This window comes from Streptomyces sp. NPDC043176 (assembly GCF_056436715.1).
This window is the reverse complement of record NZ_JBWKCA010000012.1, coordinates 114,278-171,948: the sequence shown is the minus strand read 5'-3', so window position 1 is coordinate 171,948 and position 57,671 is coordinate 114,278. Positions and strand designations below refer to the sequence as shown.

The 57,671-nt window shown below is 73.4% G+C and carries 46 protein-coding genes, 1 tRNA gene and 2 pseudogenes (2 of these 49 running past the window's edge); 34 read left to right on the top strand and 15 right to left on the bottom strand.

The features are described 5' to 3' along the window. The 3 genes from AC067A_RS21305 to AC067A_RS21295 all read left to right on the top strand — a co-directional run. Nucleotides 1-823 carry the 3' portion of an NUDIX hydrolase gene (locus AC067A_RS21305; RefSeq protein WP_479244054.1) on the top strand. Its footprint begins 62 nt before the window's first position, so only the last 823 of its 885 coding nucleotides appear in the window; its start codon lies off the left edge, out of view; its stop codon occupies nucleotides 821-823. Next, nucleotides 823-1,653, top strand: coding sequence for an MBL fold metallo-hydrolase (locus AC067A_RS21300; protein WP_479244053.1), 831 nt, complete (start codon nucleotides 823-825; stop codon nucleotides 1,651-1,653). The genes AC067A_RS21305 and AC067A_RS21300 overlap by 1 nt, the downstream gene beginning before the upstream one ends. A 110-nt stretch (nucleotides 1,654-1,763) precedes the next feature. Further along, nucleotides 1,764-2,648, top strand: coding sequence for a prohibitin family protein (locus tag AC067A_RS21295; protein WP_479244052.1), 885 nt, complete (start codon nucleotides 1,764-1,766; stop codon nucleotides 2,646-2,648). Nucleotides 2,649-2,753: 105 nt separating this feature from the next. Here the strand turns inward: AC067A_RS21295 and AC067A_RS21290 are convergent, their stop codons facing one another. After that, complete coding sequence (locus tag AC067A_RS21290; protein ID WP_015034542.1) at nucleotides 2,754-3,428, bottom strand: Crp/Fnr family transcriptional regulator; 675 nt, start codon at nucleotides 3,426-3,428, stop codon at nucleotides 2,754-2,756. Between the two features lie 254 nt (nucleotides 3,429-3,682). Here AC067A_RS21290 and nth point away from each other — a divergent pair, with 254 nt between their 5' ends. From nth to AC067A_RS21275, 3 genes are all read left to right on the top strand, one after another. Next, entirely contained in the window at nucleotides 3,683-4,507 is an 825-nt protein-coding gene (gene nth, locus AC067A_RS21285; RefSeq protein WP_479244051.1) for an endonuclease III, read from the top strand. Between the two features lie 194 nt (nucleotides 4,508-4,701). After that, nucleotides 4,702-5,406 (top strand): NUDIX hydrolase, encoded by a 705-nt coding sequence (locus AC067A_RS21280; RefSeq protein WP_479244050.1) that lies wholly within the window; start codon nucleotides 4,702-4,704, stop codon nucleotides 5,404-5,406. Nucleotides 5,407-5,487: 81 nt separating this feature from the next. After that, nucleotides 5,488-6,687, top strand: coding sequence for a MarP family serine protease (locus AC067A_RS21275; protein WP_479244049.1), 1,200 nt, complete (start codon nucleotides 5,488-5,490; stop codon nucleotides 6,685-6,687). A gap of 21 nt (nucleotides 6,688-6,708) precedes the next feature. Here the strand turns inward: AC067A_RS21275 and AC067A_RS21270 are convergent, their stop codons facing one another. The 6 genes from AC067A_RS21270 to AC067A_RS21245 all read right to left on the bottom strand — a co-directional run bounded on the left by AC067A_RS21270 (nucleotide 6,709) and on the right by AC067A_RS21245 (nucleotide 14,800). Next, entirely contained in the window at nucleotides 6,709-6,897 is a 189-nt protein-coding gene (locus tag AC067A_RS21270) for a hypothetical protein (protein WP_479244048.1), read from the bottom strand. 121 nt (nucleotides 6,898-7,018) lie between these two features. Then, nucleotides 7,019-7,954, bottom strand: coding sequence for an alpha/beta fold hydrolase (locus AC067A_RS21265; RefSeq protein WP_479244047.1), 936 nt, complete (start codon nucleotides 7,952-7,954; stop codon nucleotides 7,019-7,021). Beyond that, nucleotides 7,951-8,436: a phage holin family protein gene (locus AC067A_RS21260; protein ID WP_479244046.1), complete on the bottom strand. Its 486-nt coding sequence runs from the start codon at nucleotides 8,434-8,436 to the stop codon at nucleotides 7,951-7,953. Before AC067A_RS21260 ends, AC067A_RS21265 begins: the two co-directional genes overlap by 4 nt. A 74-nt stretch (nucleotides 8,437-8,510) precedes the next feature. Then, the gene (nhaA, locus tag AC067A_RS21255) at nucleotides 8,511-9,902 is read right to left on the bottom strand and encodes a Na+/H+ antiporter NhaA (RefSeq protein ID WP_479244045.1); all 1,392 of its coding nucleotides are present in this window, start codon (nucleotides 9,900-9,902) and stop codon (nucleotides 8,511-8,513) included. A 240-nt stretch (nucleotides 9,903-10,142) separates the two neighbouring features. Continuing rightward, on the bottom strand, nucleotides 10,143-12,098 hold the full coding sequence (gene acs, locus AC067A_RS21250; RefSeq protein WP_479244044.1) for an acetate--CoA ligase: 1,956 nt from the start codon (nucleotides 12,096-12,098) through the stop codon (nucleotides 10,143-10,145). A 332-nt stretch (nucleotides 12,099-12,430) separates the two neighbouring features. Beyond that, nucleotides 12,431-14,800, bottom strand: a complete 2,370-nt coding sequence (locus tag AC067A_RS21245; protein ID WP_479244043.1) for a SulP family inorganic anion transporter — start codon at nucleotides 14,798-14,800, stop codon at nucleotides 12,431-12,433. 260 nt (nucleotides 14,801-15,060) lie between these two features. On the opposite strand from AC067A_RS21245, the gene AC067A_RS21240 reads away from it, so the two are divergent. Beyond that, a complete protein-coding gene (locus tag AC067A_RS21240) occupies nucleotides 15,061-16,404 on the top strand; it encodes a polysaccharide deacetylase family protein (RefSeq protein WP_479244042.1) in 1,344 nt (447 codons plus the stop codon). A 119-nt stretch (nucleotides 16,405-16,523) separates the two neighbouring features. Here AC067A_RS21240 and AC067A_RS21235 read toward each other — a convergent pair whose 3' ends face one another. Further along, entirely contained in the window at nucleotides 16,524-17,510 is a 987-nt protein-coding gene (locus tag AC067A_RS21235) for an ATP-binding protein (protein WP_479244041.1), read from the bottom strand. A 102-nt stretch (nucleotides 17,511-17,612) separates the two neighbouring features. On the opposite strand from AC067A_RS21235, the gene AC067A_RS21230 reads away from it, so the two are divergent. Next, the gene (locus AC067A_RS21230) at nucleotides 17,613-18,431 is read left to right on the top strand and encodes a Fic family protein (RefSeq protein WP_479244040.1); all 819 of its coding nucleotides are present in this window, start codon (nucleotides 17,613-17,615) and stop codon (nucleotides 18,429-18,431) included. Nucleotides 18,432-18,939: 508 nt separating this feature from the next. Here the strand turns inward: AC067A_RS21230 and AC067A_RS21225 are convergent. Beyond that, on the bottom strand, nucleotides 18,940-19,806 hold the full coding sequence (locus AC067A_RS21225) for an HAD family hydrolase (RefSeq protein WP_479244039.1): 867 nt from the start codon (nucleotides 19,804-19,806) through the stop codon (nucleotides 18,940-18,942). Nucleotides 19,807-20,255: 449 nt separating this feature from the next. On the opposite strand from AC067A_RS21225, the gene ssd reads away from it, so the two are divergent. The 7 genes and pseudogenes from ssd to AC067A_RS21190 form a co-directional block, all read left to right on the top strand. Continuing rightward, complete coding sequence (ssd, locus tag AC067A_RS21220) at nucleotides 20,256-21,377, top strand: septum site-determining protein Ssd (RefSeq protein WP_479244038.1); 1,122 nt, start codon at nucleotides 20,256-20,258, stop codon at nucleotides 21,375-21,377. Continuing rightward, complete coding sequence (locus AC067A_RS21215; RefSeq protein WP_479244037.1) at nucleotides 21,374-22,549, top strand: TadA family conjugal transfer-associated ATPase; 1,176 nt, start codon at nucleotides 21,374-21,376, stop codon at nucleotides 22,547-22,549. The genes ssd and AC067A_RS21215 overlap by 4 nt, the downstream gene beginning before the upstream one ends. Continuing rightward, nucleotides 22,549-23,436 (top strand): type II secretion system F family protein, encoded by an 888-nt coding sequence (locus tag AC067A_RS21210; protein ID WP_479244036.1) that lies wholly within the window; start codon nucleotides 22,549-22,551, stop codon nucleotides 23,434-23,436. Before AC067A_RS21215 ends, AC067A_RS21210 begins: the two co-directional genes overlap by 1 nt. Beyond that, complete coding sequence (locus AC067A_RS21205) at nucleotides 23,436-24,197, top strand: type II secretion system F family protein (RefSeq protein WP_479244035.1); 762 nt, start codon at nucleotides 23,436-23,438, stop codon at nucleotides 24,195-24,197. Before AC067A_RS21210 ends, AC067A_RS21205 begins: the two co-directional genes overlap by 1 nt. Before the next feature lie 203 nt (nucleotides 24,198-24,400). Then, on the top strand, nucleotides 24,401-24,640 hold the full coding sequence (locus tag AC067A_RS21200; RefSeq protein WP_479244034.1) for a DUF4244 domain-containing protein: 240 nt from the start codon (nucleotides 24,401-24,403) through the stop codon (nucleotides 24,638-24,640). Continuing rightward, nucleotides 24,627-25,193, top strand: a complete 567-nt coding sequence (locus AC067A_RS21195; RefSeq protein ID WP_479244033.1) for a TadE family type IV pilus minor pilin — start codon at nucleotides 24,627-24,629, stop codon at nucleotides 25,191-25,193. Before AC067A_RS21200 ends, AC067A_RS21195 begins: the two co-directional genes overlap by 14 nt. Continuing rightward, a pseudogene (locus tag AC067A_RS21190) lies at nucleotides 25,190-25,516 on the top strand (Rv3654c family TadE-like protein); the annotation flags it as partial. The gene AC067A_RS21195 and the pseudogene AC067A_RS21190, both read left to right, overlap by 4 nt. Nucleotides 25,517-25,556: 40 nt before the next feature. Here the strand turns inward: AC067A_RS21190 and AC067A_RS21185 are convergent. Continuing rightward, a complete protein-coding gene (locus tag AC067A_RS21185; protein WP_479244032.1) occupies nucleotides 25,557-28,298 on the bottom strand; it encodes a DEAD/DEAH box helicase in 2,742 nt (913 codons plus the stop codon). An 80-nt stretch (nucleotides 28,299-28,378) separates the two neighbouring features. Here AC067A_RS21185 and AC067A_RS21180 point away from each other — a divergent pair, with 80 nt between their 5' ends. The 14 genes from AC067A_RS21180 to AC067A_RS21115 all read left to right on the top strand — a co-directional run bounded on the left by AC067A_RS21180 (nucleotide 28,379) and on the right by AC067A_RS21115 (nucleotide 49,436). Then, nucleotides 28,379-28,732 (top strand): STAS domain-containing protein, encoded by a 354-nt coding sequence (locus AC067A_RS21180; protein ID WP_015034520.1) that lies wholly within the window; start codon nucleotides 28,379-28,381, stop codon nucleotides 28,730-28,732. 15 nt (nucleotides 28,733-28,747) lie between these two features. Further along, nucleotides 28,748-29,206, top strand: coding sequence for an ATP-binding protein (locus AC067A_RS21175; protein ID WP_479244031.1), 459 nt, complete (start codon nucleotides 28,748-28,750; stop codon nucleotides 29,204-29,206). A 297-nt stretch (nucleotides 29,207-29,503) separates the two neighbouring features. Further along, nucleotides 29,504-31,822, top strand: coding sequence for a sodium-translocating pyrophosphatase (locus tag AC067A_RS21170; protein ID WP_479244030.1), 2,319 nt, complete (start codon nucleotides 29,504-29,506; stop codon nucleotides 31,820-31,822). Between the two features lie 272 nt (nucleotides 31,823-32,094). Continuing rightward, entirely contained in the window at nucleotides 32,095-32,790 is a 696-nt protein-coding gene (locus tag AC067A_RS21165) for a small secreted protein (protein ID WP_479244029.1), read from the top strand. A gap of 342 nt (nucleotides 32,791-33,132) precedes the next feature. Further along, nucleotides 33,133-34,683 (top strand): DUF7059 domain-containing protein, encoded by a 1,551-nt coding sequence (locus AC067A_RS21160; RefSeq protein ID WP_479244028.1) that lies wholly within the window; start codon nucleotides 33,133-33,135, stop codon nucleotides 34,681-34,683. After that, complete coding sequence (locus AC067A_RS21155; protein WP_479244027.1) at nucleotides 34,680-35,684, top strand: ArsR/SmtB family transcription factor; 1,005 nt, start codon at nucleotides 34,680-34,682, stop codon at nucleotides 35,682-35,684. Before AC067A_RS21160 ends, AC067A_RS21155 begins: the two co-directional genes overlap by 4 nt. Nucleotides 35,685-35,879: 195 nt before the next feature. Further along, nucleotides 35,880-36,944 carry an ABC transporter ATP-binding protein gene (locus tag AC067A_RS21150; RefSeq protein ID WP_479244026.1) on the top strand — a complete coding sequence of 355 codons (1,065 nt, stop codon included), beginning with the start codon at nucleotides 35,880-35,882 and terminating at the stop codon, nucleotides 36,942-36,944. Beyond that, a complete protein-coding gene (locus AC067A_RS21145) occupies nucleotides 36,941-37,714 on the top strand; it encodes an ABC transporter permease (protein WP_479244025.1) in 774 nt (257 codons plus the stop codon). The genes AC067A_RS21150 and AC067A_RS21145 overlap by 4 nt, the downstream gene beginning before the upstream one ends. 14 nt (nucleotides 37,715-37,728) lie before the next feature. Next, entirely contained in the window at nucleotides 37,729-38,520 is a 792-nt protein-coding gene (locus tag AC067A_RS21140) for an ABC transporter permease (protein ID WP_479244024.1), read from the top strand. 334 nt (nucleotides 38,521-38,854) lie between these two features. Next, nucleotides 38,855-39,052 (top strand): hypothetical protein, encoded by a 198-nt coding sequence (locus AC067A_RS21135; protein WP_479244023.1) that lies wholly within the window; start codon nucleotides 38,855-38,857, stop codon nucleotides 39,050-39,052. A gap of 261 nt (nucleotides 39,053-39,313) precedes the next feature. Next, on the top strand, nucleotides 39,314-42,160 hold the full coding sequence (topA, locus tag AC067A_RS21130) for a type I DNA topoisomerase (RefSeq protein ID WP_479244022.1): 2,847 nt from the start codon (nucleotides 39,314-39,316) through the stop codon (nucleotides 42,158-42,160). Between the two features lie 248 nt (nucleotides 42,161-42,408). Next, on the top strand, nucleotides 42,409-45,753 hold the full coding sequence (gene tmk / locus AC067A_RS21125) for a dTMP kinase (RefSeq protein WP_479244021.1): 3,345 nt from the start codon (nucleotides 42,409-42,411) through the stop codon (nucleotides 45,751-45,753). A gap of 117 nt (nucleotides 45,754-45,870) precedes the next feature. Further along, nucleotides 45,871-46,650, top strand: coding sequence for an ABC transporter ATP-binding protein (locus AC067A_RS21120; RefSeq protein ID WP_479244020.1), 780 nt, complete (start codon nucleotides 45,871-45,873; stop codon nucleotides 46,648-46,650). After that, a complete protein-coding gene (locus AC067A_RS21115) occupies nucleotides 46,647-49,436 on the top strand; it encodes an FtsX-like permease family protein (RefSeq protein ID WP_479244019.1) in 2,790 nt (929 codons plus the stop codon). The genes AC067A_RS21120 and AC067A_RS21115 overlap by 4 nt, the downstream gene beginning before the upstream one ends. Nucleotides 49,437-49,447: 11 nt before the next feature. Here AC067A_RS21115 and AC067A_RS21110 read toward each other — a convergent pair whose 3' ends face one another. Both AC067A_RS21110 and AC067A_RS21105 read right to left on the bottom strand, forming a co-directional pair. Next, nucleotides 49,448-50,092, bottom strand: a complete 645-nt coding sequence (locus AC067A_RS21110) for a LuxR C-terminal-related transcriptional regulator (protein ID WP_479244018.1) — start codon at nucleotides 50,090-50,092, stop codon at nucleotides 49,448-49,450. Further along, nucleotides 50,080-51,297 carry a sensor histidine kinase gene (locus AC067A_RS21105; protein WP_479244017.1) on the bottom strand — a complete coding sequence of 406 codons (1,218 nt, stop codon included), beginning with the start codon at nucleotides 51,295-51,297 and terminating at the stop codon, nucleotides 50,080-50,082. Before AC067A_RS21105 ends, AC067A_RS21110 begins: the two co-directional genes overlap by 13 nt. A gap of 231 nt (nucleotides 51,298-51,528) precedes the next feature. Between AC067A_RS21105 and AC067A_RS21100 the strand changes: the two genes are divergently transcribed. The 4 genes from AC067A_RS21100 (at nucleotide 51,529) to AC067A_RS21085 (ending at nucleotide 54,975) form a co-directional block, all read left to right on the top strand. Next, complete coding sequence (locus AC067A_RS21100; RefSeq protein WP_479244016.1) at nucleotides 51,529-51,708, top strand: hypothetical protein; 180 nt, start codon at nucleotides 51,529-51,531, stop codon at nucleotides 51,706-51,708. 176 nt (nucleotides 51,709-51,884) lie between these two features. Next, complete coding sequence (locus tag AC067A_RS21095) at nucleotides 51,885-53,087, top strand: DNA polymerase III subunit delta' (protein WP_479244015.1); 1,203 nt, start codon at nucleotides 51,885-51,887, stop codon at nucleotides 53,085-53,087. 147 nt (nucleotides 53,088-53,234) lie between these two features. After that, nucleotides 53,235-54,794 (top strand): alpha/beta hydrolase, encoded by a 1,560-nt coding sequence (locus AC067A_RS21090; protein ID WP_479244014.1) that lies wholly within the window; start codon nucleotides 53,235-53,237, stop codon nucleotides 54,792-54,794. A gap of 107 nt (nucleotides 54,795-54,901) precedes the next feature. Next, nucleotides 54,902-54,975, top strand: a tRNA-Thr gene (locus tag AC067A_RS21085). A 58-nt stretch (nucleotides 54,976-55,033) separates the two neighbouring features. On the opposite strand, the pseudogene AC067A_RS21080 reads toward AC067A_RS21085, so the two are convergent. The 3 genes and pseudogenes from AC067A_RS21080 to AC067A_RS21070 all read right to left on the bottom strand — a co-directional run. Beyond that, nucleotides 55,034-55,393 (bottom strand): annotated as a pseudogene (locus AC067A_RS21080) (ATP-binding protein); the annotation flags it as partial. A 62-nt stretch (nucleotides 55,394-55,455) separates the two neighbouring features. Then, a complete protein-coding gene (azu, locus tag AC067A_RS21075) occupies nucleotides 55,456-55,848 on the bottom strand; it encodes an azurin (RefSeq protein ID WP_479244013.1) in 393 nt (130 codons plus the stop codon). A gap of 298 nt (nucleotides 55,849-56,146) precedes the next feature. Next, the gene (locus AC067A_RS21070; RefSeq protein WP_479244012.1) at nucleotides 56,147-57,259 is read right to left on the bottom strand and encodes a LuxR C-terminal-related transcriptional regulator; all 1,113 of its coding nucleotides are present in this window, start codon (nucleotides 57,257-57,259) and stop codon (nucleotides 56,147-56,149) included. A gap of 246 nt (nucleotides 57,260-57,505) precedes the next feature. Here AC067A_RS21070 and AC067A_RS21065 point away from each other — a divergent pair, with 246 nt between their 5' ends. After that, nucleotides 57,506-57,671 carry the 5' portion of a hypothetical protein gene (locus tag AC067A_RS21065; RefSeq protein WP_479244011.1) on the top strand. 38 nt of this gene lie beyond the right edge of the window, so 166 of the gene's 204 nt are visible here — the first part of the coding sequence; the start codon lies at nucleotides 57,506-57,508; the stop codon falls past the right edge of the window.

The window sequence follows — 57,671 nt, the reverse complement described above, 5'->3', positions numbered from 1 at the left end:
CATCCGCGCCCTCGCGGCCGGTGAGCTCACTCCGGTGGCGCCCCGCCGCGCCGCCACCGTGCTGCTCCTGCGGGACGCGGCGACGGGGCCTGACGTCCACATGCTGCGCCGGCGCGCCTCGATGGCCTTCGCGGGAGGCGCGTACGCCTACCCCGGCGGCGGTGTCGACCCGCGCGACGAGCAGCCGGTCCGCTGGGCCGGCCCCTCCCTCGACGAGTGGGCCGGGCGGCTCGGTCTCGACGACCCCGCGCAGGCCCAGGCAGTGGTCTGCGCCGCCGTGCGCGAGACGTTCGAGGAGGCGGGCGTCCTGCTGGCCGGCGACACCGCGGACACGGTGGTCGGCGACACGACGGGCGAGGAGTGGGAGCGGGACCGGGAGGCGCTGGTCGCCCGGGAGCTGTCCTTCGCCGACTTCCTCGACCGGCGCGGGCTCGCCCTGCGCTCGGACCTGCTGGGGGCGTGGGCCCGCTGGATCACGCCGGAGTTCGAGCAGCGCCGTTACGACACCTGGTTCTTCGTGGCCGCCCTGCCGGCCGGGCAGCGCACCCGGGACGTCTCCGGCGAGGCGGACCGCACGGTCTGGATCCGCCCGGCGGAGGCCGCGGCCGGCTACGACCGGGGCGAGCTGATGATGATGCCGCCGACGATCTCGACCCTGCGCACCCTGGAGCCGTACGGCACGGCGGCCGAGGCGCTGGCGGCGGCGGGCGGCCAGGACATGACCCCGGTCCTCGCCCAGGCCCGTCTGGAGGGCGAGGAGCTGGTCCTGAGCTGGCCGGGGCACGAGGAGTTCACGAAGATCATTCCGACCGGAGGTGCGTGATGAGCGACGCGGCGGCGCTGCCCGGGCAGCCGCGCGGTGTCGTGGTCTCCGGACCCGCGACCGCCCGCGCCGTGAACGTCCTGGCGCCGAACCCGTCCGCCATGACGCTGGACGGCACCAACACCTGGCTCCTCTCCGAGCCCGGCTCGGACCTGGCCGTCGTGGTCGACCCGGGTCCCCTCGACGACGGCCACCTGCGGCATGTCGTCGACACCGCGGAGCGGCTCGGCAAGCGGGTCGCGCTGACCCTGCTGACCCACGGTCACCCGGACCACGCCGAGGGAGCCGGGCGCTTCGCGGAGCTGACCGGGACGGCCGTACGGGCCCTGGACCCGGCGCTGCGGCTCGGCGACGAGGGGCTCGGCGCGGGGGACGTGGTGACGGTCGGCGGTCTGGAGCTGCGGGTGGTCCCGACGCCCGGGCACACCTCGGACTCGCTCTCCTTCCATCTGCCGGCCGATCAGGCGGTGCTGACGGGCGACACGATCCTGGGGCGCGGGACGACGATGGTCGCGCATCCGGACGGACGGCTCGGCGACTACCTGGACTCGCTGCGGCGGCTGCGCTCGCTGACCGTCGACGACGGGGTCCGCACGGTCCTGCCCGGGCACGGGCCGGTGCTGGAGGACGCGCAGGGGGCCGTGGAGTTCTACCTCGCGCACCGGGCGGGCAGGCTCGCCCAGGTGGAGTCGGCGGTCGCGGGCGGCCTGCGGACGGCGGCGGAGGTCGTCGCCCACGTCTACGCGGATGTGGACCGCTCGCTGTGGCCGGCGGCGGAACTTTCCGTCCGGGCGCAGTTGGAGTACCTGCGGGAGCGCGGCCAGGTCTGAGGGCGGAGTTGTCACGATCCTGAACCGAGTGGGCCCCCGACCACTCGGCCGACCCGACCCGTGTTTTACGCTCCGCTTACTTCTGGCCGTAGCTTTCGGGGGGAACGCCCGTGTTCGTCATCGCCATCCTGCTGGTCATCGCCGCAGTGGTGCTCTTTTTCGTAGGCCGTGCCAACGACTCGACGGGGCTGAAGTTCGGCGCCCTCGGCGCGGTCCTGGCCGGTGTCTTCTCGCTGATCGTGAGCATGACCTACGTCATCAGCGCGTACGAGGTCGGCGTGCCGGTCGCCTTCGGCAAGGTCGGCTCGCCCATGACCTCGGGCATGCACGTGAAGTCGCCCTTCACGAGCGTCACGACCTTCTCGACCCGCCCGGTCGACCTGAACCTCTCCGACAAGGACGTGGTCGAGGTCCGCTCCTCGCAGGGTGGCGTCATGTACGCCGAGGTGACGGTGAAGTGGGCCGTCGTCCCGTCGAAGGCCGTCGAGCTGTACAAGCTCGCGGGCACCGAGGACGCCATCCAGCAGCGGCTCGTCTACCCCGACAGCCGGGAGATCGTCCGCAACGTCTTCGCCCGCTACTCGAGCGAGCAGGGCTACGCCTCCGACCGCGAGAAGATCAACGCCGAGATCGGTGACCTGATCAAGGAGCGCCTGGCCCCGCGCGGCATCGTCGTGACCACGGTCAACCTGCGCAACGTGAAGCCCTCGGACGCCCTCCAGGGCCAGATCGACCGCAAGATCCAGCAGCAGCAGGCCACCGAGCGGGCCATCGAGGCCTCCCGCACCGCCAAGGCCGAGGCCGACCGGCGCCGGATCGAGGCGGAGGGCATCGCCCGCGCCAACAAGATCCTCAACGAGTCGCTGACGGACAAGGTCCTGATGAACCAGTGCATCGACGCGTTCAAGGAGGCCGCGGCGAAGAACGCGATCTACACCGTGCCCTGCGGCAACGGCGTCTCCGCCCCGGTGATCGTGGACGGCTCGAAGCGCTGACCGTCCCCGCGGCTACGTGAAAGGCCGCCCCGGTCCTCGGACCGGGGCGGCCTTCCGCGTATGTCGGCTGTCAGTCCTGTCCGGCCCTGATGCGCCGGACGGGTCTCAGCGCGAGCGCTTCGCGAGGCGCTCCACGTCGAGCAGGATCACGGCGCGGGCCTCGAGGCGCAGCCAGCCGCGCTGGGCGAAGTCGGCGAGCGCCTTGTTGACCGTCTCGCGGGAGGCGCCGACCAGCTGGGCCAGCTCTTCCTGGGTGAGGTCGTGGACGACGTGGATGCCCTCCTCCGACTGCACGCCGAAGCGGCGCGACAGGTCGAGGAGCGCACGGGCGACACGGCCCGGGACGTCGGAGAAGACCAGGTCGGACATCTGGTCGTTGGTCTTCCGCAGCCGGCGGGCGACCGCGCGCAGCAGCGCGGTGGCGACCTCGGGGCGGGCGTTCAGCCAGGGCTGGAGGTCGCCGTGGCCGAGGCCGAGCAGCTTGACCTCGGTCAGCGCGGTGGCGGTGGCGGTGCGCGGGCCCGGGTCGAAGAGCGAGAGCTCGCCGATCAGCTCGCCGGGGCCGAGGACGGCCAGCATGTTCTCGCGGCCGTCGGGGGAGGTGCGGTGCAGCTTCACCTTGCCCTCGGTGACCACGTAGAGGCGGTCACCGGGGTCGCCCTCGTGGAAGAGCGCGTCGCCACGGGCGAGCGTCGCCTCACTCATCGAGGCGCGCAGCTCGGCTGCCTGCTCGTCATCGAGCGCCGCGAAGAGCGGGGCGCGCCGCAGAACGTCGTCCACGAGTTCTCTCCTACTGTCGACCTGCTCAAAGGACCTGGGTCCCATGATGCCGGACGCACAAAACAGTGCGATCAATCACAGCAAGTTTGACCCACGGAGCTACCCGTCCGTACGCCAGGGGCCCGATTGGGGGCTGATCGGCCACGCCCGGGGCGGATGTCGGCGGGGGCCCCTAGGCTGGTCGGGTGTCCAACTCGCCGGTGAGAGCGCAGGCCAAGGGGGCTGGAAGAGTGTCGGTCGAAGGTAATTCCGCCGTGGGCGAACACGGCGTGTCGAAGCGGGTGAAAGCCGCAAATCGGAAGGCGGCGAAGCCCGAATCGCGCCTCGCGATGGTCCGCAGAGCCCGCAAGATCAACCGGGAGCTCGCCGAGGTCTTCCCGTACGCCCATCCGGAGCTCGACTTCCGCAACCCCTTCGAGCTCCTCGTCGCCACGGTCCTCTCGGCGCAGACCACCGACCTGCGGGTCAACCAGACCACCCCGGCCCTCTTCGCGAAGTACCCCACGCCCGAGGACCTCGCGGCCGCCGTCCCCGAGGAGGTCGAGGAGCTCATCCGCCCCACCGGCTTCTTCCGGGCGAAGACCAAGTCGATCATGGGGCTCGCGACCGCCCTCAGGGACGACTTCGGCGGCGAGGTCCCCGGCCGCCTCGACGACCTCGTCAAGCTGCCCGGCGTCGGCCGCAAGACCGCCTTCGTCGTCCTGGGCAACGCCTTCGGGGTGCCCGGCATCACCGTCGACACCCACTTCATGCGGCTCGTCCGGCGGTGGAAGTGGACCGAGCAGGAGGACCCGGTCAAGATCGAGGCGGAGATCGCCGAGATCTTCCCGAAGAGCGAGTGGACCATGCTCTCGCACCGGGTGATCTTCCACGGCCGCCGGATCTGCCACGCCCGCAAGCCCGCCTGCGGAGCCTGCCCGATCACCCACCTCTGCCCCTCCTACGGCGAGGGCGAGACCGATCCCGAGAAGGCCAGGAAGCTCCTGAAGTACGAGATGGCAGGCCTCCCCGGCCAGCGGCTCAACCCGCCGCCCGGCTTCCCCGGCCGCCCGGCCCCGTCCCTCGGCGCGAGCGACTGACCCCGGCCCGGGGCCGGAGCAGCCCATGCCCAGGCCACGCCCATGCCCAGGCTCATGCCCAGGCCCAGGCTCATGCCCAGGCCAGGCCCATGCCCGGGCTCAGGCCAGACCGAAGCCCAGGCCCGACGCCCCGGTGGTCGGGGCGTCGGGAACGAACCCGTCCACTGATCGCGTTGAGAACCACGGGGGTGCCTATGACGCGCACTGACGAAGAGATCCACGGACCCGGCACCGGCGGCCTGCTCAGCCGGGACGGCCTGCCCGCCTGGCTGGACCCCGTCGACCGGGCCGCCCGCACGGTCCGGCCCGAGCAGCTGAGCCGCTTCCTGCCGCCCGCGAGCGGCGCCGGCCGCCAGTCCGCCGTCCTCGTCCTGTTCGGCGAGGGCGAGCGCGGACCCGAACTGCTCCTCATGGAGCGGTCCGGCAGCCTGCGCTCGCACGCCGGGCAGCCCTCCTTCCCCGGCGGCGCCCTCGACCCCGAGGACGGCGACCCGGCCGACGGCGGACTGCTCCGCGCCGCCCTGCGCGAGGCCCAGGAGGAGACCGGCCTCGACCCCTCCGGCGTCCAGCTCTTCGGCGTGCTGCCCCAGCTCTACATCCCGGTCAGCGGCTTCGTCGTCACGCCCGTCCTCGGCTGGTGGCGCACCCCCAGCCCGGTCGGGGTCGTCGACCCCGGCGAGACCGCCCGGGTCTTCACCGTGCCCGTGGCGGATCTCACGGATCCCGCGAACCGTGCCACGACTCTTCACCCGAGCGGCCACCAGGGCCCCGCGTTCCTCGTCGCATCCGCTCTGGTCTGGGGTTTTACCGCCGGAGTGATCGACCGGCTACTGCACTTCGCCGGCTGGGAGCGCCCCTGGGACCGCGCGAGACAGGTCCCGCTCGACTGGCGCTCATGACAGGCTGACCTCCGGTGCGGGTCCGGCCTCCGGTCGAGCTCGCCCCGGGCGACCGGAAACGAATCTGCGAGGCTACTGACGGTGAACGTGCTGGACATCCTGTTGCTGCTCGCCGCCGTCTGGTTCGCGATCATCGGTTACCGCCAGGGATTCGTGGTCGGCATCCTCTCGGTGCTCGGTTTCCTCGGCGGCGGCCTCGTCGCCGTCCTGCTGCTCCCGATCCTCTGGGACCAGCTGACCGACAACAGCGAGGTCTCGACCTCGGCGACGGTCGTCTTCGTCATGGTGGTCATCGTCTGCGCCTCGATCGGCCAGGCGTTCACCACCCACCTCGGCAACAAGCTCCGCCGGTTCATCACCTGGTCGCCCGCGCGCGCCCTCGACGCCACCGGCGGCGCCCTGGTCAACGTGGTCGCGATGCTGCTCGTGGCCTGGCTGATCGGCTCCGCCCTGGCCGGCACCACACTGCCCACCCTGGGCAAGGAGGTGCGCAACTCCAAGGTCCTCCTGGGCGTGTCCCAGGTGATGCCGGATCAGGCCTCCACCTGGTTCGCCAACTTCAGCTCCACGCTCGCCCGCAGCGGCTTCCCCCAGGTCTTCAGCCCCTTCGCCAACGAGCCCATCACCGAGGTGCTTCCGCCGGATCCGGCGCTCGCCCACAGCCCCGTCGCCGACCAGGCCAAGCGCTCCATCGTCAAGGTCGTCGGCACCGCCCAGAGCTGCGGCAAGGTCCTCGAAGGCACCGGCTTCGTCTTCGCCGACCGCCGGATCATGACCAACGCCCACGTCGTCGGAGGCGTCGACGAGCCGACCGTCCAGATAGGCGGCGAGGGCAGGCTCTACGACGCCAAGGTCGTCCTCTACGACTGGCAGCGCGACATCGCCGTCCTGGACGTGCCGGACCTCAAGGCCACGCCGCTCACCTTCACCGACGAGGCCGCCCGCAGCGGTGACGACGCGATCGTCGCCGGCTTCCCGGAGAACGGCTCGTACGACGTGCGATCGGCGCGCGTCCGGGGCCGTATCAGCCCCACCGGGCCCGACATCTACCACCGCGACCAGGTCCGCAGGGAGGTGTACTCGCTGTACACGACGGTCCGGCAGGGGAACTCCGGCGGTCCGCTCCTCACCGAGGACGGCGAGGTGTACGGCGTGATCTTCGCCCGCTCCCTCGACGACGCGAACACCGGCTACGCCCTGACGGTCGACGAGATCCGCGAGGACATCGAGCGCGGCCGGACCGCCGACCAGCAGGTCGACACCCAGGCCTGCGCCCTGTAGGCCCCCCAGGGGGCCCTGGGGTCAGTCGCGGGGATGCCGGAGTCGGGCCGAGACCCAGCGGGCCCGGCGGCGCAGGATGAGCGAGATTCCCACCTCTGGCACGTCGTACGCGCGGCCCGTGTCCTGGGGGCCACCCCTCTCCCGGGAGGCCGGCCCGGTGGCCGAGCGGCGGTCGCGTGCCGTGTCACTGTAGTCGTGCGTCCAGCCCATACCTCGACGTCTGCCCGGGCCCCGAGGTCGGTAACCGCCCGGGGGCCCGCCAATTGGAGTATGCGCCGGGCACATGGCCGTTCGAGGGACTCCTGTGCTGCTGGGCGGGGGTGAGGGCGCGTCAGCGGTCGGGCTCGGGGTCCTTCAGCCAGTTGACGAGCTCCGTGGAGAAGGCCACCGGGTCCTCCTCGTGCGGGAAGTGCCCGAGGCCGTCGAAGAGCCGCCAGCGGTACGGCGCCTCCACGTACTCGCCGGAACCGGCGGCGCTGCGGGTCCGCATCACCGGGTCCATCGAGCCGTGCAGGTGCAGCGTCGGCACCCGTACCGGCCGCTTCATGCGCCGGTTGAACTGGATGCCGTCCGGGCGGGCGAGGGACCGCACCATCCAGCGGTACGGCTCGATCGAGCAGTGCGCCGTCGACGGGACGCACATCGCCCGCCGGTACACCTCGATCGCGTCGTCGTCGGCCGGCTTCGGCCCCGACCAGTCCCGGATCAGCTCGCCCACCAGTGCCGCGTCGTCCGCGACGAGCTGACGCTCCGGCAGCCACGGCCGCTGGAAGCCCCAGATGTGCGAGCCGGCCCGCGACTGGGCGAAGTCCGACAGCATCGCCGAACGCCAGCGGCGGGGGTGCGGCATCGAGGAGACCGCCAGGCGGCGCACCAGCTTGGGCCGCATCACGGCCGCCGTCCACGCGAGGTAGCCGCCCAGGTCGTGCCCGACGAGCGCCGCGTCGGGCTCGCCGAGGGAGCGGACGACACCGGTGATGTCGAGGGCCAGGTTGGCGGGGTCGTAACCCCGGGGGGTGCGGTCGCTGCCGCCCACCCCGCGCAGGTCCATCGCGACGGCCCGGAACCCGGCCTCGGCGAGGGCGGGCAGCTGGTGGCGCCAGGTCCACCAGAACTGCGGGAACCCGTGCAGGAGCAGCACCAGCGGGCCGTCCCCCATCTCGGCGATGTGGAACCGGGCGCCGTTGGCCGCCACGTCGCGATGGGTCCACGGCCCGTCGAGCCGGACGGGCCCGGCGTTGCCGTTGCTGCTCTCGGGGAGGGTCATACGGACGAGCGTGCCACAGACGAGGCCTTCTCCAGTGCCGGCTTCCGCGCCGGACGGGGGTGCGGCTTCGCGTTCTGCATGATCGCCGCCGTCCGCTTGGCGGAGGCGATGGACTTCTCCGGCGGCTTGACCTTCTTGAACTTGGCGTACGCGATCAGCCCGAGGAGCCCGGCGACCAGCACGTTGAGGGCGAAGGACAGCAGGAAGCACCAGACGAGGTTCCAGCCGCCGTTGCCGTTGTGCCCACCGGTCCAGGTGTTGATGGCGTACGCGAGCGCGAAACTGAGCATCGGCAGCGAGAAGAGCAGCACCACGGCGGCCGCGATGCCCGCCGCGCTGCCCATGGCCCCGCGCTTGACGTCCTGTCGGATCTCGGCCTTGGCCAGGGCGATCTCGTCGTGCACCAGCGCGGACATCTCGGCGGTCGCCGAGGCGACCAGCCGGCCGAGGCTGCGGTCGGTTCCGTTGAACGGGTCGCTCATCGCTGCTCCCTCTTCTCTTCTGCGGTCCGAGGTTCTCTTCACGGTGCGAGTCCTCATCTACGGTCCGAATCAGATCATGCCGGACGGTCGGTCCCCTCGCGCGATGCCCCCGCCAGTTGGGCGCGCTCACGATGTTCGGCGGCCTTCTTCTCGTAGATCTCGGCCATCCTCAGGTGGTACTCCGGATCGTCCTCTTCGTAGATGTCGGGGATGCCGTCCTGGTCGTCGTCGCGCTCCTCGTCCGCGCAGAGCGCCTGGTACTTCCGGACCCGCAGCTTCAGCAGGACCGAGGCGAGCACGGCCGCGATGAGCGAGCCGATCAGGACCGCGGCCTTCACCTCGTCGGTCAGGACGGTGTCCCCGGCGAAGGCGAGTTCGCCGATGAGGAGCGAGACGGTGAAGCCGATCCCGGCGAGGGAGGCGACGGCGAACACGTCGGGCCAGGCCAGGTCGGGGTTGAGCTCCGCCCGGGTGAACCGGGCGGTGAGCCACGTTCCGCCGAAGATGCCGATCGCCTTGCCCACGACGAGGCCGAGGACGACGCCGAGGGTGACCGGCTGGGTGAAGACGTCGTGGATCGCGCCGCCGGAGACGCTCACACCGGCGGAGAAGAGGGCGAAGAGGGGGACGGCGAGACCGGCCGAGACGGGGCGGACCAGGTGCTCGATGTGCTCGCCGGGGGAGTGCTCCTCGCCCTCCCGGGTGGTGCAGCGCAGCATCAGGCCCATGGCGACGCCGGCGATGGTGGCGTGGACGCCGCTGTTGTACATCAGGCCCCAGATGACCAGGGCCAGCGGCACGTACACGTACCAGCCGCGGACGCCCTTGCGGAGCAGCAGCCAGAAGACGACGAGGCCGGCGACGGCGCCGCCGAGCGCGGCGAAGTCCAGGTCGCTGGTGAAGAAGATCGCGATGATCAGGATCGCGAAGAGGTCGTCGACGACGGCGAGGGTCAGCAGGAAGGCGCGCAGCGCGGACGGCAGCGAGGTGCCGATCACGGCGAGGACGGCGAGCGCGAACGCGATGTCGGTCGCGGTGGGCACGGCCCAGCCGTCCATCGAGCCGTTGCCGAGGGTGTTGACCAGGGCGTAGACGAGGGCGGGCGCGGCCATGCCGCAGAGCGCGGCGACGACGGGGAGCGCGGCGGCGCGGGGGTCGCGCAGCTCGCCCGCGACGAGCTCGCGCTTGAGTTCGATGCCCGCGACGAAGAAGAAGATCGCGAGGAGGCCGTCGGCGGCCCAGTGCTGGACCGACAGGTCGAGGCCGAGGGAGGACGGGCCTATGTGGAAGTCGCTGACCGACTCGTAGCTCGCGCTCAGCGGCGAGTTCGCCCAGACGAGGGCGACGACGGCGGCGAGGAGCAGGAGCACGCCCCCGACGGTCTCCGCGCGCAGGGCGTCGGCGATGTACCGCCGCTCGGGCAGGGACAACCGGCCGAGGAACTTGCGGTCGGTGGGCGCAGACACGTGGGAGACCTCCGTCGGGCAGGCAGGGCGAAGCACATGCCGACCAGACTTCCCGGCTCACCTAGGTTTTCCTGTCGCGTTCCTGACGCGATCCTTACCTTACCTAACGAGCGTGGGTTGTGTCCGGCGAGATTCACTTTAAGGAGATTCGCTCCTTTCGTCCCGTCGAATGATGAGGACGCGTGAGCGCCCGCCCCGAAGAGGTCCGGGGCGGGCGCTCGCGTCGTACGGTGCCGGGGCTCAGTCCTCGCTGGAGGCGTCCGGCAGCTGGGTCTGGATGAGCGACATGACCGAGGAGTCGGTCAGCGTGGTGACGTCGCCGAGCTCCCGGTTCTCCGCCACGTCGCGCAGCAGACGGCGCATGATCTTGCCCGAGCGGGTCTTGGGCAGCTCCGCCACCGGCAGGACCCGCTTCGGCTTGGCGATCGGGCCGAGCGTGGCGCCCACGTGGTTGCGCAGTTCGGCGACGAGGCCCTCGTCCTGGCTCGCCGTGCCGCGCAGGATCACGAAGGCGACGATGGCCTGACCGGTCGTCTCGTCGGCGGCGCCGACGACGGCCGCCTCGGCGACGGACGGGTGCGAGACCAGGGCCGACTCGACCTCGGTCGTCGAGATGTTGTGGCCCGAGACGAGCATGACGTCGTCGACACGGCCGAGCAGCCAGATGTCGCCGTCCTCGTCCTTCTTCGCCCCGTCGCCGGCGAAGTACTGGCCCTCGAAGCGGGACCAGTACGTGTCGATGTACCGCTGGTCGTCGCCCCAGATCGTGCGGAGCATCGACGGCCACGGCTCGGTGAGGACCAGGTAGCCGCCGCCGCCGTTCGGCACCTCGTTGGCCTCGTCGTCGACGACGGTCGCGGAGATGCCCGGCAGGGCGCGCTGGGCCGAGCCCGGCTTGGTCTCGGTGACGCCCGGCAGCGGCGAGAGCATCATCGCGCCGGTCTCGGTCTGCCACCAGGTGTCCACGATCGGGCACTTGTTCGCGCCGATGTGCTCCCGGTACCAGACCCAGGCCTCGGGGTTGATCGGCTCGCCGACCGAGCCGAGGACGCGGAGGCTGGAGAGGTCGAACTTCGCGGGGATGTGGTCGCCCCACTTCATGAACGTGCGGATCAGCGTCGGCGCCGTGTAGAGGATCGTCACGCCGTACTTCTGCACGATCTCGAAGACCCGGCCCTGGTGCGGGGTGTCCGGGGTGCCCTCGTACATGACCTGCGTCGCGCCGTTGGCCAGCGGGCCGTAGACGATGTACGAGTGGCCGGTGACCCAGCCGATGTCGGCGGTGCACCAGTAGACGTCGGTCTCCGGCTTGAGGTCGAAGACGGCGTGGTGGGTGTACGCGGCCTGGGTGAGGTAGCCGCCGGAGGTGTGCAGGATGCCCTTCGGCTTACCCGTGGTGCCCGAGGTGTAGAGGATGAAGAGCGGGTGCTCCGCGTCGAAGGCCTCCGGGGTGTGCTCCGCGGACTGGCGGGCGACGATGTCGTCCCACCACACGTCGCGGCCCTCGGTGAAGGCGGTGTCCTGACCCGTACGGCGGACCACGAGGACGTGCTCGACCTGCGGACACTTGGCGACGGCCTCGTCGATGGCCGGCTTGAGGGCGCTCGGCTTGCCGCGGCGGTAGCCGCCGTCGGCGGTGACGACGACCTTGGCGTCGGCGTCCTGGATGCGGGAGGCCACGGCGTCGGCGGAGAAGCCGCCGAAGACCACCGAATGGGCGGCGCCGACGCGGGCGCAGGCCAGCATCGTGATGGCCGCCTCGGGGATCATCGGCAGGTAGACGGCGACCCGGTCGCCCTTGCGGACGCCCAGCTCGGTCAGGGCGTTGGCGGCCTTGGAGACCTCGTCCTTGAGCTCGGCGTAGGTGATGGCGCGGCTGTCGCCCGGCTCGCCCTCGAAGTGGATGGCGACCCGGTCGCCGTGACCGGCCTCGACGTGCCGGTCGACGCAGTTGTACGCGACGTTCAGCTCGCCGTCCGCGAACCACTTGGCGAACGGCGGGTTCGACCAGTCGAGGGTCTCGGTGGGCTCGGTGACCCAGGTCAGGCGCTTGGCCTGCTCGGCCCAGAAGCCCAGCCTGTCCGCCTTGGCCTGCTCGTACGCCTCCGCCGTCACGTTGGCGTGCGCGGCCAGCTCGGCGGGCGGCGCGAAACGGCGCTCTTCCCGGAGCAGATTGGCCAGGCTTTCGTTGCTCACGACATCTCCCTTTCCCAGGGCGTCCTCTGTACGTATGTGTCCCGCGTCATAGCTCATCAGTCGAAGGCCCGGGTGACAAGGGCATCCGAACAATTGGTTTAGACCTGTGAGCGGTCAGACGTGCGGTGGCCCCTTCTTCCCGAGCGGTGGGAGAAGGGGCCACACAGTCTCACGGACGGCCGGGGCCGATGGTTCAGGACGCGCGGTCGGCCCGATCGCGGGCGATCGGGCGCGGGGCGCGGCGAGCGGGTGGGGCCGGCCGGGTGGTTGGCGCGCGAGGCCGACCGGATGGTTTGCGCGGGGCCGGGGGTGAGGGGCCGGCCGGGCGGCGTTCAGCAGGCTCGTGCCGTCTCGCGGTCGTCCGTCTCGCGGTGGTCCGACGGCATGACCTGTGTGAAGACGTCGTCGTAGCTGTGGACCTCGTCCGCGTCGGCGAGCAGATAGGCCTGGGCCTCGCCGACGTGGAAGTACACGCCGTGCAGCGTGAGCGTCCCGTCGGCGAGCCGCCGCGCCACCGGCTCGTACGCCCGCAGGTGCTCCAGCTGCTGGACCACGTTGGTCAGGCAGAGCTGCTCGACCGCGTCTGCCGGGAGGCGCCCGGAGATCCGCGCCCAGGCGTGCCGCCGGCTCGCCATCCGCTCCAGGCTCGGCCGGCCGTGGCGAAGCCAGCGGCGGAGCGGCGTGGGCGGATCGTCGGGTCCGGCGTTCAGCAGGGCCTGCATCGCGCCGCAGCCGGAATGTCCGCAGACCGTGATCGAGTCGACCCGGAGCACGTCCACCGCGTACTCGATCGCCGCCGCCACCGAGTCGTCCCCGCTCTCCTCGCCCGGCAGCGGGACGAGATTGCCGACATTGCGCACGGTGAACAGGTCGCCGGGACCGCTCGACGTGATCATGCTGGTCACGAGGCGGGAGTCGGCGCAGGTCAGGAAGAGCTGCGAGGGGCGCTGGCCCTCCCGGGCGAGCCGTGCGAGCTCGTCCCGGACGAGCGGGGCCGTGTTCCGCTGGAACTTGCCGATGCCGCTCGCCAGATGCAGTCCCGGGGTCCGCTCGGGCGCGTCGCTCTCGGCCGGCTCGACCGGCCGCTCCCCGCACTGGTGGTTGTGCCAGGGGGTCCACGGGCGGCAGCAGGGGTGCGAGGCGGAGTCGGTGACGGCGGAGGGCTCGGCGATCCGGGCCCCGGCCGGGCCGGTCGTCTCGACCGTGCCACCGTGGGCGAGGTGCCCGGCGGTCCAGTCGCTCAGCGCCTCGTAGGCCGCGTGGTCCATGAAGGAGCCGTCCAGCTCCACCACCACGTCGGACCCGTGCGGCAGTTGGTGCAGAGCACGGCTCAGCCGGGGGACGGCGAGGAACGTCAGCTGGCCCCGCACGCGCAGCAGCTGGCGCCCGTCCCGCTCCTCCTGGGTGATGCGGGTGCGCGCGAGCCGGTGCAGCGCCACGGCGATGGCCACGGCGATGCCGAGCGCGACGCCCTCCAGGATGCCGATGAGGACGACGCCCGTCACCGTCACCGCGTAGACGACGACCTCGCGGTGGCGTGTGACCGTACGAATGTGGGTGATGCTGACCATCTGGATGCCGACCACCATGACGAGGGCGGCGAGCGCGGGCAGCGGGATCAGGTCGAGCAAGGGCACCAGCAGCAGGGCCGCGAGCACGATCCACAGACCGTGCAGCATCGTCGAGGCCCGACTCACCGCACCCGCCGACACGTTGGCGACGCTGCGGACCGCGACGCCGGCGACCGGCAGGCCGCCGAGCGCGCCCGACAGCACGTTCGCCGCGCCCTGGCCCGCGAGTTCGCGGTCGAGCGCCGAGCGCGGGACGCCCTGGGCGCCACCCGGGCGGGCGGCGACGAGCTTGTCGACCGCGACAGCGGACAGCAGCGACTGCACGCTGGTGACCAGCGTGATCGTCAGCACTCCGGCCGCGATGCCGAGGACCGGGCCCTCGGGCAGCCCCGGCAGGGCGTGACTGCTCCAGGACGGCAGGTCGACCCGGGGCACGGCGAGCCCGGCGGCCGCCGCCACCGCCGTCGCCCCGGCCACCGCGACGAGCGCGGCCGGGACCTTTCGCAGGATCTGCCCGGCCCGGCCCGGCAGCCGAGGCCAGCACAGCAGTACGGCGACGGTGAGGGCGCTGATGGCGAGCGCGGCCGGATGGACGTGCGCCAACTGGGAAGGCAGGCCGAGGGCGTTGTCCACGGCGGAGCTCTGGGGAGTGCCGCCGAGCACGATGTGGAGCTGCGCGAGGGCGATGGTGACGCCGATGCCCGCCAGCATGCCGTGCACGATGGCGGGTGAGACGGCGAGCGCGGAGCGGGCCACCCGCAGTACGGAAAGCCCGATTTGAGCGAGTCCCGCGAGGACCGTGATGGCGCAGGTGGTGCGCCAGCCGTACAGCTGGATGAGCTCGGCGGTCACGACGGTGAGGCCGGCGGCGGGGCCGCTCACCTGGAGCGGGGAGCCGCCGAACCGGCCGGCCACGATGCCGCCGACGGCGGCCGCGACCAGTCCGGCCTGGAGCGGGGCTCCGGTGGCGAGTGCGATGCCCAGGGAGAGGGGCAGTGCGATCAGGAAGACGGCGACCGAGGCGGACAGGTCGGCGCCGGCGATGCGGAAGCGACGCGGTCCGTCCGGCGGGCTGTGGGGCCGCTGGACTCGCGGTCGGGTGGTCGTGCGGGCGGGGGTGCAGAGGGTCATGTTCCCGTCTCCTCCGGGGCAGCGCGGTCGCGGCTCGTGCGGGGTGGTGCGGCGGGGACACCGATATCTAACTCTCGGTAAATGAAGAGTAATGGAGAGTAAAGACTGCGGCATTATTTTCAGGGCAAATAGGGCAATGATTCACCGGATCCGGTGACAGAACGTACGCATGCCGCTTGTCGTTGACGCTCCCCGGCCCCGGCGGTGCGAGGTTGACGCCGCTTGTACGGAAATCCGAGGATCCGAGGAGAGGTGCGGGGATGACAGCCGCCGGGAGAACGACCACCGTCCAGAAGAGGGCGCTCGCCGTGGGTGCCCTCGCGCTCGCCCTCACCACCGGCCTCGCCGGCTGCTCGGGCTCCGGCGACCCCACCGGCTCCGGCGACCCCGCCACGAAGGGCGTGCCGGGCGCGGGCGCCAAGAAGGGGCCCGCGGCGGCCCCGCAGACCGCGCCCCGCCTGATCGGCGACGGCTCCACGGCCTTCACCGGCGCCCAGCCCCACCAGCCGGTCTGGCAGCGCCTCAAGCCGGGGGAGACCCCGCCGCAGTTCGTGGTCTTCTCCTGGGACGGCGCCGGCGAGGACAGCCAGAAGCTGTTCTCCCACTTCCGCACGGTCGGCAAGAAGTACGACGCCAAGATGACGTACTTCCTCAGCGGCGTGTACCTGCTGCCGGAGGAGAAGCGGCACCTCTACGACCCGCCGCAGCACAGCGCCGGCCGCTCCGACATCGGGTTCAACGACACCGAGGGCATCCGCGCCACCGTCCGCGAACTGCGCGGCGCGTGGCAGGAGGGCAACGAGATCGGCACCCACTTCAACGGACACTTCTGCGGCGCGGACGGCGGCGTCGGCAAGTGGTCCGTCGAGGAGTGGAAGAGCGAGATCGGCCAGGCCAAGTCCTTCGTCAAGAACTGGAAGACCAACGCCGGCCTGCGCGCCGAGCAGCCGCTGCCCTTCGACTACGACAAGGAGCTCGTCGGCGCCCGCACCCCCTGCCTCGAAGGCCGGAAGAACTTCGTCCAGGCGGCGGCGCAGCTGGGCTTCCGCTACGACACCAGCGGCGTCAACGACCAGATCTGGCCCAAGAAGGACCAGGGCCTCTGGGACCTGTCGATGCAGCTCGTGCCCGTCCCGGGGCGCGCCTTCCAGACGCTCTCCATGGACTACAACTTCCTGGTCAACCAGTCACCCGGCACCACCCAGGGCGACCCCTCCCAGCACCGGTACTGGGGCGACCAGATGCGCGACGGCCTCGTGCAGGCCTTCGAGCGCTCCTACCGGGGCAACCGGGCGCCGCTGATCATCGGCAACCACTTCGAGTCCTGGAACGGCGGCACGTACATGCGGGCCATCGAGGAGACCATCGCCACGGTCTGCGTCCAGAAGGACGTCAAGTGCGTCTCCTTCCGCCAGCTCGCCGACTGGCTCGACGCCCAGGACCCCGACGTCATCGCCAAGATGCGGACCCTCAAGGTCGGCGAGGCCCCCGCCGCCGGCTGGAAGGCGTTCCTCGCCCCCGAACCGGCGGCCCCCGCCGGCGCCCCCGCGGGCGCCGTCCCGGCAGCCCCGGCCCCCGCCGTGAAGCAGGCCGATCAGCGCTGACAACCGGGTCCCTCGGAATCGCCGAGCTCTCAGGCGGGCTGAACCGCGCCGAGTCCTTCGGCTGAGCCGAGCCCTCAGGCGGGCTGAACCGCGCCGAGTCCTTCGGCCAAGCTGAGCCCTCAGGCGGGCTGAACCGCGCCGAGTCCTTCGGACAGCACGAACTCGGGGTCGACCTGCGAAGCCAGGTCGGCCCCGGTCTTGGCGTTGCCCCAGCTCTCGGCGTTGCGCAGGTGGAAGTGGACCATCTGGCGGGTGTAGCGGTCCCAGTCGCGGTGGGCGTACGAGTCGTCGGCCGCGTCCTGGAGGGCCTGGAGCGACATGCGGTTCTCGGCTTCCAGGAGCTCGAAACGGGGCGGCCGGCCCTTCTCCATCGCGCGGACCCAGTCGGAGTGGCCGACGGTCACGAGCAGGTCCTCGCCGACCTCCTGGCGCAGGAAGTCGAGGTCGTCCCGGCCCTGCACCTTGTTGCCGACGACCTTGAGCGCCACGCCGAAGTCCCGGGCGTACTCCTTGTACTGGCGGTAGACCGAGACCCCCTTGCGAGTCGGCTCGGCCACCAGGAACGTCATGTCGAAGCGGGTGAAGAGACCGGAGGCGAAGGAGTCCGAGCCGGCGGTCATGTCGACGACCACGTACTCGTCGGGGCCGTCGACCAGGTGGTTGAGGCAGAGCTCGACCGCCCCGACCTTCGAGTGGTAGCAGGACACCCCGAGGTCCGACTCCGTGAAGGGGCCCGTCGCCATCAGCCGGACGTCCCCCTCGTCGAGCCGGACCGGCCGTGCGCACGCCTCGTACACCGGGTTGTCCTCGCGGACCCGCAGCAGCCGCGAACCCTCCCCGGGCGGCGTCGTCTTGATCATGGTGTCGGCGGAGACGATCCGGGGGTTGGACCCCCGCAGGTACTCCTTGATGAGCGGCAGGTGCGCGCCCATCGCGGGGAGCGTGGCGGCCTCCACCTCGGACAGGCCGAGCGCGGCGCCGAGGTGCTGGTTGATGTCGGCGTCGATGGCGACGACCGGGGCTTCGTTGGCGGTGAGGTGGCGGATGAAGAGCGAGGACAGCGTCGTCTTGCCGCTGCCGCCCTTCCCGACGAAAGCGATCTTCATGTTCACCTAGCGTAGTGGCACGATCGCTTGCCGTGGTCAAGGAGCGTGAAGAAGACCACTCCTTCGTGGGGCGGGCCCGTGGTGCGCGTAGCCTCCTTACCTATGAGTACGCACGCCTCTGACCCCTTGGCCGCCCTCGGCTCCCTGCCGGGCGTCGCCGACGCGGTGGACTCCGTACGCAAGGCCGTCGACCGGGTCTACGGCCACCGCGTGATGCGCCGCCGCAGCAACGAGATCTCCTCCGAGGCGGCTCTCCGCGGGGCGCGAGGTTCGGCCGCCCTGGCCGGCGCCGACTGGGCCCTGGAAGAGGTCCGACGGCGCAGCGACTTCAGCGCCGACCCCGAGGCCCGCGCGGTCGGCGCGGCCCTGCGCCTCGGCGCCGAGGCCGGGCAGCTGCTCTCCATCTGGCGTCAGTCGCCGCTGCGGGTGCTCGCCCGGCTCCACCTGGTCGCCGCGGGTGATCCGGGTGCGTCGGTGGGACGGCCCCGGCTGGACGGCGAATCCGTCGACGAGCCGCTGATCGAGGCGCCGGCGCCGGCTCCCGCCGAGGTCGCCGGCCGTCTCGACGGCCTCGCGGAACTGATCGTCGCGGGCGGCGAGGCCCCCGCGCTGGTGACGGCCGCCGTGGTGCACGGCGAGCTGCTCGCGCTGCGGCCGTTCACCTCGTACAACGGCCTGGTCGCGCGGGCGGCGGAGCGGATCGTGCTGATCGGCAGCGGCCTCGACCCCAAGGCGATCTGCCCGGCCGAGGTCGGCCACGCCGAGCAGGGACGCGCCGCCTACGTCGCCGCGTTCGAGGGGTACCTGTCGGGGACCCCGGAGGGCGTCGGCGGCTGGATCGCCCACTGCGGGCGCTCGGTCGAGCTCGGTGTCCGTGAGTCCACCGCGGTCTGCGAAGCCCTCCAGCGCGGCGCGGCCTGAGTCCGGTCACGGACGGCGCGGCCGCAGGGGCTGGGCCGGGCGGCGGGTCGGCTCGTGGTCGGGCGGGCCGGGCGGCGTGGCGGCTCGTGGTCGGGCGGGCCGGGCGGCGTGGCGGCTCGTGGTCGGGCGGGCCGGGCGGCGTGGCGGCTCGTGGTGGGGCGGCGGGTCGGCTCGTGGTTGGGCGGCAAAAAGATTCCGGGCCCCGCGCGGGGCCCGGAATGGGTTGCGGCGGCACCGTTTCTGGTACCGCCGCTGGCACTTCCACCCAGTTACCAAGCGTCCTCGATATGTGCCCATCAGGCCGGGAACTTTGCCCGTGGCCTGGTGCGGCTGGCCCGTAATCGACGGGTCGACGTCGCGTGGGTGCCCGGTTTCGGTGCTAGGTCCGTGGGGCCTTCATGCTCAACAGGTGATCCTCTCGGATGTCCTCGGTCTCGCGGGCCTGATTCCTTTCTACTCCTGTCCGAGGGGAAGCGAAAGTGCTGAGTCCACTTCTCTGGCGCATCGCTCAAATTCGGGCAAAGTCATCGGCGAGCCGATGAGTGAGCGCGGCCTGCCGGCGCCGGGCGGCGTACCAGACGAGTCCGGCGCCCACGGCCGCCGCGCCCACGGCCGCCGCGGCGACGAGCGTGGGGCGCGGCGGCATCCGGAAGTCGGGCAGCCGCTGCTTGAGCCGGACCGGCTTCTCGAAGGCGAGGACCGGCCATTCCCGGGCCGTGGCCTCGCGACGCAGCGTCCGGTCGGGATTGACCGCGTACGGGTGGCCGACGGCCTCCAGCATGGGGATGTCGGTCGCCGAGTCGCTGTACGCGAAGCAGCGCGAGAGGTCGTAGCCTTCCGACTTCGCGAGCTCCCGGACCGCCTCGGCCTTCGTCGGGCCGTAGGCGTAGTACTCGACCTCGCCGGTGAAGCAGCCGTCCTCGCCGACCACCATCCGGGTGGCGACGACCCGGTCGGCGCCGAGCATCTCGCCGATCGGCTCGACCACCTCGGCTCCGGACGTCGAGACGATGACGACATCGCGCCCCGCGGCGTGGTGCTCCTCGATGAGGGAGGCGGCCTCGTCGTAGATGATCGGGTCGATCAGGTCGTGAAGGGTCTCTGCGACGAGCTGCTTCACCTGGGCGACGTTCCAGCCTTTGCAGAGCGCTGAGAGATATTCGCGCATCCGCTCCATCTGATCGTGGTCGGCCCCGCCCACCAGGAAGACGAACTGGATGTACGCCGTCCGCAGGGCGGCGCGGCGGCTGATCAGTCCGCCCCGGTAGAAGGACTTGCTGAAGGTCAGCGTCGAGGACTTCGCAATGACCGTCTTGTCCAGGTCAAAGAAGGCTGCTGTGCGCGGCAAGGAGTGGTTTTCCACAAGCCTGAGCATAGGTGCCCGCCATTCGGCGTACGCTGGGGCGTGTGGGTTTGCCTGAGAAGGCTCTCGGGTACACCATGGAAGTCACGGATCGTTCGCGACCGTGCTAACCCGGTCCGGCTCCTCCCCCCCCGAGTCGGCCGGAGAGACGACCCCCGCTCTCCCCCCCGGCGGGGGTCGTCGCATGTCCGGAGCCGTTTCGGCCCTGTGTGGCATCGCCTGCTCCCTTCCTTCCGGTCCTCGACCGTTCGTCGGTCCACGCCCCGTCAGGCGCCCCGATTCATCACTCACGGTAACCGGGAGGATGCGTTCCGGGGAGCCCCTTGAAGGGTGGCGAAGTTATTCACAGGGCTTCGGTTATCCCCGGTTTTTAGGTGACTTCCGCACGATTTCCCTGACGGCCCCACGGTGATTCCTGCCGCGAAGTTCGCGGACGGCAGGAATCACGAGAGGGGCGTGCCGTGGAGGCATCCAGGACACGTACGGAATCGCGCCGGCCGGAGTCGAGGGCTCCGGACGAGCCGCGCCGAGCCGGGCCGCTGATCGTCACCGAGGACCTCGGGCTGCTCGACGACCTCCTCCGGCTGTGCGCCGCCGCCGGGGTCGAACCCGAGGTGCACCATCGCGTGCCGGAGCGGCGCGCGAACTGGACCGACCCCCCGCTCGTGCTGGTCGGCGACGACGCGGCCGCCCGCTGCCGGGGCGCCGCGCGCCGGCCGGGGACCGTCCTCGTCGGACGGGACCGGCACGATCCCGGGGTGTGGCGGCTCGCCGTCGAGATCGGAGCCGAGAGCGTGCTGCGGCTGCCGGAGGCCGAGAGCCTCCTCGTCGACCGGATCGCCGACGCGGCCGAGGGCGCCGAGCGGCAGGCGCTGACCGTCGGGGTCGTCGGCGGCCGCGGCGGCGCCGGCGCCTCCACCCTGGCGTGCGGCCTCGCGCTGGCTGCCGCGCGGACCGGACGGCGCACCCTGCTCGTCGACGGAGACCCTCTGGGCGGAGGACTCGACGTGCTGCTCGGCGGCGAGCGTGAGCAGGGCAGACGCTGGCCCGACTTCGCGGCCTCGAAGGGCCGCCTGGCCGGCGGGGCCCTGGAGGAGTCCCTGCCGTCGGTGCGGGGAGTCCGGGTGCTCAGCTGGGGCCGGGAGCCCGCGGCACCGGTGCCGCCCGCCGCGGTGCGGTCCGTACTCGGCGCGGCACGCCGCCGCGGCGGGGTCGTCGTGGTCGACCTGCCGCGCGGCACCGACGGGGCGGCCGCCGAGGCCCTCGCCCAGCTCGACCTCGTGCTCCTCGTCGTGCCGGGCGAGCTGAGGGCCGTCGCGGCCGCCCACCGGGTGGCCACGACCCTCGGCATGGCCGTCCGCGACGTGCGGGCCGTGGTCCGCGGGCCCTACGTGGCGGGCCTCGACGAGCGGTGGGTCGCCGACGCGTTGCGGCTGCCGCTCGTCGGCGAACTCCCCTACGACCCGGGGATCGTGACGGACCAGGACGCGGGCGTGCCGCCGGGTGCCGAACCCCGTGGGCCGCTCGGACGGTTCTGCGGCGCGTTCTGGGAGCGCGCGCTCGCCCCGGGCGGTGCGACATGAGCGGGACCGGCACGTGGGCCGGCGGCGGCACCGGACTCCTCGACGCCGTCCGGCAGCGGCTGGCGGCGAGTGGCGCCGAACCCACCCCGGCGCGGGTCGCCGCGGCGCTGCGGGCCCAGGGACGACTGCTCGGCGACACCGAGGTGCTCGGTGCGGCCGAGGAGCTGAGGTGCGAACTGATCGGCACGGGGCCGCTGGAGCCGCTGCTCGCCGACCCGGCGGTCACCGACGTCCTGGTCTCGGCGCCCGACCGGGTCTGGGTGGACCGCGGCGCGGGACTCGAGCGGGCCCCGGTGTCCTTCCCCGACGCCGGCGCCGTCCGCAGGCTCGCGCAGCGGCTCGCTGCGGTGGCCGGGCGCCGGCTCGACGACGCCCGCCCCTGGGTGGACGCACGCCTGCCCGACGGCACCCGGATGCACGCCGTGCTGCCACCGGTGGCCGTCGGCTCGACCTGCCTGTCGCTGCGGGTGGTGCGTCCGCGCGCCTTCTCCCTCGACGAGCTCGCCGCCGCCGGCACGGTGCCACCGGGCGGTGCCGCGATCCTGCGGGCCCTGATCGACGCGCGGGTGTCGTACCTCGTCAGTGGCGGCACGGGCACGGGGAAGACCACACTCCTCGCCTCCCTGCTCGGACTCGTGGGGGAGCGGGAGCGGATCGTGCTCGCGGAGGACTCGGCGGAACTACGGCCGGACCACCCCCACGTCGTACGCCTGGAGGCGCGCCCCGCCAACCAGGAGGGCGCCGGGCTCGTCACCCTGCGGGACCTGGTTCGCCAGGCGCTGCGGATGCGGCCGGACCGGCTCGTGGTCGGCGAGGTTCGGGGCGGGGAGGCGGTGGACCTGCTCGCCGCTCTCAACACGGGCCACGACGGCGGCTGCGGAACGCTCCATGCCAACACGGCCGCGGCCGTGCCGGCCCGCCTGGAGGCGCTGGGAACGGCGGCCGGACTCGACCGGGCCGCCCTCCACAGCCAGTTGGGCGCCGGACTCTCCGCCGTACTCCACCTCGTACGGGACCGGGACGGACCGCGCCGGATCGCCGAGGTCCATGTGCTGGAGCGGGACCGGGACGGCCTCGTGCGGACGGTCCCCGCCCTGCGGTGGAGCGCGTCCGGGTTCGAGCGGGAGCAGGGCTGGGAGCGGCTGCGGTCGCTGATCGGAGGGGGACTGTGATGGCGGGACAACCGATGCAGGAGGTCACACAAGGGGCGGCGGTGCTCTGCGGTGTGCTCGCCCTGTGGTGGGCCGTCGAGCGGCGACGTGGTGCGGGCCGGGCCCGGGCGCTGCTCGCGGCCGGCGCCGCCGACGGACGCGGCGGTGGACCCGGTGACGGTTCGGCGTGGCCCGCGGTGGCCGCGCGCTGGTGGGCCGTGCTGCGGGTGCGGCGCGCGTGGCTGTGCCTGCCGGCGGCGGGAGTCCTCGCGCTGCTCGGCGAGTCGCCGCTGCCCCTGGTGGTGGGAGCGGTCGCGGTGCCCGTGGTGGAACGCCGACTGCGGGCCGCCGGACGCCGCGAGGAACGCGAGGCGCGGGCCGAGCGGGTGGTGGCGCTGTGCGGGTCGGTCGTCGGGGAGCTGAGGGCCGGATGGCAGCCGGCGCAGGCGCTGTCCTTCGCCGCCCGGGAGACCGGCGCGCTGGGCGGCGAGGAGGCGGGCGTGCTGGCGGCGGCCCGGTTCGGAGGGGACGTGCCGGAGGCACTCCGCAGGGCGGCCCGGCAGGACGGCGCCGACGGTCTCGCCGGCATGGCGGCCTGCTGGCAGGTGGCCGTGGACGGCGGTGCCGGATTGGCCGCCGGGCTGGACCGCCTGGAGGCGGCCCTGCGCGAGCATCGCGAGCGGCGGGAGCGCCTCCGGGCCGAACTGGCCGGCGCGTGGGCGACGGTGGCGGTGCTCGCGCTGCTCCCGGCGGCCGGCCTCGCCCTCGGCGCGGCGCTGGGCGCCGACCCGCTACGGGTCCTGCTGCACACACCCGCGGGCCTCGGCTGTCTGGCCGTCGGCGGCGCCCTGGAGGCGGCCGGCCTGTGGTGGGCCGCACGGATCGTGCGAGGAGGGGAGCGACCGTGATGGCCGGGCTTCAACTGGGGGCGCTCCTCGCCCTGGTGGTCTACGCGGCGGCGAAGGGGCTCTGGGCGCTGGTGTGCGCGCGTTGGGCGCGGGGGACGCGACGGAGGCTCCGGAACCTGTTCCCGGACCCGGCGCCGCCGACCCGGCGGACCCGGCCCGGACCTCCGCCGTGGCTGGGGTACGTGATGGCGCCGCTCGCGGCGGTCGTTCTCGGCTGGGCCCTGTTCGGCGCGGTCGGTGGCCTCTGCGCCGGTGTCCTGGTGGCCGCCGGCGTGCGACAGGGGTCCGCGAAGCGCGCCCCCGCGCCCTCCGACGACGACGAGGCGGCACGTCACCTTCCCCTCGCCGCCGACCTGTTGGCGGCCTGCGCCGCCTCCGGAGCCGGGCCCGGCGACGCGGCGGAAGCCGTCGGCCGGTCACTCGGCGGCCCCCTCGGCGAACGGCTGACCCGCACGGCCGCCGAACTGCGCCTCGGCGGCGAGCCGGCCGAGGTGTGGCGAAGATTCGGCGCACTACCGGGCGCCACGGGGCTCGCCCGTTGCATGGAACGGGCCGGTTCCTCGGGCGCGCCCGCCGCGGAGGCCGTCGCCCGGCAGGCGACCGCACTGCGCGCGGCCCGCGCCCGCTCGGCGGAGACCCGCGCCCGCCGCGCCCAGGTCCTGATCAGCGCCCCCGTCGGCCTCTGCTTCCTGCCCGCCTTCCTGGCGATCGGGGTGGCCCCGGTGGTGATCGGCCTGGCGACGGGACTGCTCGACGGATGAAGCGAGCGGGGGCGCGGCGCGGCCGGTGCGGCGAGCACGGCATGAGCACGACGGCCAGGACAGGCAAGGCAGGCAAGGCAGGCAAGGCGGGCCAGGGAGGCAAGGCGGGCCAGGGAGGCAAGGCAGGCAGGCGTGGAACGACAGGGCACGGCAGAGCAGGGCACAGCACGGCAGGTCAGGCAGGACGAGATGAGGAGGCAGGGATGACGTTCAAGGTGTCGGTCGCGGCGATGGCAGGTTCGGTGGCGGGGTCGGTCCGGGGCTGGTGGCGGGCCCGGAGGGCGGCGGCGCGCCGCGACTCGGGGATGACCACGTCCGAGTACGCGGTGGGAACGATCGCAGCGGCGGCCTTCGCGGCCGTGCTGTACAAGATCGTGACCAGTGACGCGGTCTCCGGAGCGCTGGAATCCATGATCGGGAAGGCCCTCGATGCGCCGTTCTGACCGGGGTTTCGTGACCGTGGAGGCGGCCATGGCCCTGCCGGTCCTGGCCCTCTTCACCATCACCCTGCTCTGGGCGCTGGCCGCCGCGGCCGCGCAGATCCGGTGCGTGGACGCGGCACGGGCCGGGGCACGGCTCGCGGCCCGCTCCGAACCGGTGGCCTCCGCCGAGGCGGCCGCCCGGGCCGCCGCGCCCGAAGGCGCCCGGGTGGCGGTGACGCGTTCCGGTGAGCTGTGGCGCGTGACGGTGGAGGCGGCGGCCCCCGGCCCCCGCGGCATGGGCCTCACCCTGCGCGCCGAAGCGGCCGCCCTCGCCGAGGACGCACCGGACGCGCCCCCGACGAGCGGCGGCCCGCCCGCCGGGGAGCCCACGAACGGCGGCCTGTCCGCCGCAGACCCGACGAGCGGCGACCCGCTTGCCGGAGAGCCCGCGACCGGTGGCCCGACCGTCGCAGACCCGGTGAACGGCGGCCCGTCCGCCGGAGAGCTGACGAGTGGCGGTCCGGCCCCAGGTGACCCGATGAGGGCCCGTACGCCCGTCGGAGGCCGGCCGTGACGGCGGCCTGCCCGGTGCCGCACGGGGACGCCGGCCGGAACCCGGGGGAACCGCGGGCCCGGGGGGCGCGGGACCGGGGCGCGGCGACCGTGTGGGTGGCGTTCGGGGCGTGCGTGCTGTGTGTGGTGTTCGGTGCGGTGTTGGCGCTCGGGCAGGCGGTGGCGGCCAGGCACCGGGCCGGTGGGGCGGCCGATCTGGCCGCGCTCGCGGCCGCGGACCGGGCCCTGTGGGGCGAGGTCGAGGCGTGCGCCGCCGCGGCAAGGGTGGCGGCCGCGCAGGGTGCCGAGCTGGCGGGGTGCGCGGTACGGGGCGAGGTCGCCGAGGTGACCGCCCGGGTCGTACGCGGCCCGTACCGGCCGGAGGTCAGGTCGCGGGCGGGACCGGGCCCGGACCGGGAGTCTCTTCCGTGGGAGCCGCCACCCGGGGGGCCTCCGTGGCCGGCGGAGCCGCCAGGGGGCTCTCCGCGGCCCGTGGGACCGCTTGGGGAGCCTCGGCCGCCTGAGGCGTCGCCCAGGGAGGCTCCGCCGCCGGAGGCGCCGCCCGGGGCGTTTCCTCCGGGGCAGGGAGCGTCGGAGAGGGCGTCTCCTCCGGGGCAGGGAGCGTCCGAGGGGGTGTCTCCTCCAGGGGAGGGAGCGCCGGAGGGGGCTCCGGTGGGGTTTCGGGGGCCGCGCGGAGGAGTTCCGTGAGGAGGCGGACGGCGCCGCGCTTGTGGAGCGGGTCGTTGCCGTTGCCGCACTTGGGGGACTGGATGCACGAGGGGCAGCCCGCCTCGCACTCGCAGGAGGCGATCGCCTTGCGGGTGGCGGCCAGCCAGGCGCGGGCCGTGTGGAAGGCGCGCTCGGCGAAGCCCGCGCCCCCCGGATGGCCGTCGTACACGAAGACGGTGGGCAGCAGGGTGTCGGGGTGGAGCGGGACGGAGACGCCGCCGATGTCCCAGCGGTCGCAGGTCGCGAAGAGGGGCAGCATGCCGATGGAGGCGTGTTCGGCGGCGTGCAGGGCTCCGCCGAGGATCTCCGGGGTGATCCGGGCGGCGTCGAGCTGGTCCTCGGTGACCGTCCACCACACGGCCCGGGTGCGCAGGGTGCGGGGCGGCAGGTCGAGCTTGGTCTCGCCGAGGACCTCGCCCGTGATCAGCCGGCGGCGCAGGAAGGAGACGACCTGGTTGGTGACCTCGACGGAGCCGTAGCAGAGGCGGCCGGCCCCCCAGGGGATCTCGGTGTCGGTTTCGAGGACGGTGATGGAGGTGGTGTCGCGGGCGGTGGTGGAGTACGGCGGGACGGCCTCCTCGACGAGGGCCACGGAGTCCTTGAGGTCGAGCTCCCGCACCAGGTAGGTACGGCCCTGGTGGAGGTGGACGGCGCCCTCGTGGACGGCGGTGTGGGAGGCGGCCTCGTCGACCGTGCCGAGCAGCCGGCCGGTCCCCTGCTCGACGATCCGGACGGGGCTTCCGCCACCGCCCCGGATGTCGGTGAGGTCGGCGGCCCGCTCCCGGCGGGTCCAGTACCAGCCGGTGGCACGGCGGCGGAGCAGGCCGGCCCCTTCGAGCTGGGGCAGCAGGTCGGGGACGGCCGGGCCGAAGAGCGTCAGGTCCGGCTCGGTCAGCGGTAGTTCCGCGGCGGCGGCACAGAGATGGGGGGCGAGGACGTAGGGGTTGTCGGGGTCCAGGACGGTCGACTCGACCGGCTGGTCGAAGATCGCCTCCGGGTGGTGGACCAGGAAGGTGTCCAGCGGGTCGTCGCGGGCGACCAGGACGGCGAGGGCGCCTTCGCCCGAACGGCCGGCGCGGCCGGCCTGCTGCCACAGGGAGGCCCGGGTGCCCGGGTAGCCGGCGATCACGACCGCGTCCAGGCCGGAGACGTCCACGCCCAGCTCCAGGGCGGTCGTGGCGGCCAGGCCGAGGAGCTCGCCGGAGTGCAGGGCCTGCTCCAGGGCGCGCCGCTCCTCGGGGAGGTAGCCGCCCCGGTAGGCGGCGACCCGGCGGGCGAGGGCGCGGTCGGTCTCGGCCAGCCGCTCCTGGGCGATCACCGAGATCAGCTCGGCGCCGCGCCGGGAGCGGACGAAGGCGACCGAGCGGACGCCCTGGCGGGTGAGGTCGGTGAGGAGGTCCGCGGTCTCGGCGGTCGCGGTGCGCCGCACCGGCGCGCCCCGCTCGCCGTGCAGCTCGGTCAGCGGCGGCTCCCACAGGGCGAAGACCAGCTCGCCGCGCGGGGAGGCGTCGTCGGAGACCTCGGTGACGGGCAGGCCGGTGAGGCGGCCGGCGGCCACCGCGGGGTCGGCGGAGGTGGCGGAGGCGAGGAGGAATACCGGTTCGGAGCCGTACCGGGCGCAGATCCGGCGCAGTCGCCGCAGCACCTGGGCGACGTGGGAGCCGAAGACGCCCCGGTAGGTGTGGCACTCGTCGATCACGACGTAGCGCAGGGCGCGCAGGAAGGAGGACCACCTGGGGTGGGAGGGGAGTATGCCCCGGTGCAGCATGTCGGGGTTGGTCAGCACGTAGTTCGCGTACTGGCGGACCCACTCGCGTTCCTCGACCGGCGTGTCGCCGTCGTAGACGGCGGGGCGGATCCGGTTGCCGAGCGGGGCGGCCAGTTCCCGTACGGCGCGTCGCTGGTCGGCGGCGAGGGCCTTGGTGGGCGAGAGGTAGAGCGCGGTGGCCCCGCGTCCGTTGGCGGCCTCGGAGCCGTCCAGGAGGGTGGTGAGCACCGGCGCGAGGTAGGCGAGCGACTTCCCCGAGGCGGTGCCGGTGGCGATCACCACGGACTCGCCGTCCAGGGCGTGCTCGGCGGCCTCCGCCTGATGGGCCCAGGGGTGCTCGATTCCGGCCTCCTGGATCGCCGCGATCACCTCCGGCCGGATCCGGTGCGGCCAGACGGCATGACGACCCTCCCGGGCGGGCATGTGCTCCGTATGGGTGATGCGCGAAGACCGGCTCTCGCCCGCGGCGAGCCGGTCGAGGACCACGCCGGGGGAGGGGCGACTGCCCGTGTCCCCGGCCGGTCGACTGGGGCGCTGATTCTTGGCCATCGGCATCGAGTGTGTCACTGCCATGACGGACAATGCTTCCAAGGCGTCGTGCATGGCTGCTGGTAAGTGATTGAATGCCATCGCGGCTGGCGATCAGTTCCCTGGCTCCGCCCGGGAGGCCCGAGGGGGCGATCGCCCGATAGCAAGGTGCTGGAGGATCCGTGGACCTGTCCCTGTCGACTCGCAATGTGTCCGGCGCTGGTGGTGACCGTACGGTCGTCGAGGTCGGTGGCGAGATTGATGTGTATACCGCGCCCAAGCTGCGCGAGCAGTTGGTCGAGTTGGTGAACGACGGCAGTTACCACCTGGTCGTCGACATGGAGGGCGTGGACTTCCTCGACTCCACCGGCCTCGGTGTACTCGTCGGTGGCCTGAAGCGCGTGCGCGCGCACGAGGGCTCGCTCCGTCTCGTCTGCAACCAGGAGCGCATTCTCAAGATTTTCCGGATCACGGGCCTCACCAAGGTGTTCCCGATCCACACCTCGGTCGACGAGGCCGTCAACGCCGTCGACTGAGCCCAGGGGGTTCGCATGGCCACCGTTGAACTCCGCTTCAGCGCTCAACCCGAGCACGTCCGTACGGCCCGCCTGGTGGCGGCCGCGGTGGCGCGCCGGGCGGGCGTGGACGATGCGGTCCTCGACGAGGTGCGTCTCGCCGTCGGTGAGGCGTGTTCCCGTGCGGTCGGACTCCACCGCAGCAACGGCGTCACGACCCCCATCCGGGTCGTGCTGACCGAGGAGGAGAAGACGTTCTCCATCGAGGTCGGCGACGGGGTGCCGGGTGCGGGGGTGGCGGCCGCAGACGCGGCCGGCGTCCCCGGCGCTCGCGCGGAGGCTCCGGCCGAGGACTTCGACGACGCCGATGGTGAGGACGAGATGGGGCTCGCGGTGATCCGCGGGCTCGTCGACGACGTCGAGGTGAGCGCCGGCCTGGACGGCGGCACCATCCGGATGGCCTGGCCGGTGAGCCCGGCGGACATCCTGTCCTGAGCCACTCACGTGGCGGAGCCCCGTACACCTGACGGAAATTCGTCCGCGTGGCGGAGCCCCGTACGCGTGGCGGAAAGCCGTCCGCGTGGCGGAGAGCCGCTGGTGAGGCGGAGATCCTGGACGTGCAGTGAAGAAAGAGGCCCCGCGGTGCGGGGCCTCTTTCTTTCTGTGCCGGGTGCAGGGTGCCGGGTGCCGGGTGCCGGCTGCCGGGGATCGCCCGTGTCGGATGGGTGCATTCGCGTGGTGCTGCTGCGACGTCCCCGTATGGGCGGGTTCGTCTCCCTATGATCCGTCCCCATGTACCCCACATCCCTCGCCGCCGCGGTGCTCACGAGCGGGAACCGGACGATCGTGATCGTCGTGGCCGGCATCGCGCTCGCGGCGTTGGTCGTCGCACGGCTCCTCGTCCGCCAGGTGCTCGCGGCAGGCCAGGGCACCGAGCGGATGAGGGAGATCGCCGCCGCCGTCCAGGAAGGGGCGAACGCCTACCTCGCGCGGCAGCTGCGGACCGTGGCCGTCTTCGCGGCCGCCGTGTTCTTCCTGCTGATGCTGCTGCCCGCGGACGACTGGTCCCAGCGGGCCGGCCGGTCCCTGTTCTTCCTGGTCGGGGCGCTTTTCTCGGCGGTCACCGGGTACATCGGCATGCGGCTCGCCGTACGGGCCAACGTGCGGGTCGCGGCGGCGGCCAGGGAGGCCACGCCGGCGCCGGGCGAACCCGAGAAGGACCGGGCCGAGGTCGCGCACCGGGCCACGCGGATCGCCTTCCGCACGGGCGGGGTCGTCGGCATGTGTACCGTCGGTCTCGGGCTGCTGGGGGCCGCCTGCGTCGTCCTCGTCTACGCCGCCGACGCGCCGAAGGTCCTGGAGGGTTTCGGACTGGGTGCCGCGCTCATCGCCATGTTCATGAGGGTGGGCGGCGGCATCTTCACCAAGGCCGCCGACGTCGGCGCCGACCTGGTCGGCAAGGTCGAGCAGGGCATTCCCGAGGACGACCCGCGCAACGCCGCCACCATCGCCGACAACGTGGGGGACAACGTCGGCGACTGCGCGGGCATGGCGGCCGACCTCTTCGAGTCGTACGCCGTGACCCTGGTCGCCGCGCTCATCCTCGGCAAGGCGGCCTTCGGCGATCTCGGACTCGCGTTCCCCCTGATCGTCCCGGCGATCGGCGTGGTCACCGCGGTGATCGGCATCTTCGCGGTCTCCCCCCGGCGGGCGGACCGCGGTGGCATGAGCGCGATCAACCGGGGGTTCCTCGTCTCGGCGGTGGTCTCGCTGGCGCTGGTCGCCGTCGCCGCCTTCACGTACCTGCCGTCCTCGTACGCCGACCTCAAGGGCGTCACCGAGCCGGGCATCCACGACCACGGCGGTGACCCCCGGGTCCTCGCCCTGGTCGCGGTCGCCCTCGGGATCGTCCTCGCCGCGCTCATCCAGCAGCTCACCGGCTACTTCACCGAGACCAGCCGACGGCCGGTCAGGGACATCGGCAAGTCCTCGCTCACCGGGCCCGCGACCGTCGTCCTCGCGGGCGTCGCCCTCGGCATGGAGTCCGCGGTCTACACGGCGCTGCTCATCGGGCTCACCGTGTACGGCGCGTTCCTGCTCGGTGGCGCCTCGATCATGCTGGCGCTGTTCGCGGTGGCGCTCGCCGGGACGGGGCTGCTCACCACCGTCGGCGTGATCGTGGCCATGGACACCTTCGGCCCGGTCGCCGACAACGCGCAGGGCATCGCGGAGATGTCCGGGGACGTCGAGGGCGCGGGCGCGCAGGTCCTGACCGACCTCGACGCGGTCGGCAACACGACGAAGGCCATCACCAAGGGCATCGCCATCGCCACCGCCGTCCTCGCGGCCTCGGCGCTGTTCGGCTCGTACCGGGACGCCATCGCGACCTCGGTCGCCGACGTCGGGGAGTTCGCCGGGAAGGCGGACGCGCTGACCCTCTCGATGGACATCTCGCAGCCCAACAACCTCTTCGGCCTCGTCCTCGGCGCGGCCGTCGTCTTCCTCTTCTCGGGGCTCGCGATCAACGCGGTGTCCCGGTCGGCGGGATCGGTGGTGTACGAGGTGCGGCGGCAGTTCCGCGAGCACCCCGGGATCATGGACTACACCGAGAAGCCGGAGTACGGGCGTGTCGTCGACATCTGCACCAGGGACGCGCTGCGCGAACTCGCCACGCCCGGGCTGCTCGCGGTGATGGCCCCGATCGCGGTCGGCTTCGCGCTCGGCGTCGGCCCGCTCGGCGCGTACCTCGCCGGCGCGATCGGCACCGGCGCGCTGATGGCGGTCTTCCTCGCCAACTCCGGTGGCGCCTGGGACAACGCGAAGAAGCTCGTCGAGGACGGCAACCACGGCGGCAAGGGCAGCGAGGCGCACGCGGCGACGGTCATCGGGGACACCGTCGGCGACCCGTTCAAGGACACGGCGGGCCCGGCGATCAACCCGCTCCTGAAGGTGATGAACCTGGTCGCGCTGCTGATCGCTCCGGCGGTCGTACGGTTCGGATACGGCGACGACGCGAGCGCCGGACTGCGGGCCGCGGTCGCCGCGGTCGCGGTCGCCGTGGTCGTCGCCGCGGTCCGGGTCTCCAAGAGGCGTTCGGTCACGGTCTCCTGACGTCGGGTCCATGACCGGACGCCGCACGGGACGCCGCCGGAAGCGCCGCTTCCTGACGTTCTGTCCGCAGCCGCACGCGGCTCTCCTGGCAGCGCGTCGACGGTCCTCCGGCGTGTCCTCCGTCTCATTCCCGCGCGGTTCGGGGGTGGTCGTGAGATTCAACCCTTGGTTCAAAAGGCTGCAATACGGTATGAATCGGTCCCACGAAAGGTGGAAGTAGCCCGTTCGGCGTGTATGTTCCGGGGCCGAGAGCCTTGGAAGGGACCGATCCGTTGAACAAGAAGCTTGCGGCCGCACTGTCCGGCGGCGCGGTACTGGTGCTCGCGCTGTCCGGTTGCAGCGACGACGAGGGCGACAAGGTGGGTGACTGGGCCAAGACGTTCTGCGACCAGGCCAAGCCCCAGATCCAGAAGCGGGCCGACGCCCACCAGATCATCATCTCGACCGCGGCCGACAGCAAGCCGGCCGAGATCCAGGCCGCCGACTCGAAGGCGTTCCAGGACATCGCCGACGCCGACCGCGCCCTCGCCAAGGCCGTCGAGGCCGCCGGCGCGCCGCCCGTCGAGAACGGCGAGAAGGTCAAGCAGGACGCCATCAAGGAGCTCAACGAGACCGCGGCGGCCTACGAGGGACTCAAGAAGCAGGTCGACGCGCTGGACCCGACGAACCAGCAGAAGTTCGCGGACGGTCTCCAGGGCGTCGCCGACGGCCTGACCAAGATCGAGAAGATGGACCAGAACGCCCTGTCCAAGCTGGAGGAGGGCGAGCTGGGCCAGGCGATGGCCAAGCAGCCCGGCTGCCAGAAGCCGACGGCCTCGGTCCCGCCGAAGACCTCCGCCTCCCCCAAGGCCGGCTCCACCTCCACGGACCAGGGCACGACCGGCACCGCCGGCACCGGCGCGGAGCCGAGCAAGAAGGCCTCCACCAAGCCGACCCCCAAGGCCACGGCGAGCAAGACCGAGGAGTAGGACCCGGAGGGGCCCGCCGTGCCGGGCGGTTTGCGACGTCCGGCACGGCAGGGAGCCCAGCGCTTGCCCGTGGCGGGCTGGTGATGCCTGGCACGGCCAGGCGTCCAGCGCGTGTCCGTGACGGGTTCGCGACGCTCGGGGCGGCCAGGCGTCCAGCGCCTGTGTGGCGGGCTCGCGACGCCTGGGGCAACGCCCCGGCGTCTGTCCGGCGGATCACGGCCGGGCTCGTGGCCCCGGTGCGCGGGGCAGGGCCCGGCCCCGCGGGACCGGTGGCGGTGGCGATCGGCCGCCGGCCGCCGGGTCGGCGGCCCGGATGTCGGTGGCGGCCGTCACAATGGAGCGGTGAGTACGACCAGCCTGCCCCCCCGCCTCCCGGTGTCCGCACACGCAGCCCGTCTGCGCGAGGCACTCCTCGCCGCCGGCTTCACCGCCGACGGACTGCTCGACCTGCTCGGCGCCCCCGCCTATTCGGCGCTCGCCCGCAGCGAGACCGTGCCCGCCCTGCGCGCCACCCGCGGCGACTCCCCGCTGGAGACGCTCGTCCGGCTCTTCCTGCTCCAGCGGCCCGTCGGCCCCGACGCCGCCGCGGCGGCGCTCCCGCTGGACGAGGCCCTCGAGGACGGCTGGGTGGTCCGGGAGGACGACGACGTGCTCGCCACGGTCGACATCCGGCCGTACGGCGGCCCGGACGGCGAGGACTGGTTCATCGTCTCCGACCTGGGCTGCGCCGTCGGCGGCGCGGGCGGCATCGGCACGAAGGCCGAGGGCGTCGTCCTCGGCGTCGGCGGCGCCTCCACCACCCTCGCCGGCATCACGGTCCGTACGCCGGTCTCCTCCGCGCTCGACCTCGGCACCGGCTCCGGCATCCAGGCGCTGCACGCAGCCCAGCACGCCACCCTGGTCACCGCCACCGACCTCAACGGGCGCGCCCTGGACTTCACCCGGCTCACGCTCGCGCTGTCCGGGGCCCGGGAGGCCGAGCTGCTCGAAGGGTCGCTCTTCGAGCCGGTCGCCGACGACACGTACGACCTGATCGTCTCCAACCCGCCGTTCGTCATCTCCCCCGGCGCCCGGCTCACCTACCGGGACGGCGGGATGGGCGGCGACGACCTGTGCCGCACGCTCGTGCAGCAGGCGGGCGACCGGCTCAACGACGGGGGATACGCCCAGTTCCTGGCCAACTGGCAGCACGTCGAGGGCGAGGAGTGGCAGGAGCGGCTGCGGTCCTGGGTGCCGCGCGGCTGCGACGCCTGGATCGTCCAGCGCGAGGTCCAGGACGTCACCCAGTACACCGAGCTCTGGCTGCGCGACAGCGGCGACCACCGCGGGGACCCGGACGCGTACCGGGCCGCGTACGGCCGCTGGCTCGACGAGTTCGAGGCCCGCAAGACGCGGGCGATCGGCTTCGGCTGGATCACGATCCGGCGCAACGACGCCGTGGCGTCCGGCGCGGTCGAGCCGTCGATCCTCGTCGAGGAGTGGCCGCACCCGGTCGAGCAGCCGCTCGGCCCCACCGTCCGCGCCCACTTCGAGCGCCAGGACTACCTGCGCACCCGTGACGACGCCGCTCTCCTCGCCGACCGGTTCACGCTCGCGCCCGAGGTGATGCAGGAGCAGGTCGGGCTGCCGGGCGCCGAGGACCCCGAGCACGTCGTGCTCCGGCAGAACCGGGGGATGCGCCGCGCGACCAAGGTCGACCACGTCGGCGCCGGGTTCGCGGGCGTCTGCGACGGCACGCTCAGCGCCGGCCGCATCCTCGACGCGATCGGTCAGCTCATGGGGGAGGACCCGGTCGTCCTGCGGGACCGCACCCCGCAGGCGATCCGGCTGCTCGTGGAGGAGGGCTTCCTGCTGCCCGCCGGCGAGGAGTCCGCCGAGGAGCACGGCGCTTGATACGGATCGAACTGGACGAGGCCTCGCTCGGCGCGACCCGGATCGCGATCAGCCCGCTGCGCGACGCGTTCTGCTCCATGCACCTCGCGCTGCCGCACCGGCACCCCTCCTGGCCGTACCAGGAGTGGGTCGGGCAGGCGCGCGAGGTGTGGCGCGAGGACGACCGGCTGCGCCCGCTGTGGGACCTGTTCGCCGAGGGGCGGTACGGCGTCTCCGACTTCCTGCTGCCCCGCCCGTTCGGCACGGTCCACATCCACGAGGAGCTGGCCGCGCTGCGGGCCACCGACCCGGCGTTCGTCCGGGCCCAGGTGGCCGCCTGCTACCCCGGCATGGCCGACGCGCCCTTCGTGCAGCCGTACGTGAAGAATCCGGAGGAGGCCTGCGCGGCCCTCGCCGACGCGTACGCCGCCTACTGGGAGGGCGCGATCGAGCCGTACTGGCCGACGATGCGGCGGCTCGTCGAGGACGAAGTGCTGGTGCGGGCCAGGACGTTCGCGACCGAGGGCGTCGACGCCCTGTTCGCCGGCCTGGAGACGCGGGGGCGGTGGCAGCCGCCCGTCCTCGAACTGACCAAGTACGTCGACGCCGAGTACGCGCCCGGCGAGCGGCGGCTCGTCCTCGTGCCGCTGGTCTTCGCCGAGGGCTGCCGGCTGTACTCGACGGACGACCCCGAGGTCTTCGCCCTCAGCTTCCAGGCCCGCGGCGCCGCCGCCCTGCGCGAACAGCCCGAGCCCGTCGCCGAGGACCGGCTCGGCCTGATGCTCGGCCGGGGCCGCGCGGCGGTCCTGCGCGAGCTGGGCGGCCCCCTGACCACGGCCGGGCTCGCCGACCGCCTCGGACTCGCGCCCAGCACGGTCTCCGAGCACCTGTCGGTCCTCTCCGAGGCCGGGGTCGTCACCCGGCACCGCGTCGGCCGCTCCGTCTACTACCAGCTCACGGACACCGGCCGCGCCCTGCTCGCGCTCCTCGCGGGAGAGGGCGTGCTGCACGCGGTGGCGTGAGAGCCGCGTACGGCCCGGCCCGTACGCGACCCGTGCGGGCCCGGGCCCGCGTACGGGCCGCGTACGCGCGGGAGCCGAGTACGGGCCGCGCACGGGCGGGCGCGTACCTGCCGCGTACGGGCCGTGCGGGCGTGACGATTCGGGGGCTTCCGAATCGATGGATGCTGCCGGGGGCCGGCTTCTACCGTCCGGCCCATGCTCGCAATCGAGGCGGACGCGCTGCGCCGCACCTACACCAGCAGGACCGGGTGGCCGAAGTCCCGGCGCACCGAGACCGAGGCCGTGCGGGGCGTCACCTTCGAGGTGGCGCCGGGCGAACTGTTCGGCCTGCTCGGGCCCAACGGGGCCGGTAAGACCACCACCATCAAGATGCTGAACACGCTGCTCCTGCCGACCTCCGGCACGGCGCGCGTGTTCGGGCACGACGTGGCCCGCGACCCCGTCGCCGTACGCCGCAGGATCGGGTACGTCTTCGGCGGGGACCGCGGCCTCTACGACCGGCTCTCCGCGCTCGACAACCTCCGCTACTTCGCCGAGCTGTACGCCGTCCCGGCGCGCGAGCAGAAGCGGCGCATCGCCGAACTCCTCGACCTGGTGGGCCTCCTGGGCCGGGAGAAGGAGCGCGTCGAGGGCTACTCGCGCGGCATGCGGCAGCGCCTCCACATCGCCCGCGGCCTGCTGCACCGCCCCGACGTCCTCTTCCTCGACGAGCCGTCCATCGGCGTCGACCCCGTCGCCGCCCGCGACCTGCGCCGCACCGTCGCCGACCTGGCCGCGGCCGGCACCACCGTGCTGCTCACCACCCACTACATGGCCGAGGCCGACGAACTCTGCGACCGGATCGCCGTCATCGCGGGCGGCCGGATCCGCGCCCTCGGCACCCCCGACAGCCTCAAGTCCCTGGTGCGGGAACGGGACGTGCTGGAGATCGAGGCGTACGGCGTGGACGAGGAGCGGCTCGACCGGCTGCGGCGGGTGCCCGGGGTGCGGGGCGTGTCGGCCGAGGACCGGGGCGCGCTCCAGACCGTGACCGTACAGACCGGCCGGGGTGCCTCCGACCTGCACGGACCCGTGCTCGCCGCCCTGGACGGCATCCGGATCGGGCGGGTCACGAGCCGCGAACCGTCCCTGGAGGACGCCTACATCGCGATCGTCGAGGAGGCGGCGGGCGGCAGCGCGGGCGCCGCCCGGGCCGACGAGGCGGAAGGCCCGGGACCCGGACCCGCCGACGCCCAGGACACCGCGGAGGTGTCCGCGTGAGGCACGTCCTGCGGCTGGTCGTGGTCGGGGTGCGCACGCACGTCTCGTACATGTCGCGCTCCCCGCTCGAGATCACCTTCGCCGTCCTCGTCCCGATCGTCTACGCGACCCTCGCCGTCTACCTGTTCCGCGCCGCGGGCGACCCGGACCGGCTGCTCACCGCCTCCGTCGGGGCCGGACTCATGGGCATCTGGGGCTCGGTGCTCTTCGGCTCGGGCGGGGCGGTGCAGAACCAGCGATGGCTCGGCACCCTGGAGACCCTGGTCGCGGCGCCGACACCGCTCGCGCTCGTCCTGCTGCCGATCACCCTCGCGACGGCCGTGATCGGCACGTACGCGATGGGGGCGACGGTGCTGTGGGGCGTGCTGCTCTTCGGCGTGCCGCTCGACTTCGCGCACCCGCTGCTCTTCCTGGTCGCCGTACCGGTCTGCGTCCTGGCGCTCGGCATGACGGGGCTGTTGCTCGCCGCCACCTTCGTCCTGCTGCGCAACGCCAACGCCCTCGCCAACCCGCTCGACACCCCTGTCTGGTTGCTGTCCGGGCTCCTCGTGCCCGTGACGGTGCTGCCCGCCTGGACCCACCCGATCTCCTGGGCGCTGCCCACCACCTGGGGTGCCAGGGCCGTGCACGCGGCGACCTCCGGCGGGGACGTCGGCCGGCCGCTGCTGACGGCCGTCGCGCTGGGCGCCGCGTACGCCCTGGCCGCCGTCCTCGTCCTCGGCCGTGTGGAGCGCCGGGCGCGCGCCGCGGCCACCCTCGCCCTCACCTGAAAGGCCAGAGAGACATGTTCCGTTTCCTCGGCACCGCCCGGCTCGTCGTCGTCGGCGGGGCGATCTCCTACCGGGCCCTGTTCAACTGGACCACCCCGCCGATGTTCGTCGGAACCCTGCTGGTCGGGCCGCTCCTCCAGGTTTTCTTCTTCGTCTTCCTGGGCAGGGAACTCGGTGTCGCCGACGACCGCTTCCACCTCGTCGGAAACGCCGTCCTCGCAGCTTCCGCCTCCTGCGTGTACGGCGGCACGATGGCCGTCGCGAACGAGCGGCGGTACGGCACCCTCGGGGCCGTCCTGCTCTCGCCCCGGCACCGGATCCCGTTGTGGATCGGACGAGCCCTTCCGTACGTGCTCAACGGGCTGTTCGTCAGCGCCTTCGTGCTCACCACGGCCTCGCTGGTGCTCGGGCTGCCCGTGCCCGCCGGGGCGCTGCCCGGGCTCGGCCTGGTGCTGCTCGTGGCGGCGGGCGCCTGCTCGGCGTTCGGGCTGGCGCTCGGTGCGCTCGGGCTCCGCTTCCGGGACGTGTTCCTCGTCTCGAACGTGGCCGGTTCGGGACTGCTCCTCCTGACGGGCGCCGCCGTGCCACGGGAGACGCTGCCCGCATGGATGCGGACCGCCGGTGACCTGCTGCCGCTCACGCACGCGGCGGACGCGGCCCGCGGGCTGACCGCCGGTGCGGGCCTCGACGGGGCCCTGCTCGGGGCAGAGCTCGCGGTCGGCGCCGGGTGGGCGCTGCTCGCGGTCGTGCTGCTCGGGGTGTTCGAGCGCGGCAGCCGGCGCCGGGCGACGCTCGACACGATGTGACGGGGAGAGCGGTCGACGGCGGGCCACGCCGGACACGGTGTGACGGGGAGAGCGGTCGACGGCGGGCCACGCCGGACACGGTGTGACGGAAGAGACGTGACGTCGGGGGCAGGGGAGGCGGGTGCGGGGGAGCGGGGAGGGGCGAGGCCAGGGGTGGGGGAGGGAGGGGAGGGGAAAAAGAGGGTGAGGAATGGGTCACTACCGGCCATCTTCGTGAAACCGCCCGGGGCGCCCCGCGTCGTTCACCCGGAATTCGCACCCACGACGCCCTGAGGTGCCAGCCTCGGCCCCGGGAGACGAAGAACACCGCACGTGGACGGAACGGGGTACGGGCATGGAGAGCGGGCCGGCGATCTTCGCGGGGGCGGCGTTCACGCTGTTCGGAGGCGTGCTGCTGCTGTGGACCACCGTGCGTTCGCTGCACCGTGAGCCCGTGGTGTACGGGGTCGCCCCGCGCGCCGCGGCCGCGGTGACGGGCCTCTCCGGTGCCGTCTTCCTGGCCCTCGGCCTCTGGTGCTTCGGCCGCCTCTGAACCCCGCCCCGTTCCGGCCCGCGATCCGTCCGGGGACGGCACCGGCCCGGGCGCCCGCCCCGCCCGTCCGGCAGTCCGGGCGGCAGGAATGCCAAAACTCGGGTTACCGTTCGAGTGGCCGTTGCGGGCTTTCGCCGTTTGACACGGGGGCGGGTTGTACCGTCACACTCCGCAGCGACGGGAGCGTCACCGTCCGTGCCGCTGCCGTGCGTGCCAGCGCCGTACGTGCCAGAGAGTGTCGATCCGGAGAGAAGAGCGAAGTTGTCCCCGACCAGCGAAGCCGCACACGGCGGCCGCCGACTCGTCATCGTCGAGTCGCCTGCCAAGGCGAAGACGATCAAGGGCTACCTCGGCCCCGGCTACGTCGTCGAGGCGAGCGTCGGGCACATCCGCGACCTCCCCAGCGGTGCCGCCGAGGTGCCCGAGAAGTACACCGGCGAGGTGCGCCGCCTCGGCGTCGACGTCGAGCACGACTTCCAGCCCATCTATGTCGTCAACGCCGACAAGAAGGCGCAGGTCAGGAAGCTCAAGGAGCTCCTGGCCGAGTCCGACGAGCTCTTCCTCGCCACCGATGAGGACCGCGAGGGCGAGGCCATCGCGTGGCACCTCCAGGAAGTCCTGAAGCCCAAGGTCCCGGTCCACCGGATGGTCTTCCACGAGATCACCAAGGACGCGATCCGCGAGGCCGTCGCCAACCCGCGCGAGCTGAACCAGCGGATGGTCGACGCCCAGGAGACCCGTCGCATCCTCGACCGGCTGTACGGCTACGAGGTCTCGCCGGTCCTGTGGAAGAAGGTCATGCCGCGGCTGTCGGCCGGCCGGGTGCAGTCCGTCGCCACCCGCCTGGTCGTCGAGCGTGAGCGCGAGCGCATCGCGTTCCGCTCCGCCGAGTACTGGGACCTCACCGGCACCTTCGGCACCGGCCGTACCGGTGACGCCTCCGATCCGTCCTCGCTGGTCGCGCGCCTCGCGTCGGTCGACGGCAAGCGGGTCGCGCAGGGCCGTGACTTCGGCGCGGACGGCCGGCTGAAGACCGAGAGCGTCCTCCACCTGGACGAGTCGAACGCGCGGGCCCTGGCGGCCGCGCTCGCCGACACCGCGTTCTCCGTGCGCTCGGTCGAGTCGAAGCCGTACCGCCGCTCGCCGTACGCGCCCTTCCGGACCACCACCCTCCAGCAGGAGGCGAGCCGCAAGCTGGGCTTCGGTGCGAAGGCGACCATGCAGGTGGCGCAGAAGCTGTACGAGAACGGCTTCATCACCTACATGCGTACGGACTCCACGACCCTGTCCGACACCGCCGTCGCGGCGGCCCGGGCCCAGGTCACGCAGCTGTACGGCGCCGACTACCTGCCGGAGAAGCCGCGCGTCTACGCGGGCAAGGTCAAGAACGCGCAGGAGGCGCACGAGGCGATTCGTCCCTCGGGTGATCGTTTCCGCACCCCGGCGGAGACCGGCCTGACCGGCGACCAGTTCCGTCTCTACGAGCTCATCTGGAAGCGGACCGTCGCCTCCCAGATGAAGGACGCCACCGGTAACTCGGTCACCGTGAAGATCGGCGGCCGCGCGGCCGACGGCCGCGACGCCGAGTTCAGCGCGTCCGGCAAGACGATCACCTTCCACGGCTTCATGAAGGCGTACGTGGAGGGGGCCGACGACCCGAACGCGGAGCTCGACGACCGCGAGCGGCGCCTGCCGCAGGTCACCGAGGGCGACGCCCTGACCGCCGACGAGATCACGGCCGACGGGCACGCGACCAAGCCGCCGGCCCGCTACACCGAGGCCTCGCTGGTCAAGGAGCTCGAAGAGCGCGAGATCGGCCGCCCGTCGACGTACGCGTCGATCATCGGCACCATCCTCGACCGCGGCTACGTCTTCAAGAAGGGCACGGCCCTCGTGCCGTCCTTCCTGAGCTTCGCCGTCGTCAACCTGCTGGAGAAGCACTTCGGCCGGCTCGTCGACTACGACTTCACCGCCCGCATGGAGGACGACCTCGACCGCATCGCCCGCGGCGAGGCCCAGTCCGTGCCGTGGCTGAAGCGTTTCTACTTCGGTGAGGTCGAGGGCGGCACCGGCGGCACCGGCACCGGCACCGGCGGCGCCGCCGACGCCGGGAACGGCGACGGCGACCACCTCGGCGGCCTCAAGGAGCTCGTCACCGACCTCGGCGCCATCGACGCCCGCGAGATCTCCTCGTTCCCCGTCGGCAACGGCATCATGCTCCGCGTCGGCAAGTACGGCCCGTACATCGAGCGCGGCGAGAAGGACCAGGAGGGCTACCAGAAGGCCGACGTGTCGACCGAACTGGCGCCCGACGAGCTGACCGTCGAGTACTCCGAGGAACTGCTCGCCAAGCCGAGCGGCGACTTCGAGCTGGGTACCGACCCGGTCAGCGGCCACCAGATCGTCGCCAAGGACGGCCGCTACGGCCCGTACGTCACCGAGATCCTGCCCGAGGGCACCCCGAAGACCGGCAAGAACGCGGTCAAGCCGCGCACCGCCTCCCTCTTCAAGTCGATGGCCCTCGACACCGTCACCCTGGAGGACGCGCTCCGGCTGATGTCCCTGCCGCGGATCGTCGGCACGGACGCCGAGGGCGTCGAGATCACCGCCCAGAACGGCCGCTACGGCCCGTACCTGAAGAAGGGCACGGACTCGCGGTCGCTCACCGAGGAGGAGCAGCTCTTCACGATCACCCTCGAAGAGGCGCTCGCGATCTACGCCCAGCCGAAGCAGCGGGGCCGGGCCGCGGCCAAGCCGCCGCTGAAGGAGCTGGGCAACGACCCCGTCAGCGAGCGGCCCGTGGTCGTCAAGGACGGCCGCTTCGGCCCGTACGTGACCGACGGCGAGACCAACGCCACCCTGCGCACCGGCGACAGCGTGGAGGAGATCACGCCCGAGCGCGGCTACGAGCTCCTCGCCGAGAAGCGGGCCAAGGGACCGGCGAAGAAGGCCGCGAAGAAGGCCCCGGCCAAGAAGGCCCCGGCGAAGAAGACGGCCACGAAGACGGCGGCGAAGACCACCACCGCCAAGAAGACCGCCGCGAAGAAGACCACGACGGCGAAGAAGACGACCACCGCCAAGAAGACGGCGGCGGCCAAGCCGGAGTAGTACCGCACCGCGCCGGACGACGGCGCGCAAGCGCGGACGCACCCGGCGGGCCGGGTGGAAAGCGCGCCGGAACGACCGGGCGGGCCGGGCGGGGAGCCGCCGGACCCGCCGGGCGCGGCGGGCGGAGCCTCGTGGGACGACGGGGGCGGGGACACGGGTCTCCGCCCCCGTCGCCGTACGGTCACAGCCTCGTCCGGATGTTCGGACGGAGGCCGCGGTGAGCGAGGGCGTCCGGATAGGGTGGACGGATGACGCGAGCAGAGCAGCCAGACCGCCTCGGTGATTCCGACGCCGCACTCGTCGCGGATTCCCGGGAACGTGCCGTCAGCGCCCTCTTGCGCCACCAGCCGTTGCGCCGGCTGTGGAGCGCCCACGCGCTCGGCAGCACCGGCGACGTCCTCGCCCTCCTCGTGCTCGTCCTCCTCGGCCTCCAGGCGGCCGTCGCCGAGGGCGCGCTCGGGGGCGGCTACCGGGGGGCCGCGCTCGCCGTGGCCGCCGTCGTCGGCGCGCGCCTGCTGGCCACGGTCGTCTTCGGAGCGGTCCTGCTCGGACCGCTGACCGCGCTGACCGGACCCGGCGGCGCCCTCGACCGGCGCTGGACCATGATCGGCGCCGACGCGGTGCGGATCGCGCTGCTCGTCGTCGCCCCGCTGTGGATCGACTGGACCCCGTCGGCCGCGCTCTGGTACCTGCTCGGCACGGTCTTCGTCACCGGTGCGGCCGAGCGGCTGTGGACGATCAGCCGCGAGAGCGCCGCACCCGCGCTGCTGCCCGCCCCGCCGCTGGAGGGAGCCGCCGTACGGCCGCTGCCCGACCACCTCGGCGCCCTGCGCAGGCTCTCGCAGCGCACCGGCTTCCTCGCCGTTCCGGCCGCGGCCGCCGCCCTGCTCGTCGCGACCCTGATCGGCAACCTGCTCGGCGCCGGACTCGACTGGTTCTCGCTGCACCAGGCCGCCCTCGGCTCGTACGTCGCCGCCGGGCTCTTCGCCGCCTCCGTCGCCGTCGTGTACGCCATGGCGCTGCCCGGCGGCGAGACGCCCCGGCCCCGCTCGCCCCTCGAAGGGCTGCGCCGCCCGTCCGCCGGGAAGGGCACCGCGCCGGACGGGAAGGCCGTGGCCGAGAAGGGCCGTACCGGCGCCCTGCCGCTGCTCGTCCTGACCTGCGCCACCGTCGCCGGGGCCATCGCCGCCGCCGCGTCCGTCGCCGTCCTCCACGCGTACGACCTGGGCGGCGGCCCCGTCACGTACGCGCTGCTCGTCCTGGCCCTCAGCGGTGCCACCGCCGTCGGCATCCGCACCGCGGGCTCCGTCCTTCCCGTGCTGTCCCGGCGCCGGCTGCTGGCCCTGGTCACCGCCGTCACCGGGATCGCCCTGATCGCGATGGGCCTGGTGCCGGACACGGCGACCGTGCTGTTCCTCGCCGTCCTCGCCGGGTACGCCGCCGGGGTCGCCGCGAACACCGGCCACCACCTCGTCGACCAGGAGACCGAGGAGCCCCGCCGGGCCCGGACCACCGAACACCTCCAGGCCACCGCCCGGGTCGGCATGGCCGTCGGCGCGCTCGCCGCGCCGCTCCTCGCCGCCGCGATCGGCCCGCACCGGCTCGCCTCCGGAGACTTCGTCCTCGCGCACGGCGGCGCCGCCTTCACGCTCGTCCTCGTCGGCGCCCTGCTGCTGCCCGTCGCCGCGCTCGTCCTCGCGAAGACCGACGACCGCGCCGGGGTCCCGCTTCGCCGCGACCTGCGCGACGCGCTGCGCGGTTCCGACCCGGTCCAGGCACCCTCGACGACCGGCTTCTTCATCGCCCTGGAGGGCGGCGACGGCGCCGGGAAGTCCACGCAGGTCCAGGCACTCGCCGAGTGGATCCGCGCCAAGGGCCACGAGGTGGTCGTCACCCGCGAGCCCGGCGCCACCCCCATCGGCAAGCGGCTCCGCTCGATCCTCCTCGACGTGTCGTCGGCGGGTCTCTCGAACCGCGCCGAGGCCCTGCTGTACGCGGCCGACCGCGCCGAGCACGTCGACTCCCTGGTCCGGCCGGCCCTGGAGCGGGGCGCGATCGTCCTCTCCGACCGGTACATCGACTCGTCCGTCGCCTACCAGGGCGCGGGCCGCGACCTGTCCCCCACCGAGATCGCCCGCATCTCCCGCTGGGCGACCAGCGGACTCGTCCCGCACCTGACCGTGGTGCTCGACGTCTCCCCGGAGACCGCGCGGGAACGGTTCACCGAGGCCCCCGACCGGCTGGAGTCCGAGCCGCCCGAGTTCCACGCGCGCGTACGGGCCGGATTCCTCGCCCTCGCGGCCGCCGACCCGAGCCGCTACCTCGTCGTCGACGCCGGCCAGGAGCCGGAAGCCGTCACCACCGTCGTACGCCACCGGCTCGACCGGATGCTGCCGCTCTCCGAGGCCGAGGTGAAGGCCGCCGAGGAGGCGCGCCGGAAGGCCGAGGAGGAGGCCCGGCGCCAGGCCGAGGAAGAGGCCGCCCGCAAGGCCGAGGAGGAGCGCCTGGAGCGCGAGCGGCAGGCGCAGCTCGCCAAGCTCCGCGCCGAGGAGGAGGAGCGCAAGCGGCGCGAGGAGGAAGAGGCGCGCCGCCTGGAGGCCGAACGACAGGCGGAGGAGGCCCGCCGCCTGGCCGAGGAGGCCCGGATCGCCGCGGAGCTCGCCGCCGAGGAGGAGCGCAGGCGCCTCGCGGCCGAGGAGAAGGCCCGCCAGGAGGAGCAGGAGCGGCTCCGCAAGGAGGCCGAGGAGGAGGCCCGGCTCCGGGCCGAGGCCGAGGAACGCCGCCTGGAGAAGCAGCGCAAGGCCGAGGAGGCCCTCCTCCGCGCCGAGGAGGCCCGCCGGATGGCCGAGGCCGCCGCCGCCGCGAAGGCCGCCGAGGCGGCCGCGGTGCGGGCAGCCTCGGAGAAGGCCGCCGCCAAGGCCGCGGCCGAGAAGGCGGCCGCGGAACGAGCCGCCGCCGAGCAGGCCGCCGCCCAGCGTGCCGCGGCCACGAAGGCCGCGCAGGAGAAGGCCGCCGTCGAGCGGGCCGAGGCGGTGAAGGCGGCCGCGGGGAAGAAGGCCGAGGCCGAGCGCGTGGCCGCCGAGCAGGCGGCCCGTGCCGCCGAGGAGTCGGCGAACGAGGTCACGGTGGAGACGCCGGTCGTGAAGCCGGCCGAGCCGAAGGTCTCGCCGAACGAGGTCACGGTGGAGACCCCGGTCGTGAAGCCGGCCGAGCCGAAGGTCTCGCCGAACGAGGTCACCGTGGCCACCCCCGTCGTGCGGTCCGAGGCCGACGAGACGGCCGTCCTGCCCCTCGTCCGCGAGACCAGGGACGCCGACGAGACCGCGGTCCTGCCTCCCGTGCGCGACACCGCTCCGGTCCGCCGCCCCCGCGCGGCCGACCCCGCCGACCGGGTCCCGCAGGACATCTTCCGCGACGGGCACGACGACCCGAACGGCGCGAACGACCGCACCCGCGAGCTGCCCCAGCTCGACGAGAACGGCCGGCCCCGCCGCTCCGACTGGGCCGAGGAGACCCCCCTCGACGATCTGCCGACCCTCGCCGACGAGCTGTTCGGTCCGCACGCCGAGGAGGACGACGGCCGCCGCCGCTGACACCCCGGCGCGGGTGCGGCGGGCCTCGTGCCCGGATGGGGGGTGGAGCTAGCTCCACCCCCCATCCGGAAGCCAGCCCCATACCGTCGTGACCTGCGCTTTTCTAGCGTTGTCGGCATGATGACGACAGCAGTGACGGAGAGCGGTGCGGCGGCCCTCGCCCTGGACGGGGTGTCCCGGGCGTACGGAGGAGGCGCACCCGCGCTCGACGGGGTGAGCCTGACCGTGCCGCGCGGCCGGTTCGTGGCGATCATGGGTCCGTCGGGCTCCGGCAAGTCCACGCTGTTGCGCTGTGCCGCCGGCCTCGAACGGCCGACGGCCGGAACGGTACGGATCGGCGGCACCGACCTCGCCACGCTGAAGACCTCCGGTCTCACCCGGCTGCGGCGCGACCGGATCGGCTTCGTCTTCCAGTCGCTCAACCTCGTCTCCGCCCTGAACGTCCGCGAGAACGTCACCCTGCCGCTGCTCCTCGCCGGAGCCCGCGGCGGCCGGGCGCTCGACGCCCGCGCCCTGGCCGGTCTCGACGCCGTGGGCCTCGCCGACCGCGCCGACGACGCCCCCGAGCACCTCTCCGGCGGCCAGCGGCAGCGGGTCGCGATCGCCCGCGCCCTCGTCAACGAACCCGAGGTCGTCTTCGCCGACGAGCCCACCGCCGCACTCGACCCCGTCACCGCCGCCGGCGTCCTCGCCCTCCTGCGCCGCGCCGTCGACGAGCGGGGCCGCACGGTCGTCCTCGTCACCCACGACCCGGTCGCCGCCGCCTGGACGGACGAGGCCGTGTTCCTGGAGCGCGGCCGGCTCGTCGACCACCTCGTCCACCCGGACGAGGCCGGTGTACGGCAGGCCCTGGGCGTCCGCGCCGCGGCCGGGCGGTTCGGGGCGGTGGCGCGATGAGCCGGCTGGGAGACCCCGCGGTCGGTCTGCTCGCCGCCCGGTCCTTGCGGACGCACCGCAAGGCGTGGGCCGCCGTGTTCGCGGCCGTCGCCGTCACCTCCTCGCTGCTCGGCGCCCTGGCCCTCGCCCTCGGCTCCGCCGGGCTCGGCCACGCGCGCGTGGAGCGGTTCGCGGCCGCGCCCGTCGTCGTCGCCGGCGACCAGGAGGTCCGCTGGACGACCGAACCGTGGGGCAGTGAGCCCACCACGACGACCGCGGGCCTCACCGAGCGGGTACGCGTACCGGCCGCCGCCGTCGACGTGCTCCGCGCGGTCCCGGGCGTCCGGGCGGCCGTACCGGACGACACCTTCGCCGTGCGGGAGCCGGCGGACGACACGCTCGCCGTACGGGCGTCGGGGGCGGGTGCCGGTACGCGGGCCGCCGGTACGGCCGCCGGGGCGCGGACCTACACCGGGCGGTCCTGGGAGGCCGCCGCGCTCGCCCCGTACAGGCTGGTCGACGGCCGGGAGCCCCGGGAGGCCGGAGAGGTCGTCGCGGGAGCGGGAAGGAAAGTGGGAACGGGAACGGGAACGGGAACGGGAACGGGAACGGGAACGGGAGCGGGAGCTGGAACGGAGAGCGGACCCGGGGCCGTCGGCGGCGGAACCGAGGCCGGGGGGCGTGGCGGCCTGCGGGTCGGGGACACCGTCGCCGGCCGGACGGTCGTCGGCGTGGCGGACGGCCCGGCCGCGCTGTACTTCACGGCGGGGGAGGCGCGGAGGCTCGCCGGACACCCCGGGGCCGTGGACGCCGTCGGTGTCCTCGGCGAGCCCGGCGTACCGGTGGACACCCTCCACGCGCGCGTACGGGCGGCCCTGGACGCCGCGGGCCTGAAGGACACCGCCGCGGGGCAGCCGCTCCGGGCGTTCACCGGCGACGGCCGGGGCGGTGCCGAGCACCTCGCCGCGCCGCCCGCCCGCATGGACCTCCTCCAGATGCTCGCCGCCATCTCCGGGACGGTCGTCCTCGTCGCCGTCCTGGTGCTCGCCTCCCTGGTCGCCCAGGCGCTCCGGCAGCGCTCCGCCGAGCGGGACCTGCTGCTGTCCGTCGGGGCGACGCCCCGCCAGGTGCGGGCGGCGGCCGGCCGGGAGGTGACCCGGGTCGCGGGGGCGGCGGCGCTGCTCGGCGCGCTCGCGGCCGTACCGGCGTTCCTCGCGCTGTGGTCGATGCTGCGGGGCCGTACCGGAGTCGTCCCCGAGGGCCTCGAACTTCCCGTCCCTCCCTGGCTGTTCGCCGGCGTCCTCGTCGTCGTCGCCGTCGTCGTGGGCATCACCCGGCTCGTCGTCCTCTTCGCGGCACAGCGGCCCGGACGGCCGGGGAAGGGCGGCGTGCGGCGCGCCTTCGGGATCGCGCTCCTCGTGCTCGGGGCGACGGCCGCCGGCACCGCCACCGCCCAGGGCGGCGACGCGGCCGCGGCCGCCGCCGGAGCCTCCACGGTGACGCTGGTCATCGGCTGCGCGCTGCTCGGCCCGTGGATCGCGCGGGCCGCGATGAGCGTCCTGGACCGGCCGTTCCGGTGGTTCGGCGGCGCGCCCGGACGGCTCACGGCGGCCGCGGCGACCGCGCACTCGCGCCGCCTCGGCGCCGCGCTCGTCCCCGTCGTCCTCGTCACCGCCTTCGCGCTGGTGCAGCTCGCGGCCGGCACGACCATGGAACGGGCCGCCGGGGAACAGGCGCGGGCCGCGACCACCGCCGACCTCGCGTTCTCCGGCACGACGGCCGAGCGGGTACGGCGACTGCCGGGGGTGAAGTCGGCCACGGACGTGCTGCGTTCCACGGTCGTCCTGGCCCGTACGCAGGCCGGATCGCCGAGCCTCGACCGGCTTCCCGTCCTCGGCGTGGACGCCGCCGGTCTGGCGGGCACGCTCGACCCGGGCGTCGTCGCGGGAGACCTGGCCGGACTCGGCCGGCCCGGCACCGTCGCGGTCGGCGCGGTCATGGCCGACTCCCTTGACGCCAAGCCCGGTTCGACGGTCGAGCTGCGCTTCGGCGACGGGACGCCGAAGCGGCTTCGGGTGGTGGCCGTCTACGAACGCTCGCTCGCCCTCGGCGAGTTCCTGCTGCCGAAGTCCGAACTGGCCCCGCACATGAGCGATCCGTACCCCGCGCGCGTACTGGCGTCGACGGAATCCGGCTCGACGGACTCGGCGTCCACGGGCTCTCCGTCGGCGGATTCGATGTCCACGGGCTCGGCGGCCACGGGCTCGACGTCCATGGGCTCGTCGTCGGCGGACTCGACGTCCGTGGGCTCGATGTCCACGGACTCGATGTCCACGGGCCCCACGTCGACGGGCTCCCAGCCGACGGGCCTCGCGTCCGCGGGTCTGATCTCGACGGGCGGGTCCGTCGCGCCCGAACAGGTGACGCTTCCCGGGGCCGAGATGAACGGGATCGTGTCGGCCGCCGTGGTCGGTGCCATCGGCGGACTCACCCTCCTCTCGGTCCTCAGCACCCTCGCCCTGATCGGCGCGGGGCGGCGCGGGGAGCTGGCACTGCTTCGCCAGGTGGGCGCCTCCGCCGGTCAGCTGCGCCGGATGCTCGGCCTGGAGGCCGGGTTCCTCACCGCGACGGGACTGCTCGTCGGGACCGTGGTGGCCGCCCTGCCGCTCACGGCCTTCGCCTGGGCGCTGACCGGCGGCCTGCCGTACCTGCCGCCCGGGCAGGCCGGGCTGATCGCCGGGACGGTGGTGGTGACGGTGCTGGTCGGCGTGTTCCTGCCCGGTGCGGGACGCCGGGCGGGGAACTGACCCGGGGCCCGTCAGGCTTCCAGGTACGCCAGCACGGCGAGGACCCGGCGGTGGCCGCCGCCGTCACTCGGCGGCAGGCCGAGCTTCGCGAAGACGTTGCCGATGTGCTTGTGCACGGCCCGCTCGGTGACCACCATCGAGCGGGCGATCGTGCCGTTGTCGTGGCCTTGCGCCATCAGCTCCAGGACCTCGCGCTCGCGGGGCGTGAGGGAGTCCAGGGGGTCGTCGCGGCGACGCGCCAGCAGCTCGGTGACGACCTCCGGGTCCAGGGCCGTACCGCCGGAGGCGACCCGTTCCAGGGCGTCCAGGAACTCGTCGACCCGCCCCACCCGGTCCTTCAGGAGGTAGCCGACGCCCCGCGCGCCGCCGCCCAGCAACTCCGCCGCGTACGTCTCCTCCACGTACTGGGAGAGCACGAGGACCGGCAGGTCCGGCAGCGCCTCCCGCGCCGCGAGCGCCGCCCGCAGCCCCTCGTCGCGGAAGCCGGGCGGCATCCGCACGTCCAGGACGGCCACGTCCGGGCGGTGCTCCAGGAGCAGCGGCAGGATCTCGGGGCCGGTGGCCGCGACCCCGGCGACCTCGTGCCCGGAGGAGGTCAGCAACAGCACCAGGCCCTCCCTCAGGAGGGCGTTGTCCTCGGCGATCACCACACGCACGGAAGCTCCACTTCGATCACGGTCGGGCCCCCTTCGGGGCTGGTCAGACATACGGTTCCGTCGAGTGCCGCCACCCGGCGGCGCATGCCCGTCAGACCGGACCCACCACCTTCCCCCGCCTCGGCCCCGCCCAGGCCCTCGTCCCGCACGCGCACGCGTAGGCCGGTCCGCTCGCGGGCGAGGTCGACGGACGCGCGGTCGGCCCCACTGTGCTTGGCGGCGTTGGTGAGGGCCTCGGCGACGACGAAGTACGCGGCGGCCTCGACGGCGGCGGGCGCGCGGGGACCGTCGTCCCCGTCCCCGTCCCGGTTCTTGTTCTCGTTCCCCGCGCGGTCGGCGAGGCCGGTCACCGAGACCGCGACCTCCAGGCCGCTGCTCGCGGCGAGGGCGCGCACCGCTCCGGACAGACCGCGGTCGGTGAGGATCGGCGGGTGGATGCCGCGCACCACGTGCCGCAGCTCGGTGAGGGCCTCTTCGGCCTGCGTCTGGGCGTCGTCGAGGAGCTTGCGGGCGGTCGCGGGATCGGAGTCGTACGCCCGCCGGGCGAGGCCGATCCGCATGGAGAGCGCCACCAGGCGGGCCTGTGCCCCGTCGTGGAGGTCGCGTTCGATCCGGCGCAGCTCGGCGCCGTGCGCGGCGACCGCGCCCGCCCGGGTGGCCGTCAGCTGCTCGATGCGGGCGGCCAGCGCCGCGTCCCGGGCGGCCGACGGGATCGGCGTGAGCAGCGCGCGCGACCAGTCGGCCGCGAGGCCGGCGAGCCGGCCGATCAGCGGCAGGGCCACCGGCCGCCGCCCCGCGAGCCCGGTCCACACCCCGTCGACCAGTAGCGCGGGCACCCACACGATCAGTGACAGGTACCAGAGGACCGACCCGTAGAGCAGCTGTGCGGCGGCCCACACCAGGTCCCGCCGGGTGCCGGGGTCGGTGACGGCCGTCCGTACGCGCGCGGGGAGCGGCCCTTCGAGCGGCAGATACGCCTCGGGGACGGGCGTCCCGGTCCACGCGGCCGTACGGCGCCGTTCCCAGCCGGCCATCCGTCGCAGCAGCAGCACGCTCTCGGGGAGCACGCCGGCGCCGATGACCGTGGCGGTGAGGAGCGCGGTGAAGAGGGCTACGCCCACCATCAGGTAGCAGAGCAGCGAGATCGCGGCCCCGACCGTGAGGTGGAGCCATCCTCTCGCCGCTTCCTTGATCGCCTCGCGCATGGAGCCAGGGTAGGCGGCCGCCGCGGGGGAGACGGTGGAGCGGGCTACACCCTCGTTCCGGGGGCGGGCACCGCTGTGCGCGGGTCCGCCGCGGGCGAGGATCGAGGAGTCGCCGGCGACCGCCGCCGACCACACCCCGGAACACGTCCGGGTCTCCCTCCCGAGCTCACCCGAGCGCCGGGACCCACCCCCGGGCTCACCGGAGCCCCACGCACTCCACGGAGACATCCCATGCGCGCCCTTCTCTGGCTGCTGCTCGCCGCGAGCGTTCTGGCCAACGTCTACATCGGCACCTTCGCCGACCTGACCGGCGGCCTGCGGATCGCGGGGAGCGTCGGCACCGGCGCGGTCCTGCTCGGCTCGGCGGCGGGCCTGTGGCTCACCCGGCCGCGCGAGGGGGCCCGGCCGTGAGGCGAGGGGCCCGGCCGTGAGGCGAGGGGCCCGGCCGTGAGGCGACAGGGCCCGGCCGTGGGGCGAGGGGCCCGGCCGTGAGGATGGCGGGGTGAGGTGCCCGGCCGCACCGCCGTCCGGCGGGGGCTGTCAGAGGACTGCCCCACAATGGAGTGCGTACCTGAGGAGGGGCAGACATGGCCGTATGGGACGACCTGGTCGGACAGGCGCGGGTCGAGGAGCAGCTCGCCGCCGCCGCGCGGGACGCCGACGCGCTCGTGACCGCCCATGCCGCCGGCGAGCCCGAGCCCGAGGCCTCGAAGATGACCCACGCGTGGCTCTTCACCGGCCCGCCGGGGGCCGGCCGGGAGACCGCGGCGCGGGCGTTCGCCGCCGCGCTGCAGTGCGTGAGCCCCGACCGGGCGCTGGGCGGGGCGCCGGGCTGCGGGTTCTGCACCGGATGCCACACCGCGCTGGTCGGCACCCACGCCGACGTGACCACCGTCAAGGCCGTCGGCGCCGTGGTCCGCGCCGAGGACATGCGCGACACCGTGCGCAAGTCGTACACGGCGCCGGCGAACGGCCGCTGGCAGGTGATCCTGGTGGCCGACGCCGAGCGGCTGAACGAGAAGTCGGCCAACGCCGTCCTGAAGGCCGTGGAGGAGCCCGCCCGGCGAACCGTGTGGCTGCTCTGCGCGCCCTCCCTGGAGGACGTGCTGCCCACCATCCGCTCCCGCTGCCGCCACCTGAACCTGAGCACGCCGTCGGTGGCGGCCGTCGCCGACGTGCTCGTACGCCGGGACGGCATCGAACCGGAAGCGGCGTACGCCGCGGCCCACGCCACCCAGGGGCACGTCGACCGGGCCCGGCGGCTCGCCACCGACGAGCGGGCCCGCGCGCGCCGGGCCGCCGTCCTCAAGGTGCCGCTGCGCGTCGAGGACGTCGGCGGCTGCCTCAAGGCGGCCCAGGAGCTCTTCGACGTGGCGGAGGAGGACGCGAAGCAGCTCGCGGAGGAACTGGACACCAAGGAGACCGAGGAGCTGAAGGCGGCCCTCGGCGTGGCCCCGGGCGGCCGACTGCCGCGCGGCACGGCCGGCGTGATGAAGGACCTGGAAGCGGACCAGAAGCGGCGCAGGACGCGCACCCAGCGCGACAGCCTCGACCTGGCGCTCACCGACCTGACCGGCTTCTACCGCGACGTCCTCGCCCTCCAGCTCCGCACCCGCACCGCCCTGGCCAACACGGACGTGCGAGACGCCATCGAGCGGGTCGCCCGCGCCTCCACCCCCGAGCGGACCCTCCGCCGCATCGAGTCGATCCTCGCCTGCCGCGAGGCACTCGACCGCAACGTGGCCCCGCTGCTCGCCATGGAGGCGATGACCCTGGCGCTGCGCGACTAGAGGGTGCCAGAGCGGCCGGGCCCGTGGTGTGGCCTCATCCCGGGGCCTCTCCGGCAGATCGCGCCCGGGGGTGTCCGGCAGGTCACGCCCCGGGGTGGGGGAAGCGCGATTGGACACGGTGCGTACTCGTCCGGATACGCTCCGGGGATGGACTCCAGGCGTTTGCTCCGCACGTCCGCAACGGCCCTCGCGGCCGCCGGACTGATCCTCTCCGGTTGTACGGGCGGAAGCGACGCCGCCGCCTCCCGGAGCACCCCGACGGGCCGCGCCTCCGCCGGCTCCGCCGCGGCGCCCGAGGCCGCGGCGCTGAAGAAGTACTACGGGCAGAGGCTGACCTGGCGCGACTGCGGCGTCACGGACTTCCAGTGCGCGACGCTGCTCGCGCCGCTCGACTACGCGAAACCGGAGGCCGGGGACGTCAAGCTGGCCGTCTCGCGGGTACGGGCCACCGGCCCCGGGAAGCGGCTCGGATCGCTCCTGGTCAACCCCGGCGGGCCGGGCGGCTCGGCCGTCGGCTACCTCCAGGGGTACGCGGGCATCGGCTACCCCGCACCCGTCCGCGCCCGCTACGACATGGTGGCCGTCGACCCGCGCGGAGTCGCCCGCAGCGAGCCGGTCGACTGCCTGACGGGCCCGCAGATGGACGCGTACACACAGGTCGACCAGACACCCGACGACATGGCCGAGGTCAACGCGCTCAGCGCCGCCTTCAAGGAGTTCGCGGCCGGCTGCGAGAAGAAGTCCGGCGCGATCCTCCCGCACGTCTCCACCGTCGACGCGGCCCGCGACATGGACATCCTGCGGGCGGTGCTCGGCGACGAGAAGCTCACGTACGTGGGGGCGTCGTACGGCACCTTCCTGGGCGCCACGTACGCCGAGCTCTTCCCCGCCCGGGTCGGCCGCCTCGTCCTCGACGGCGCGATGGACCCCTCGCTCCCCGCGGTCGACCTGAACCGCGACCAGACCGCGGGCTTCGAGACCGCCTTCCGCGCCTTCGCCGCCGACTGCGTCCGCAAGCCGGACTGCCCCCTCGGCACCGGGTCGGTCGCGGCGGCCGGCCAGGCGCTCAGGTCCTTCTTCCGCGACGTCGACGCCAAGCCGGTGCCCACCGGCGAGAGCCGCGCGCTCGGCGAGTCGCTCGCCACCACCGGCGTGATCGCGGCGATGTACGACGAGGGTGCCTGGCCCCAGCTGCGCGAGGCCCTCACCCGGGCCATCGGCGGCGAGGGCTCGAACCTCCTCGCCCTCGCCGACAGCTACTACGAGCGCGAGGCGGACGGCACTTACGCCAACCTCATGTTCGCCAACGCCGCCGTGAACTGCCTCGACCTCCCGCCCGCCTACGCCGCCCCCGCCGACGCCGGCAAGGCCGTCCCCTCCTTCGAGAAGGCCTCCCCGGTCTTCGGCGCCGGCCTCGCCTGGGCCGCCCTCAACTGCACCTACTGGCCCACCCCGCCCACCGGCCGGCCCCACCGCATCACCGCCGACGGCGCCGCCCCGATCCTCGTCGTCGGCACCACCCGCGACCCCGCCACCCCCTACCAGTGGGCCCGCTCCCTCGCCGACCAGCTCTCCTCCGGCACCCTCCTCACCTACGACGGCGACGGCCACACCGCCTACGGCCGCGGCAGCGACTGCATCGACACCGCCATCAACACCTACCTCCTGGAAGGCACCCCTCCACAAGACGGAAAGCGCTGCTCATAGCCCCGCCCCCCGCCCCGTCCGCCACCGATCCGACCCTGGTCAAAGCACCCTCGGAAACTGTGTAGACTTGGCGACGCTGCTGCACCCACCATGGGTCCACACAGCACGCCGCCTTAGCTCAGTTGGCCAGAGCAACGCACTCGTAATGCGTAGGTCTCGGGTTCGAATCCCGAAGGCGGCTCGGAATTACCCCAGGACTCACTCGCCGTGACCTGGGGTTTTTTCATTCACCGGATGCGTCGGCGCCGTCGAGCGCGGGACGAGCCGGCGGCGTGGTCAAGGGCGGTCTGCGCGAGGACGTCGCCCTTGATGACGTCGTCGTCGAGGTCGTCCAGGCCGGCCCGGTAGGCGTCCAGGGCTCCGAGGCCGGTGGCCATGTCGAGCTGGGCGCACAGGTGGGCGAAGTCGGCCATCCGCAGGTCGGTGGGGATCCGGACCTGGGCGGCGCGGACCTTGACGGTGAGGTCGAGCAGGGAGCCGAGGACGACCGGCAGGATCTCCGCGAACTCCGCCCACCACTCGGCCTCGGCGCGCCACGCGCGAGGGCGTTCCAGGCGCAGCGGGAGGAGGCGTTCGGCGAGGTCGGGGCGGATGACGCCGTAGGAGAACGGCCCGGTCGCCCGCCTTGAAGCAGGCAACCGGGCCGGGGCGTAGGCGGTCGTTACTTCACGACGACCTTGCCCTTCATCATCGAGATGTGCCCGGGGAAGGTGCAGAAGAAGGAGTAGTCCCCGCCGGCCTCCAGCTTGGAGGTCTCGAACGTGACGGAGGTTTCCTTCTCCGGAGCTCCGATCATCGCGGTGTAGGCGATGATGGCCGCGTTGTCCTTGTTGATGTAGTCCTTTTCGAGCCCCTGGCTCATGCCCTCGGTGGCGATGGCCTGCATGTCGGCCGTCTTGCTGATGACCAGGTTGTGACCCATCACGTTCTTCGGCAGGTTGCCGGAGTGGGTGAGGCGGATCGTGAAGTCCCTACAGCTCTTGTCGATCGTGATCTCTTTGGTGTCGTAGCTCATCTGATCCGTGGAATCGACGGTTGCCGAGCAGTCGGCCATGGCTCTCCTTCGAGGTGTTCTTGCCGCAGGTACAGCTGGTCAACAGCCGGATCCTTCAGGGAGACACGTTCAACGGGCGATCTCAGCCGCGGTCTCACTCCTCGCTCCGTCCGCAGGTGTCCGCCGGCGTCCGCCGTTGGCCGCGAAGACCCCTGACCAGCGGTGCAGCCACCTGGGCGGACGTCCACGGATGCCCCGGAACGAGATCGGACAACTCGTATGCGGAGGGCTCGGGTTCGAATCCCGAAGGCGGCTCGTCTGGAACCCCGGGTCGGACATGGTCCGGGCTGGGGCTCTTTCAGGTGCGGAGGGCGGTGGTCTCCTGTTGGGCGAGGAGGTAGCCGGCCTGGAAGCGGCTGTCGGCGCCGAGGGCGGACATGACGTCGGCGACGTGGCGGCGGCAGCTGCGGACGGAGAGGCCGAGGCGGCGGGCGATGGCGGCGTCGGTGAGGCCTTCGGTGAGGAGGCGGACGATGGTCTGCTTGAGCTCGTCGGAGATGTCCATGATGGTCTGGCGGTCCCATTCGGTCTCGAAGGGGAGGGCTTCGAGCCAGAGGCGCTCGTAGGCGCCGGTCATGAAGGCGACCACGTGCGGCTCGCGGATCAGGACGGCCGCCTGGGGGTCGTCGGGCACCGGGATGACCGCCGTGGCGCGGTCGAAGACGATGAGGCGCATGAACTCGTCGTCGAGGGTGCGGACCTGGGCGCCGAGCCGGCCGACCCGCTCGACGTAGGCGCAGGTGCCGGCGGAGAAGCGGGCGGTGTGCTGGTAGAGCATGCGCATGCGGACGCCGCGGCGCAGGAGTTCCTCGTCGCGGGCCACGGCCTCCTCCAGGACCTCGGCGCGGCGGCCACCGCCCGGCTGGGCGGTGAGGACCTCGCGTTCGCAGGTGCGGCCCAGTTCGGTGATGGCCTCCCGTACCGAGCGGAGGTCGGTGAGCAGCTCGACGGACTCCGTCTGCCGCAGGTGGGTGAGGCGGCGCAGGTGTGACTCGTAGAGCGGCATGAACGCCATCAGCTGTTCGCGGCTGCGTTCCATGTGCCGGCGGCGGGCGCGCATCTCGCGTTCGAGCGGCCCGAGGGTGCGCTGGACGGCCTCGTCGGGTGCGACGGGCAGCACGGCGCGTTCCGGGGTGCGGCGCAGCAGCCCCATGTCGAGGAGGGCGGAGACGGCGGACTCCACGCGGGCGAGGGGGAGTTGCAGCTCCTCGGCCAGCTCGGCGGGGTGCGCTGCCGGCCGTGCCGGGTCGCGGTCGAGGACGCGGCCGTAGACGCGGGTCAGCGGGTCGTCGTCGGCGGTGGTGGCAGCCGGTCCTTCGGCGGCGGGTGGGGTCGGGAGAGCGGTGTCCGGGTGGGTCTCCCGGACCGTTCGAGTGCGGCCGGAGCCGTGCCTTCGGTCGGTTATCGACACTTTGTCCCCCGTTTGTCATGGCGTCCTGTTGCTGCCATGCAGGCTCATGAGCCATGCGGTCGGACCCATAGGCATGCAGTCGCGGGATACGTTCATCCCACCGCCCAGAAGGTCAAAGCGCACCAAGCTCGCACAGCCCGTGAAGCGCGCAACCCGCCACAGACCATCACGACCTCCTCGTGACCTCCTCGCGGCGTCCTCGCGACGCCCCCTCGCGGAAAGAGAGCACCCGACATGAAGCGGCGGATGCGCAGCAGCCTCCTCGCCACCACGCTGATCACCGGCCTCGCGGGTCTGGCCGCCGTCACCGCGACCCAGGCCGTCGGCGGCACCCGCGCCGACGACACCGGGTGGGGCGCGAGCGTCCTGAGCGGCACGTACGGCGCCGACGGCACCGGACGGGGCGCGCCGG

Bases quoted from the DNA above. Each gene is read 5' to 3' on its own strand.
- AC067A_RS21300 (WP_479244053.1), top strand. From the start codon at position 823: ATGAGCGACGCGGCGGCGCTGCCCGGGCAGCCGCGCGGTGTCGTGGTC.
- AC067A_RS21280 (WP_479244050.1), top strand. From the start codon at position 4,702: ATGACGCGCACTGACGAAGAGATCCACGGACCCGGCACCGGCGGCCTG.
- AC067A_RS21270 (WP_479244048.1), bottom strand. From the start codon at position 6,897: ATGGGCTGGACGCACGACTACAGTGACACGGCACGCGACCGCCGCTCG.
- AC067A_RS21265 (WP_479244047.1), bottom strand. From the start codon at position 7,954: ATGACCCTCCCCGAGAGCAGCAACGGCAACGCCGGGCCCGTCCGGCTC.
- AC067A_RS21260 (WP_479244046.1), bottom strand. From the start codon at position 8,436: ATGAGCGACCCGTTCAACGGAACCGACCGCAGCCTCGGCCGGCTGGTC.
- AC067A_RS21245 (WP_479244043.1), bottom strand. From the start codon at position 14,800: ATGACCCTCTGCACCCCCGCCCGCACGACCACCCGACCGCGAGTCCAG.
- AC067A_RS21240 (WP_479244042.1), top strand. From the start codon at position 15,061: ATGACAGCCGCCGGGAGAACGACCACCGTCCAGAAGAGGGCGCTCGCC.
- AC067A_RS21235 (WP_479244041.1), bottom strand. From the start codon at position 17,510: ATGAAGATCGCTTTCGTCGGGAAGGGCGGCAGCGGCAAGACGACGCTG.
- AC067A_RS21230 (WP_479244040.1), top strand. From the start codon at position 17,613: ATGAGTACGCACGCCTCTGACCCCTTGGCCGCCCTCGGCTCCCTGCCG.
- AC067A_RS21225 (WP_479244039.1), bottom strand. From the start codon at position 19,806: ATGCTCAGGCTTGTGGAAAACCACTCCTTGCCGCGCACAGCAGCCTTC.
- AC067A_RS21215 (WP_479244037.1), top strand. From the start codon at position 21,374: ATGAGCGGGACCGGCACGTGGGCCGGCGGCGGCACCGGACTCCTCGAC.
- AC067A_RS21210 (WP_479244036.1), top strand. From the start codon at position 22,549: ATGGCGGGACAACCGATGCAGGAGGTCACACAAGGGGCGGCGGTGCTC.
- AC067A_RS21205 (WP_479244035.1), top strand. From the start codon at position 23,436: ATGGCCGGGCTTCAACTGGGGGCGCTCCTCGCCCTGGTGGTCTACGCG.
- AC067A_RS21200 (WP_479244034.1), top strand. From the start codon at position 24,401: ATGACGTTCAAGGTGTCGGTCGCGGCGATGGCAGGTTCGGTGGCGGGG.
- AC067A_RS21195 (WP_479244033.1), top strand. From the start codon at position 24,627: ATGCGCCGTTCTGACCGGGGTTTCGTGACCGTGGAGGCGGCCATGGCC.
- AC067A_RS21185 (WP_479244032.1), bottom strand. From the start codon at position 28,298: ATGGCATTCAATCACTTACCAGCAGCCATGCACGACGCCTTGGAAGCA.
- AC067A_RS21175 (WP_479244031.1), top strand. From the start codon at position 28,748: ATGGCCACCGTTGAACTCCGCTTCAGCGCTCAACCCGAGCACGTCCGT.
- AC067A_RS21170 (WP_479244030.1), top strand. From the start codon at position 29,504: ATGTACCCCACATCCCTCGCCGCCGCGGTGCTCACGAGCGGGAACCGG.
- AC067A_RS21150 (WP_479244026.1), top strand. From the start codon at position 35,880: ATGCTCGCAATCGAGGCGGACGCGCTGCGCCGCACCTACACCAGCAGG.
- AC067A_RS21140 (WP_479244024.1), top strand. From the start codon at position 37,729: ATGTTCCGTTTCCTCGGCACCGCCCGGCTCGTCGTCGTCGGCGGGGCG.
- AC067A_RS21135 (WP_479244023.1), top strand. From the start codon at position 38,855: ATGGAGAGCGGGCCGGCGATCTTCGCGGGGGCGGCGTTCACGCTGTTC.
- tmk (WP_479244021.1), top strand. From the start codon at position 42,409: ATGACGCGAGCAGAGCAGCCAGACCGCCTCGGTGATTCCGACGCCGCA.
- AC067A_RS21120 (WP_479244020.1), top strand. From the start codon at position 45,871: ATGATGACGACAGCAGTGACGGAGAGCGGTGCGGCGGCCCTCGCCCTG.
- AC067A_RS21115 (WP_479244019.1), top strand. From the start codon at position 46,647: ATGAGCCGGCTGGGAGACCCCGCGGTCGGTCTGCTCGCCGCCCGGTCC.
- AC067A_RS21105 (WP_479244017.1), bottom strand. From the start codon at position 51,297: ATGCGCGAGGCGATCAAGGAAGCGGCGAGAGGATGGCTCCACCTCACG.
- AC067A_RS21100 (WP_479244016.1), top strand. From the start codon at position 51,529: ATGCGCGCCCTTCTCTGGCTGCTGCTCGCCGCGAGCGTTCTGGCCAAC.
- AC067A_RS21095 (WP_479244015.1), top strand. From the start codon at position 51,885: ATGGCCGTATGGGACGACCTGGTCGGACAGGCGCGGGTCGAGGAGCAG.
- AC067A_RS21090 (WP_479244014.1), top strand. From the start codon at position 53,235: ATGGACTCCAGGCGTTTGCTCCGCACGTCCGCAACGGCCCTCGCGGCC.
- azu (WP_479244013.1), bottom strand. From the start codon at position 55,848: ATGGCCGACTGCTCGGCAACCGTCGATTCCACGGATCAGATGAGCTAC.